Raw genomic sequence first — 45,782 nt, 5'->3', positions numbered from 1 at the left:
TGCCTCAAAGAAATCCCCACCACCCCCCGAAGGAGATGGCACGGGGCGACCCGGCCTAACCGGCCAGGTCGATAAAGGCACTGGCTTTTAACACGCTGTTGAGTTCTCAAGAAACGGACACCCACCGTGCTGGACCCGCTCTCGCGTTTCCCGCCCCGGGGCGACTGCTCTTACTTTATCAGATCCGCTCGGAGTGTCAATTTCCGGGCTTTTCCGATTGCCTTTCCGGTCCGCTTGCGCGTCCCTTTCGGGCGGTGTTGCCATTTCATCAGATCCGGCTCGATTTGCAAAATCGGGCCTTACCGACGCCATCACTGCACGGCTGACACGGCGAAGCCGTGTCGGCTGCTGAGTGGTGGTTTCCCCATCGGGCCGGCCGCCTTCCGGCGTCCCGCTCCCCTGTGGGGCGAAGTGAACAGTATGCCCACCGTCCGCCGACGTCAAACCGGCTCGCGGCAATCGCCTGGGACGGTTCGGACGTCTCAGGCGCGCACGTCCCCGGCCACACCCGTCTGACCTTGAGGTTTGTCGCGGAACGCCCCTGTCGAAAGGGGCATTCCACTCGTTCCCTCCGGCAGAAAATTTTCGTTGCCGACGCGCCGCCAGAGCGCTCGACCGGATTGGACGGCGCCCTCGGCTTCGCCGGCGGCGGTCACCCGAGGAGGCCGCCACACGTCCGCATGCGCGTCCGCGCGAGCTACAGCCGCGTGCGGACGTCCGTCAGGTGATGTCCTTCGACTCGTGCAGGTTCAGGTCCATGACGATGGCCGTCATCACCGCCATCGTGCGCAGCGGCTCCCGGACCGGGTCGAAGATCTCGACGTCGTACTTGTCCGCCGTGGTCAGCAGATGGGTGGCGAGGCCCGCCCACTTCTTGCGGACGTGCGCCACCTTGCCGCCGTCGGTGTCCATCACCTCGAAGTTGTTGCGCGGCAGGTCCACCGCGATCGTGCCGAGCCTGCCGCCCTCCGCGTCCCGGAGGACGTACCGGCGGCCGACGCGCTCGGTGACGAACGAGCCGACGAGTTCCCCCTCGGAGCCGTGGACCTCCGTCAGCTCGCGCCCCCGCCGCTTGTCCACCACGTAGAGCGGTTCGCCGCTCGGGGTGGTCAGCAGCACCACGTGGGCGTCGAGGTCGGACTTGCCGGGGAAGAGCGTCCGCAGCGTCTCCGCGCGCCCCTTCTCGCCCGTCTCGCCGGCGACGGCCAGGACGGTGCCGTCGCGGTCGAGGACCCGGTACCTCGATTTGGCGAACGGGCCCCTGCGCGGCTGTTCCACCTTGAGCACCGGGGAGCTGAACACTTCGCTCACGCGTTCTCCTGCCTCATCGGCCGCTCGCGCGGGCCGTCCGCCGGATCGGTCGGGCAGCGCATGCGGGACGCGCCGTCCAAGCGGCGATCCTGCCAACACCGGCCCCTCAGGGGAAGCCGTCCGGGACGGACCGTACGGGCGGGCGCCGCTGCCGATGCCGCTCACCTGCACACCCGTTCTCCGTTCGGCTCCGCGCGGAAAGCATCTCCTGTCGGCCGGGAGACCGCTCCCGCTGTTCGAACGGCCGGGGGCGGCCCCCGCGTTCCCGAAGCGGCCGTGTCCACGAGGCCGCCTTCGGAGATGCCGAAAGGGGCGGTTCCCGAAGGAACCGCCCCTTGGGTCACCACACGATCGTGAGGCCGCCGGTACGGTCAGCCGGTCCCGATCGTCCGGGTCATGGGCTCGATCAGAAGTCCATGCCGCCGGCGTCGGGCATGCCGCCCGCCGGGGCCGGGTTCTTCTCGGGCTTCTCGGCGATGACGGCCTCGGTGGTCAGGAACAGCGCGGCGATCGACGAGGCGTTCTGCAGCGCGGACCGGGTCACCTTGGCCGGGTCGAGGATCCCGGAGTCGAACATGTTGACGTACTCGCCGGTCGCGGCGTTCAGGCCCTCACCCGGGGTCAGGTTGCGGACCTTCTCCACCACGACGCCGCCCTCGAGGCCGGCGTTCACGGCGATCTGCTTCAGCGGCTCCTCCAGAGCGCGCTTGACGATGTTGGCACCGGTGGCCTCGTCGCCCACGAGCTCCAGCTTGTCGAACGCCTTGGTGCCGGCCTGCAGCAGCGCGACGCCACCGCCGGGGACGATGCCCTCCTCGACCGCGGCCTTCGCGTTGCGGACGGCGTCCTCGATGCGGTGCTTGCGCTCCTTGAGCTCGACCTCCGTCGCGGCGCCGGCCTTGATGACCGCGACACCGCCCGCGAGCTTGGCCAGGCGCTCCTGGAGCTTCTCGCGGTCGTAGTCGGAGTCGGTGTTGTCGATCTCGGTGCGGATCTGGTTGACCCGGCCCGCGATCTCGTTGGCGTCACCGGCGCCGTCCACGATGGTGGTCTCGTCCTTGGTGATGACGACCTTGCGGGCGCGGCCCAGCATGTCGGTCGTGGTGTTCTCCAGCTTGAGACCCACGTCCTCGCTGATGACCTGGCCGCCGGTCAGCGTGGCGATGTCGCCGAGCATGGCCTTGCGGCGGTCGCCGAAGCCCGGGGCCTTCACGGCCACGGACTTGAAGATGCCGCGGATCTTGTTGACGACCAGGGTCGCCAGGGCCTCGCCCTCGACGTCCTCCGCGATGATCAGGAGCGGCTTGCCGGACTGCATGACGCCCTCGAGGACGGGCAGCAGGTCCTTGTTGGCCGACGCCTTGCCCTGAACGATCAGGATGTACGGGTCCTCGAGGACCGCCTCCATCCGCTCGGGGTCGGTCACGAAGTAGTGCGAGATGTAGCCCTTGTCGAAGCGCATGCCCTCGGTCAGCTCGAGCTCCAGACCGAAGGTCTGGCTCTCCTCGACCGTGATGACGCCTTCCTTGCCGACCTTGTCCATCGCCTCGGCGATCATCTCGCCGATCTGCGGGTCGCCCGCGGAGATGGACGCCGTGGAGGCGATCTGCTCCTTGGTCTCCACGTCCTTGGCCAGCTTGGACAGCTCCTCGCTGACCCGCTCGACCGCGGCCTCGATGCCGCGCTTCAGCGACATCGGGTTGGCGCCGGCGGCGACGTTGCGCAGGCCCTCGCGGACCAGCGCCTGGGCCAGCACGGTCGCCGTCGTCGTGCCGTCACCGGCGACGTCGTCGGTCTTCTTCGCTACTTCCTTGACGAGCTCCGCGCCGATCTTCTCCCAGGCGTCCTCGAGCTCGATCTCCTTGGCGATCGACACACCGTCGTTGGTGATCGTGGGGGCGCCCCACTTCTTCTCCAGCACGACGTTGCGGCCCTTGGGACCGAGGGTCACCTTCACGGCGTCGGCGAGCTGGTTCATGCCGCGCTCGAGGCCGCGCCGGGCCTCCTCGTCGAACGCGATCATCTTTGCAGCCATAGGCTCCTAGTCCTCCCGGAACAAGGTGGCTTAAAGGATCGAGCCGACGCCCGCGACGGACGGCCCCGCGCCCGGCGGCTGCCATTCCGCCACCGGACTGGGGCCTCGTCGCCCCGACCCAGACTGTGAAGCTGTCACTCTCCACAGTAGAGTGCCAACCGTTTTTTAGCACTCTACCCCCTCGAGTGCAAGCGCCGCACAGCCTCGCCGCACTCGTCTTCATCGACTTGTCCGGACTCGTCCTGACCTGCACCTAAGGCCGCGACTCGCCACCGGACATGTGTCGACGTGCCCCGTTGCGCGCAGTCCTGCGCCGGTATGCCGCAGAGCCGTACGCCCGCGCCGCCGGTGGCGTAGCGGCGGAGCTCATCGGCGCAGGACGCCGCCAGCAGCAAGACGCCGCGCGGGGTGAACCGGCGACTCGCGGATCCGATCGGGCCCACGCGCCGGCGAGTGCCTGGCCGTCACGTGTTTCGATTCCGATCCCTTTGGCGAGCGGAAATCTCACGCAGGGATAGACCGCGGCCGCATCGGCCGGCGTCATGAAGAATCGCTTGCGGACGGCGCTCAGAACGAGCCCGGAATGGCTCAGCCTCAGCGAGGCCAATGGCCAGGTGGCGTTCGACCGCCCGAACGTCATGGACGGAAGGCCGGGCCTGCTCCGCCACGTCGTCGACTGCTGAGCCTCGCCTGCGTCATGGATCACTGAGGCGGGGCAGTGGTCTGAGCAGGAAAGCCGGACCTTGACCGTATCCCTCCGCGCCGTGCCCGCAATTGCCTGGAGCGCGCGGGTCAGAGGGGGCGGACGGCGTCGGCCTGGGGGCCTCGGTCGCTCTGGGTGATCTCGAACTCGACGCGCCGGCCCTGTTCGAGGGTGCGGTAGCCGTCCATCTGGATCGCCGAATGGTGGACGAAGACGTCACGGCCTCCGTCGACGGCGATGAAGCCGTACCCCTTCTCGGCGTTGAACCACTTGACCGTGCCCTGCGCCATTCCCGGCCCGCCGTTCGACCGTGCCCCGGCCCCCGCCCCTGCTACCGCGGGGACCGCGGATCATCCGCGTCTCCGCGGCGCCGCGCCGCGGGCGGGGTCGACCCGGCATGATCGGGATCGACCCCACCCGGCGGCCGCGACGGTGCCCGGGGACGGAGGACGGATGGCCGGTGGCGGTCAGCCGCCCGCGACCGCGGGGATGATCGAGATCTGGGTTCCCGCGGGGGTCGCGGTGTCGAGGCCCTCGGCGAACCGGACGTCCTCGTCGCCGACGTAGACGTTGACGAACCGGCGGATCTTGCCGGCGTCGTCCAGGATGCGGGCCGCGATGCCGGTGTAGCTGGCCTCCAGGTCGGCGACCACGGCGCGGAGGGTCGCGCCCTCCGCCTTCACCTCCGCCTCGCCGCCGGTGTAGGTCCGCAGGATCGTCGGGATGCGGACGGACACGCTGCTCATGTGCTGGCTCCTTCTCGTTCTCAGGCGAGGCCGGCGGCGCGGAACGCCTCCAGCGTCGGGGCGATGTTGGCGCTCGGCTTGGCGACGGGCGCGACGGCGTCCAGCGTCTTGAGCCCGTCCCCGGAGTTGATGATCACGGTTTCGGCGGCCGGGTCGAGGGTGCCGGCGTCGACGAGCTTGCGCAGGCAGCCGACGGTGACGCCGCCGGCGGTCTCGCCGAAAATGCCCTCGGTGCGGGCGAGCAGCCGGATGCCCTCGACGACCTGCTCGTCGGTGACGTCCTCGACGGCGCCGCCGGTGCGGCGCGCCACGTCCAGCACGTAGGGGCCGTCGGCGGGGTTGCCGATGGCCAGCGACTTGGCGATGGTGTCGGGCTTGACCGGGCGGACGACGTCGTGGCCCGCCTTGAACGCGGCGGACACGGGGTCGCAGCCGGCGGCCTGGGCGCCGAACACGCGGTACGGCTTGTCCTCGACCAGGCCGAGCTTGATCAGCTCCTGGAACGCCTTGTCGATCTTGGTGAGCTGGGAGCCGGACGCGACCGGCACCACGATCTGGTCGGGCAGCCGCCAGCCGAGCTGCTCGGCGATCTCGTAGCCGAGCGTCTTGGAGCCCTCGGCGTAGTACGGGCGGACGTTGACGTTGACGAACGCCCAGTCGTCCTGCTCGCCGGCGATCTCGGACGCGAGCCGGTTCACGTCGTCGTAGTTGCCGTCGACGGTGACGAACGTCCCGCCGTACACGGCCGTCGTGATGATCTTCTGCGACTCGAGGTTCGACGGGACGAACACGGCGCTGCGGATCCCGGCGCGGGCCGCCGCGGCGGCGACCGCGTTGGCGAGGTTGCCGGTGGACGGGCAGGCCAGCACCTTGAAGCCGAGCTCGCGGGCGGCGGCGAGCGCCACCGCGACGACGCGGTCCTTGAAGGAGTGGGTCGGGTTGCCGCTGTCGTCCTTCACCCACAGGCGCTGCAGGCCGAGGCTCTCGGCGAGGTTGTCGGCGCGGACGAGCCGGGTCAGGCCGGGCTCGGTGTTCGGGGTGTCGGCGACGGTCGACGGGACGGGCAGCAGCCCGCGGTAGCGCCAGATGTTGCGCGGACCGGATTCGATGGCGGCCCGGGTGATCCCGCCGAAGTCGTACGCGATCTCCAGCGGGCCGAAACACTCCTCGCACGCGTAGAAGGGGCCGAGATCGCGCTTCGAGCCGCATTCGCGGCAGACGAGGGCGGTAGCGGGTCCGAGGTCCGTGGCAGGCGTAAGTGCCATGAGGGCGAGGCCTTTCTCCCCATCTTCCCTGCGCCACCTTGGTCGCAGGCCGGAGTTGGCACCATCTCCCGGCCGGCCTCGCAGGATCGCGAGTGCGCCTCAGCCGGGTGGTTGCCGGGGCTTCGCAGGGCCGGTCCCTCCACCCCTCTGGATGAGCGGTATTCAGTTGTCAGGGGGCTGAGCTGGAAGACCGGCCCGTCGGGCCACTGTGCTTCCTGCACCCCTCTGGATGAGCGGTATTCCGTTGTCGAGCTCGAGCGCGAGCAAGCGAACGAGCGCTTTCAACTCGTATGCGAACTTTACATGACGTGACCGGAGGGCGGACAGGTGGGTCCGCCCTGTGAGACGTTACCCCGGGGGTGGTCTTGATCACGCGGGCTCGTCGGCGGCGGGCCGGGTGGGCGTGCGCTGGGTGGGGTCGAGGAAGACGTGCCGGACGATCGGGACGCGCTCCTTCAGCCGGCGGTCGATCTCGCCGGCGACGTCCTCGGCCTGGTCGGCGCTGATGGCGTCGGAGAAGTTGACCCGGGCGGCGACGAGCAGCTCGTCCGGGCCGAAGTGCATCGTGAGCAGGTCGTCGACGCCGGTGACGCCGGGCGCCGCGGCGATCTCGGCGCGGATCTCCCGCTGCGCGGCGGGGTCGGCGGCCCGGCCGATGATCAGGCCCATGCTGTCGCGGCCGAGCACGAACGCGACGGCGACGAGCAGCAGGCCGATCAGGACGGAGGCGAGGCCGTCCCAGAACTCCGAGCCGGTGAGCTGCCGCAGGACGAGACCGGCGGCGGCGAACGCGAGGCCGATCATGGCGGCGGTGTCCTCGAACAGCGCGGCCTTGAAGGTGACGTCGGGCGACCGGCGGACGTGGTCGACGATGTCGCGGCCGTTCTCGCGGGTCTCGCGGCGCGCCTGCGTGAACGCGCGGACCCAGGACGTCCCCTCCAGCACCGCGCCGAGGGCGAGGACGCCGTAGGCGAGCCACACGTCGCCCGCTGAGCCGCCGTGCCCGCTCATCGTGAGGACGCCCTCGAAGATGGAGAAGCCGCCGCCGGCGACGAAGATGCCGAACGCGGCGAGCAGCGACCAGAAGTAGCGCTCGTTGCCGTAGCCGAACGGGTGGCGGCGGTCGGGCGGGCGGGCGCTGCGCCGCAGCGAGGTGAACAGGAACCCCTGGTTGAGGGTGTCGGCGACGGAGTGCGCGCCCTCGGCGAGCATCGCGCTCGATCCGGCGAGCGACCCGGCGATCAGTTTGGCGATGGCGAGGAGGAGGTTCGCCGCCCCCGCGACGAGGACGGTCTTGGTGGTCTCGGCCCGACTCATTCCGTCCGGGTACCCGGCGTAAATCCCCCTAACCAAGGCGCTTCCGGTACAGATGCCTGCCCGCGGAACGGCCCCGAAGTGTTCCCCCCGGGCCACTTTGAAGCACCCCCGTCACAACTGAGACCCTTCCCGTATGAGCCAAGTGGTGGTGGCGTCGAACCGCGGGCCCGTGTCGTTCTCGCTGTCCGACGACGGCGCGCTGGAGATGCGGCGGGGAGGCGGCGGGCTCGTGTCGGGCCTCGCCGGAGTGGCGTCCGGGCAGGACGTGCTGTGGGTGTGCGCGAGCCTCGGGGAGGCGGACCGGACGGCGGCGCGGCGCGCCCCGGACGGGCGGATCGACCTCGCGGGCCACGACACGGGCGGCGCGGCCGTCCGGATGCTGGACATTCCGGCGGCGACGTTCCACCGGGCGTACAACGCGGTCGCGAACTCGACGCTGTGGTTCGTCCACCATCTGCTGTACGACACCCCGCGCAGCCCGCACTTCGATGCGCGCGCGCGGCGCGACTGGCAGTCCTACGAGGCGTACAACGCGGCGTTCGCCGACGCGCTGGCGCGGGACGCGGCGCCGGGCGCGAAGGCGGCCGTCCAGGACTACCACCTGTCGCTGGCGCCGCGGATGCTGCGGGACCGGCGTCCCGACCTCAGGATCGTGCACTTCTCGCACACGCCGTGGGCGCCGCCGGAGTACTTCCGGCTGCTCCCGGACGACATCGGCGCGCAGGTCCTGCAGGGCATCCTCGGCGCGGACCACGCGGGGTTCCTCACCGAACGCTGGGCCTCGGCGTTCCTCGACTGCTGCGAAGTGGTGCTCGGCGCGCGCGTCGACCGCGCCGCCCGCACGGTCACGTGCGCGGGGCACACCACGCACGTGGGCGTCCACGGCCTCGGCGTGGACGGGACGGCGCTGCGCGAGCGGGCCGCCCAGCAGGACGTGGCGGAGCGGGCGCGCGCGCTGCGCGAGCAGGTGGGCGACCGGCAGCTCATCGTCCGGGTCGACCGGACGGAGCTGTCGAAGAACATCGTGCGGGGGCTGGCCGCGTACCGGGAGATGCTCACCAACCATCCGGAGTGGCGCGGGCGCGTGGTGCACCTCGCGTTCGCCTACCCGTCGCGCTACGACCTGCCCGAGTACCGGGAGTACACGGCGGCCGTGCAGCGGATGGCCAAGCAGATCACCGAGGAGTTCGGCACGGCGACGTGGGAGCCGCTGATCCTGCAGGTCAACGACGACTACCCGCGGTCGCTCGCCGCGTACGGGCTCGCGGACGTACTGCTGGTGAACCCGATCCGGGACGGGATGAACCTCGTCGCCAAGGAGGGGCCCGTCCTGTCCGAGCGGGGCTGCGCGCTGGTGCTGTCGCGCGAGGCGGGCGCCGCGGCGGAGCTGTCGGAGGACGCGCTCGTGGTGAACCCGTACGACGTGTCCCAGACCGCGGAGGCGCTGCACCAGGCTCTGCTGATGCCCCGCGACCAGCGGGCCGAGCGCTGCGTCCGGCTCGTGTCCGCGGCGACCGCGCTCCCGCCCCAGCGCTGGTTCGCCGACCAGCTCGCGGCCCTCGACTGACCGGCGTCCGCGGCGGGACACGAGTCCGTCCCCGCCGAGCGCGCGCGGCCCGCGCTCCGGCGCGACGGCGCTCGCCAGCCGGCCGCCCGCGCCGGTCAGGCCGGAGGGCCTGAGGGCCGCCCCGCGAGGGCGCTAGTTCGGGAGCTTCTCCTGCGGTGTCTCCGCCGGATGCTCGACGGGGGCCAGGCGGCAGTCGACGGGGCACGGTTCGTGGCGGCGCTGCCAGCGTTCGCGGAGTTCGGCCTTGCTCTGCGCCATGCGGCGGTGGGCGGCCGTGCGGGCGAAGCGGGCGAGCCGGGCGGCGGGCGGCTTGGGCAGGCCGCTCGGCTCGTAGCCGTACTCGGCGAGCCGCTCGCCGAACGCGGCCTCGGCGAGGCTGATCTCCCAGGCCTCCAGCCGCTGCGCCCACGACCCGACGCGGGCGCAGGTGACCGCGTCGCGGGTGAGGCCGTGCCACGTCTTCTGCGGCGGGACGATGCGTTGCGCGAGGGCCTGCGGGGCCGTCATCGCCGGGTGGTAGTCCTCGCCGAGGAACTCGCACAGCCGGGGCAGTTCGTCGGCGGGGTCGGCGACGAGCCGCTCGTACTGCAGCTCGTAGAAGGTGTCCGGGCCGAGGCGGGCGGCGAGCCGGCGGCCGGTGTCGATCGCCTCCCGCCAGACGGAGACGGCGTGGTTGAGGTCCTGGTCGTACCAGGGCATCTCCTTGAGGGACGCGACGCAGTCCCGGCCGTCGCGGACCAGGTGGACGAACTGGGCGTCCGGGAACATCCGCAGCAGCGCGCCGGCGTGCCGGATGTAGCTCGGGCGCTTGTCGCCCCAGCGGACCTTGCCGTGCTGCCGCGCGTAGGCGCGGAAGACGACGGCGAGGGCGGACCCGAGGGTCGGCGGCCCCGCGACGATCTCCTCGGTGACCGCGCGGGCGTCCAGGCCGAGATCGCGGAACCGGGTGGCCGGCCGGGAGGTCAGCCAGTCGGCGAGCGCACGCCTGTTCCGGCTGTCCGCGAGGTCACCGAACTGTGCCCGCGCCGTATAGGCGGGGAGCACGAACCGCGTCTCGATCGGGAGCGCGATACGGGGATGCGAGTGCAGCATGAGCCGCAGCAGCGTCGTCCCGGAACGCGGGCAGCCGATCACGAAGATCGGGCGTTCGGACGGGGTCTCGAGGCCGGATGACATGCACCGCATGGTGGCGGAGCGGGGGCCGCCGGACCCGGCGACTGAACGCACGGTTGCCGCCCGATTACCGATGCTTGACGGCGCCGACCTGCGGAAGCGGTGCGACCGGACGGTCAGGTGTAGGACTCGCCGAGCGTCTGCCGCACCTGCTTGCGGGCCTCGTGGATGCGCGACTTGACCGTGCCGAGCGGCAGCTTCAGCTGCTCGGCGATCTCGGCGTACTCCAGCTGGGAGACGTCGCGGAGCACGAGCGCCTGGATGAGGTCCGGCTTGCGGGCCTCCAGGTCCTCCATGGCGTCGAGGATGTCGACGCGGGAGCCGGCGATGACGCTGGTGCGGCGCGGGTCGGGGCGCTGCTGCGGCAGCTCGCCGGCCTGCTCGACCGACCGGCGCTTCAGCGAGCGGTAGGTGGAGCGCGCCGAGTTCGCGACCACGACGTGCAGCCAGGTGCTGAACCGGGAACGTCCCTCGAACCGGTGGATGTTCCGCGCGACCTGCAGCAACGCGTCCTGGCACGCCTCCTCGGCGTCCTGCCGGCAGGGCAGGAACCGGGCGGCGTGCCGCAGCACGTCCGGTTCTATCTTGCGCAGCAGCTCGTTGAGGGCAGCCTGGTCACCCTGGGCGGCCTTGACTGCCAGCTCTTCGGTCCGCTCATCGAATGCCATGCCGTGCCTCAATGCTCGTTCGCACACTCACCCCGTTTGTTGGGCATGATACGGGAGTGTCCTTCCCACCTACTGTCGGCCGTTACCGAATCGATCGCGTCCTGGGATCCGGGGCGTTCGCCTCTGTGTGGCTGGGGCATGACGACGCGCTGGCCTCACAGGTCGCCATAAAAGTCCTGTCCGGGAGCCTCCTGGACGACCTCGACGTGCGCAATCGCTTCCTCGAGGAGGCGCGCATCCTGCGCCGCGCCGACTCCGAGCGGCTCGTGCGGGTGCACGACATCGGGGAGCTTCCGGACGGACGACCCTACTTCGTGATGTCGTACGCCGACCGCGGAACGCTCGCGGACCGGATGCGCGAGCGGCCACTTCCGGTCAGCGACGCGGTCGCGATGGCCGAGGAGATCGCCTACGGCGTCGAGGTGATCAACACGCTGGGCGTGATCCACCGCGACCTGAAGCCGTCGAACGTGCTCTTCCAGTCGACGCCGGACGGCGGCGAGAAGCTGCTGATCGCCGACCTCGGGCTGGCGAAGGCGCTGGCGCACGCGTCGGGCGCGTTCACCCTGCCGGTCGGCACCCCCGGGTACATGTCGCCGGAGCAGGCGCGGTTCGGCGGCGGGCTGGACGTGCGGGCCGACGTGTACGGGCTCGGCGCGCTGACCTACCACATGCTGACCGGGCGGGCCCCGGGCCCGGCGCCGGTGAAGTCGCCGCCGAGCGAGCTCCGCGAGGGGCTGTCGCCGGCGTTCGACCAGGTCGTGCTGCGGGCGCTGGAGGTGGAGCGGGAGAAGCGGTGGCCGACGGCGGAGGCGTTCGCCGAGGCGCTGTCGACGCTGCGGCCGACGACCGCGCCGGGCACCGCGGCGCCCGGACCGTCCGCTCCGGACCCGTCGGCGGCGGGCCCGGCGCCCTCGTACGCGCCGCCCGCGCCCCGCATCGAGCCGGACGCGACCATCCAGGACTTCTACCACGACGGGGCGAGGCAGGCGCGCACGCCGGAGCCGGTCCAGCAGCCCGGGCCCGGCCAGACCATGGCCGCGGGCCAGGAGCCGTCGCCGCGGCCGAACGCGCCGCAGGAGCTGCGCACGCGGCTCGACCAGCCGCAGGACGACGACCGCACGTCGGAGATGCAGCTGCCGGCGGGCGCGGGACCGGCGCCGCGCGCCGGCGAGCAGACGATCATGGACGAGCCGGCCGGGCGCGGCGGCCCCCATGGCGGTCCGGAGCCGGTGACCGCACCCGACGACGACCGGACGAAATCGTTCGGGCCGGCGGCGTACCCGTCGGCGCAGCCGCCGGTTCCGGCGGCACCGCAGGGCGGCGACGACAAGACGGCCGTGTTCCCGACGCAGGGACCGCCCCAGAGCTCTCCGCAGGGGCCGCCTCCGGGGTCGCCGCAGGGACCGCCCCCAGGGGCGTCTCCGGGCGCACCGATGGGGCCGCCGCCCGGTCCGGGCGGGCAGTTCGGCCCGCCGCCCACCGGCTTCCAGCCGCCTCCCGGCCCCGGCGGGCAGGGGCAGAAGCAGGGCAAGGCCGGCGGCCTGCTCGGCAAGCTCAAGGGCGCCGGCGGAGGCGCGGGCCGTCCGGGCGGCCCCGGCGGGACCGGAGGCGGCGCCGCGCCCCGCAAGTTCGTCACGCCGCTGATCATCACCGCGGCGGTGCTGGCGCTCGCGCTGGTCGTCGGGCTGACCCTCGGCATGCTCTCCGGCGGAGGCGGCGGCGGCAAGAAGAACGCGGACAAGAAGGCGAAGGTCCCGAAGGACTTCGTCGCGATCGCCGACGCGTCCGGCAAGATCAAGACGGCGGTGCCGAAGACCTGGCCGCGGCAGCAGGAGCAGACGTGGGTGCCGTCGACCGTGCACCTGACCGACGCCGGGCCGCGCCCGGTGCTGCGCGCGACGCCGAACCTGCAGCAGTTCCTCGGCAACGGCGCCGGGCCGGGCGTGTTCATCGGCCTGACCACCGACGTGCAGCCGGGCCACCTGCCGCCGCCGACCGCGTCCGTGCACCCGCAGTGCACCAAGGGCGCGCCGGAGAACTACACCAGCCCGGACGGGGCGCTGACCGGCACCATCACGCGGTTCACCGCCTGCAAGAGCGGAACGCCGTCGGTGACCGAGGTCGGCCTCAAGGACAAGGCGGGCAAGTTCGGGCTGTGGATCCGGGTCAAGGAGACCGACGACCGCAACGCGACGAAGGACATCCTCGACAACCTGAAGGTCACCGGTCCCTGACCCCGGCGGACGCACCGGCGGCCGGCGGACCGGCTGTGGGCGGGCCGGCGGTGGGCGGACGGGCGGCGGCGCGCTTCGCCAGGAGCGCGGCGGTCGCCTCGTCCACCGGCAGGAACGCCTCCAGCCGCAGCTCGGCGACGGTGACGTCCGTGGCGGTCGCGAACGTGGTCATCGTCGTCATGAGCCGCAGCTCGCCGTCCGGGGTCCGCAGCTGCAGCGGGACGGCGAAGCCGAGCGCGCCGGGCGGGCCGGTGCGCGGGCCGACGTAGCCGGTCAGTTCGGCGTGGAGGGCGGCGAGGCGTTCGTCCGGGTCGCGGTCGAGGACGTTGCGCAGGCCGTCCAGCACGTGCCGGGCCCAGTCCGCGAAGTTGGCGACGCGCGGCGCGAGGCCGTCCGGGTGCAGGGCGATCCGGTACGCGTTGACGGGCGGTTCGAGCAGCTCGGGCGCCATGCCCTCGGTGAGGACGTCGAACGCGGCGTTCGCGGTGACCAGGTCGCCGTGCCGGTCGACCACGATCGCCGGGTACGGATCGTGCGCGTCGAGGACGTGCTCGATCGCGGTGCGGACGGCGGAGAGCGCGGGGTCGTCCAGGGACGTCCGCGGGTAGACGGGCGCGTAGCCGGCGGACGTGAGCAGGTCGTTGCGCTCGCGCAGCGGGAGTTCGAGCGATTCCGCCAGCCGGACGACCATGGCCCGTCCCGGTTCGGAGCGGCCGCTCTCCAGGAAGCTGACGTGCCGCTGCGTCGTCCCGGCGCGCAGGGCGAGTTCGAGCTGGCTGAGACGGCGGTGGCGGCGGCGCTCGCGTAGCGCCTGAGGGAAGCTCACAGGAGCAGTTGTAGCCGCCGTATCGTCGTCTCTGCCATTCCCCGCAGGGAATTGCCGCTGCTCGCAGGGCTTCGCAGGATGCGGTCCATGAACAACGACGACATCCGTATCGGCGTCCTCATCCCCATAGGCAGGGCCCAGTGGGGCGGGACCGACCCGCGCGACCTCATCGGTTTCGCCGCACGCGCCGAACGCCTCGGGTTCGACTCCCTATGGGTCAACGACGGCATCACCGAGTCGCGCATCGAGGCGCTGACGATGCTGGCGGCCGCCGCGTCGGTGACCGAGCGCGTCACCCTCGGGACGGCGGCGCTGATGCCCGTGCTCCGCCGTCCCCTGCAGGCGGCCCAGACGCTCGCGTCGATCGACCTGCTTTCACAGGGGCGCCTTACGGTGACGGTCGGTGCGGGCTTCCCGGGCCGGTTCGGCAAGCCGATGTACGCCGCGTCCGAGGTCCCCTGGGAGAAGCGCTTCGCACGGTTGGACGAGACCGTCGCGCTATGGCGACAGCTATGGCACGAGCCGGAGAACAAGGCGTTCCACGGCGAGCTGCTCCACTTCGACGATCTCCCCACCATGACGGCGCCGTTCCGCAAGGACGGTCCGCCGATCTGGTTGGCGGGTGTGACACCGACGGCCTTGTCCCGCACCGGGCGCATGTACGACGGGTGGCTCCCCTACCCGCCTGACCCTGCCGACTACAAGGCGGCGTTGGCGGACGTCCAGCGCGCCGCTGAGGCGCATGGGCGCGCGCCCGATGCCGTGACGCCGGCTCTCTTCGCGTCCGTCCTGATCGAGGACGACCCCGCTGCGAGGCGCCGGACGCTGGAGCGGTTCGCCCTCTCCAACTACGGGCTGCCGCTGGACGAGGTCCGGAAGATCCAGGCCGTGGCCGCGGGCAGCGCCGACGAGGTCGTGGCGCAGCTCGCGGAGTACACCGCGGGCGGCGCCCGGCATCTCGTGCTGCGGCTCGGAACGACGGGTCTCGGGGAGATCGACGAGCAGCTCGACAGGGTCGCCGAGCTCCTGCCCCGCCTGCGCTGAGGGCCACCTCCGGAGCCGAATGTTGCATCGCGAGCGTTTCCGATATATCGTTAATGCATCGCAACCGATCACAACCGTGTGATCGGGCGGAACGAAGGAGAACCGCGATGCATGGACACACGATGAGAAGGCGCGGCCCCGGCGGACCCGAAGGACGCGCGCGGCGCGGCGATCCGTTCGGCCCGTGGGGTCCCGGCGGCGGGGGCTTCGGACCGGGCGGACCCGGCTTCGGCCCCGGTCACCACGGACGCGGCCGCGGCCGGCGCACCCGCCGCGGGAACGTGCGGGCCGCGCTGCTCGCCCTGCTCGCCGAGCGGGCGATGCACGGCTACGAGATGATCCAGGAACTCGACGAGCGCACCGGCGGCGTCTGGCGGCCGAGCCCCGGCTCGGTCTACCCGACCCTGCAGATGCTGGAGGACGAGAGCCTGGTCACCAGCCAGGAGGAGGGCGGCAAGCGGCTGTTCTCCCTCACCGACACCGGTCGCGAGCAGGCGGCGGCGCAGACCACCGCCCCGTGGGACGAGGTCACCGAGGCCGCGGGCGCGAACGCGCTGCGCGAGCGCGAGGCGTTCGGCCAGCTCCTCGGCGCCATGAAACAGGTCATGGCAGTCGGCAGCGATGCCCAGAAGGCGCGCGCGCTGGACGTCATCAACGACGCCCGCCGCCGCATCTACGGGATCCTCGCCGATGACCCCGAGGCCGAGTAGCCACCCGCGCGGGTCCGCGCCCGAGGGTGCTCTGACCCCGCGGCCGCGCGCCCCCAGGCAGGCCATCGGCCGGCGACGCCGTGACCGTCCGGATAGCTCGGACGGTCACGGCGTACGCGTGTCCGCCCGCCCCGCCGTCCCCGGCTCCTTCGGCGTGCTCGTCCGCGTGCCGTGCCCGCCGGCTACTTGCCGCCGCTGGGGAACGGCACCTGCTTGGCGAGCTGGTCGGCCATGTACAGCTGCTTCCACACGTACAGGCCCATGTCCGACCGCGTCAGCCGCCGCGCCACCGGCACGTCCACCGTCGCGCGGACCAGGTAGGACGCGCCCGGCGCCATGTACTTGTCGCCGCCGTCCCCGGGAACGAGGTCGCCGCCCGCGAGCCGCCGCACGACCTGGCTCTGCGTCGGCGGCGTGCACATCTCCTCGGGGACGCCGGCCTGCGGCATGCACCGCCCCTGCGCCGCCTTCGTGACGAGTGAGCGCCTGAGGAAGATGTCGCCCGGGAAGTCGAGCAGCACCTTGTGGCCGGTCGGGTTGGTCAGCACGTACTCGATGTAGGCGAACGACGTCCCGGACGGCGGCGATGACTGGAAGGTGGTCACCACGCCGTCGTCACTGACGCCCCCGCCGACCGCCGCGAGCCGGTACTTCGACCCGTCGGCCGTGCCGACCTCGATGGGCGTCCCGGTGCGCGGCATCCGCGCCTGGCCGCCGGTCGGCCGCTGCTCGGCCGTCGCGGGCGCCGGTCCCTCACCGCCGCCGCCCTTGTCGTCGCCGGACCGCGGGATCAGCACGAGCCCCGCCGCGACCAGTCCCGCGAGCACGAGCACGCCGCCCGCGATGAGGCCGCCGCGGCGCCCGCCGCGTCGGCGGTTCCGCTCCTGCCTGTCGAGGGCGCGCGACCCGAGCCGCACCTGGACGCCGCTGGTCTCCCGGGTGCCCATCGGTCCGGCGCCGGACGCGTCCTCGGCCGGCTCGCCGCGTCTCGGGACGTCGCGCGCCGCGAAGTCGTCCTGCGCCGCCGGAACACCGGACCAGGCCATGTCGCCCTGCGTGATGGGCTGCCGCACGGGCCGTTGCGGCCCGGTCTGCGAGCCGGGCACGGCGGCCTGCGGGCCGGTCTGCGCGCGGGGCACGGCAGCCTGCGGACCCGTCTGAGGGCGGGGGACGGCGGCTTGCGGGCCTGTGTGCGCGCGCGGCACCGCGGCTTGGGGCCCGGTCTGCGCCCTGGGCACGGCGGCTTGGGGCCCGGTTTGGCGATGAGGCACTGCGGCCTGCGGACCCGTCTGCGAGCCGGGAACCGCGGCCTGCGGACCGGTCTGCGCGCGAGGGACAGCGGCCTGCGGGCCCGTCTGCGCGCGGGGCACGGTGGGCTGCGGACCGGTCTGCGGCGACGACGCGGGGACCGGGCCCCAGGCGTGCGGCGGCGTGCCGCCACCGGGCGCCTGGGCGGCGGGCGCATGACCGCCCGGCGCCCGCCCGGCGCCCGCGTGGGGCTGCCCGGGTGGCGGGGCGTGCACGATCGGCCGCGCCGGAGCACCGGGCGGGATGGGCGCGCCGCCGCCCCCCGCCGGAGCGGCCACCGGAGGGACCGGCGTGCCCTGGGCGGGGGTCGCCGCCGGTGAGGGGAAACCGCGCGGCGGCGTGTGCCGGATCTCGCCCGGACGGCGCGGGATTCCCGGATCCGTGTCCACCGTCCCAACCTCCCGTGTCGCTCACGTGGCCGCCCGATGACCACACATACCGCAATCCACCATATTTTGGCGCAATTGGACGTCTGGTCTACGGGTGCCACAAGAGTCACGCGAGATGCGACAAATCTGGTTACGGCACTTGTCACTCCGACGTGGAATCAGCCGTCGAGCAGCGTCCCGAGCAGCTCGATGACGCCCTCGGGGCCGTCAACGACCAGGTCGGCGCGGTCGGCGAGCTCCGTCACCTCGTTGGAACCGCTGCACACCGCGACGCCCGGCACGCCCTCGGCGCGCAGCGCGTCCACCGCGTCGAACGCCGCCAGATCGCCGAGATCGTCACCGGCGAACAGCACCGCTGAGGGAGGGGCGCCCCGCTTCTCGGCGAACGCTTCGGCGAGCGAGCGCAGCGCCCGTCCCTTGTCCACACCCGGTGGACGCAGCTCCAGCACGTACCGGCCGGGCTCGACGGCGAGCCCGGTGCGCTCGGCGAGCGCCGCGATGATGCTGCGCAGCCGGTCGAGCGCGACCTGCGGCTCGGCGCAGCGCCGCGTGTGCACGACGAGCGCGTGCGCCTTGTCCTCGACGAACGTCCCGGGCGGCGCGCCCGCCGCCTCCAGCACGCCGGGCAGCTTCGCGCGCGCCTCGGCGATCCCGGGCGGCGGGTCCGGCTCGGTGAACACGCCGGACTCCCAGCGTTCCAGCCCGTACTGGCCGAGCACCACCAGGCCGTCGACGCCCTCGAAGCCGCCGTACTCCACGGCCACGCGCGCGGGACGGCCGGTGATGATCGCAAGGGTGCCCACCCGCGGGGCCAGCCGGGCCAGCGCCGGTGCGGCCCCGGGGTGGGCCCGGGCCGCGGCCGGGTCGTCCACGATCGGCGCGAGGGTGCCGTCGAAGTCGAAGCCGAGCACGGCCCGGGAAGGGTCGGTGCGGATCGCGTCGAGGCCGTCGGCGCCGACGGCCGTCACAGAGTGGGGAGAGTTCACGCCGACCTATGGTGGTCGACTCAGGGCCGGATGCCGAGCCGCCGCGCGGCGCGCTGCCGCTGCCGCTGCGACCGCAGCCGGCGCAGCCGCTTGACCAGCATCGGGTCGCACTCCAGCGCCTCGGGCCGGTCGATGAGGATGTTCAGGAGCTGGTAGTACCGCGTCGCCGACATGTCGAAGTGCTCGCGGATGGCCTGCTCCTTGGCTCCGGCGTGCTTCCACCACTGCCGCTCGAAGGACAGGATCCGGCGGTCGCGCTCGGAGAGCAGGTCGGCCGGGAAGGCGGCGGCGTCCTCGATGCCGTCCTCGCCGGTGAGGGATGGGTCGGTGGGTGGGTCGGTCACGCGTTTCAGGGCTGAGCCGTCGTCCGTGCCGCCGTCCTGGGGAGGGACGTCGCCGGGGACGTCGCCGGGGGCGTTCGCCGCTCGCATCAGGTCCCCTCTGTGGTCACTGATCCCGGGTCGTCCGGGTTCGGCCGGTGCCATGCTACGCGTCCGGGCCGACATCGTCCGGCGGTTCCGGCGGAACGCGGGCCGGTCGTTCAGTGCACCACATCCCCGTTCACCTGCGGCTCTCCATTGTCCCGTGTCCCATCGCCAACGGCGGGCACATCGGCCGCCGCAGTCCCGAATCGACCCGAACGAGCCGGATAAAGGACACATAAAGAACATATGCACCGTACAGCCGTTAGAGTTGAAGGCGCACCGTCCGCTGTCCCGCGGTGACTGGAATCTGAACGGGAGACCCTTGCATGGCGACGGACACGCCCCGCCACGAGACCGCAGGCTGGACCACGGTCCGAGGCGCCCGGTGAGCGGCGACCGGGGCGACCGGCCCGACCCGGTCCTCGCCGCCATCGGCGCCGCGCTGTTCCACCTGCGCCGGGTCTGGATCAAGCCCGACATGATGAAGCGGATCCGCGCGCGGACCGCCGGCGGCCCCGGCGGGCGACCGCTGCAGATCTCCAACCTGATGGTGGTGAACGCCGTCGCCGCGCTCACCGACGAGCCGCCGGCCGAGCGGCCCGGCCCGCCGTCCGGCGGCACCGGCGGCACCGGCGGCACCGGCGGCGAAGCCCGGGAAGCCTGCGAGGCCGGCGAGTCCGAGGTGAGCTGCGAGATCACCGTCGGCGCCGTCGCGGACCGGCTGGAGATCGACCCGTCCACCGCGAGCCGGCTGGTCGGGCACGCCATCGACGCCGGCCTGGTGTCCCGGCGCCCCTCCCCCGTCGACGCGCGCCGCGCCAACCTCGGGCTGACCGACGCCGGCCGCCGGGTCAAGCAGGTCGCCGACCGGTACCGCCGCGCCTACTTCCAGGGGCTGATGAACGACTGGACGGACGCCGAGCGCGCCGAGTTCGCCCGGCTGCTCACCCGGTTCGCCGACGCCGCCGCCCGGGACCCGATGGACCCGGACGGCATCGACAAGATCTTCGAAGAGGCGGGCCTGGACTGACGGTCAGCCGCCGTTGCGGAGCGCCGACCGGCGCATCAGGTACTCGTCCTCGTCGATCTCACCGCGGGCGAACCGTTCGGCGAGCAGCTCCTGCGCCTTCGCCATCGGGTCGGACGCGGCCGCGGTGGCCGCGGCGGACACCGTCATCCGGCGCCGGACCAGGTAGAAACCGGCGCCGAGCACGGCCAGCCAGAACAGCCCGAACATGATCGGGAAGACGGGCCAGTAGCCGGGGGCGCCGCCGCCGTCGTGCCACGGGCCGGGGTGCGTCGCGAGCGTCGTCAACATGGTCATCGACCTTCCTGTGAGCGGATGGTTCGATGCTGCGCGACGGGTTCGGGGGCGCGAATCGGACGGCGGGAGGCTCCTGCGCTACGCCCGCCGGAGTACGGCCCCGGCCCCGCCGCCCGCGGCGCTCACCACCAGGGAGGACGGTAGTCGTCGTCCTCGTTGGAGGAGTAGGGGCGGCGGGCCTGGCGGCCGCGGGCGTCGTCGTCCGCCGGTCCGGCGGGCGGGACGGGCGGCGCCGGCGGGACGGGGGGCGGCGCGGGGAGGCCCCCGGCGTCGTCCACAGGAGGTACGCCGAACGGCGGCGTGGCGGACGGCGGCTGCGCGACCGGCGGCTGCGCGGCGGGAGGCTGCGCGGCGGGCGGGTCGGGCGTCGGGTCCTGCGGCGCGGTGGGGACCTCGGGTTCGGACGTGCCGGGCCCCTCGAGTGCGCTGCGCCTGAACCGCTCCCAGTCCTCGTCGTCCAGCGCGGGGGCGTCGTCGTCAGGCGCGCCGTTCGACGCCGCGCCGCCCGCGCCGTTCACCGCCGGACCGCCGGCGCCGTTCATCGCGTCCCGGCCGTTCGTGAAGTCGTGCCCGTTGCGCGGGTCGTGCCCGTTGTGGCCGTTGGCGAGGTGGCGTCCGCCGGCGTGGTCGTGGCCGTTCGCGGGACGGTCGTCGCGCAGGTGCCGCCCGTTCGGGGAGAACCCCTCGACCGGGCCGGGGAGCGTCCCGTTCATCCCGCCGACGGGGAACTCCCCGACCGGGAACTCGCCGGGGACGAACGGGCGCAGCTCGCTCGCCATCACAGGAGGGTGCCCGGGCGGCGTGCCGTTCTCCGGCGGCGCGCCGTTCTCCCAGGACGGCTCGTCCCACTGGTCCGGCGGCAGCGCGTGCTCGGGGAGGTACGGTTCGGCCTCGGCGACCGGTTCCGGGAGCGGCGGCGTGCCCTGGGCGGGCCATCCCGCCGGAGCCTCCGGGTAGTCGGCCGGAGGCGGCAGGCCGGGACCGGTGTAGGGGTGCGAGCTCTGGAACGGCGCGGTGCTGACCGGCGCGATGGGCGGCGCGGCGGAGGCCGCCGGAGGGACGGCGCCGGGCGACGGCATCGCGGCGGGCTCGGGCGGAGCGCCGGGCAGCCGGTAGCCGGGCGTGGGGTCGTCGTCGTCCGGCCCGCCGTCGCCGAACGGCTCGTCGCCGATCGGCAGGGCGCCGTCCTCGTCGCCGGGGCGGCGCCGCTGCCGCCAGCCGAGGACCAGCCCGACGATCACCAGCACGCCGCCGCCGCCGAGCACCAGCGGGAGCAGGACGCCCGAGTCCGCGGACGAGGAGTCGGCGGCCGGCGCCGGCGTGGCGGACGGGGCCGGCGCCGCCTCGACCGGCCCCTTCGACGTCTTGTTCAGCGTGTTGGCGGCGACGAGGGCGCGGACGGCGTCGACCGACCCCGCGCAGGTCGCCGAGCCGGTCGGGTGGCCGCGGCGGGCGGGCGAGCCCTTGACCAGTGCCTGCCGGACCTCGTCGGGGCTGAGCTTGGGGTAGCGGGAGCGGATCAGCGCGGCGACCCCCGCGACCATCGCGGACGAGGCGCTGGTGCCCGTCCCGACGACGTAGCCGTTGCTGGCGTCGGCGCTGACGATGTCGACGCCGGGCGCGCACACGCTCGCGTGCGAGTTGCGGTTGCTGTCCTTCCACAGGTGCAGCTTGCGGTCGAGCGCGCCGACCGCGATCACGCCGGGGTAGGCGGCGGGGAAGTTCTTGCGGTCGGCGCCGGAGCCGTCGTTGCCCGCGGACGCGATCAGCACGACGCCCTTGCTCAGCGCGTACTTGATCGCGTTCTCCTGGGCGGGGTTGCCGTTGTAGGACTGGCGGCCGCCGCCGAGGGACATGTTGATGATGCCGGCGCCGTGGTCGACCGCGTACCGGATGCCCTGCGCGACGGCGTCGCGCGCGCCGGTGCCGGCCGATGTATCGGTCTTGCGCAGCGGGTCGTTGTTCTCCAACGTCACCCGGACGGACAGGACCCTGCTCGCCGGCGCGATCCCGAGCATGCCCTGCGCGAGGCCGGGGCCGTGGCCGTGACCGGCGATGATGCTGGCCATGGACGTCCCGTGCAGGCCCCAGTAGCGGCTGCCGGGGCGGCGCTCGCCGCTGGTCAGGTCGGGGCCGGTGACGACCCGGCCGGTGAGGTCGGGGTGGTTCTTGTCGACGCCGGTGTCGAGGACGGCGACCGTCACGCCGGCGCCCTTGGAGTAGTGCCAGGCCTTCTGCGCGCGGAGGACGGTCAGGTGCCACTCGCGGGCGCGGATCTGGTCGGTCGCGGTCCGCATCGCCGCGCCGGCCGCCGCGCCGCGGACGGAGCGGGGCACGGTATCGGCCTCGTCGGGGACGAGCGCCGCCGGCACCGCGACCGCGGCGGCCAGGGTGAGGACGGTGAGCGTCGCGGTGGTCCGGGCGCCGAACCGCGCCGCCGGCCGCTCGCGCGGGGCACGGCGCCGACCGGCATGGGACACGCCGCCGCACCTCCCCTCGGCCGTCCGCCGTGGTCCACGGCGCGATCTGACATTCTGCCACGCGATGTGCCGGGCGCCCGGGCGCCCGGCACATTCCGGGGACGGCCCCGGAGGGCGCGTCACCGCGCGTCCCGGAGCCGCCACCAGCCGTCCCTTACCGGCGGGTAACCGGAGTCCGGAACGGAATGGTAGCCGGGTACCCGGCGGCGCGTCGCGATCACCTCGGCGGCGGGCGGGGCGACGGACCCGGCTCAGTGCGAGCCGGCGCCCGTCAGCGCCCGCACCGACATGTCGTCGTACAGGGCCCGGTCGGCCTTCTCCCGTCCGAGGAAGGTCCCCGCGATCGCGCACATGAACCCGATCGGGATCGACACGATGCCGGGGTTCTCCAGCGGGAACAGGTGGAAGTCGACGCCCTTGGGGAACAGCGCCAGGTTCTCGCCGGTGACCGGGTCGACCTTCCCCGACACGACCGGCGAGAAGAACACCAGCACCAGCGAGCTGATCAGCCCGCCGTAGATGCCGGCCGTCACCCCGGCCGAGTTGAACCGCCGCCAGAACAGCGTCAGCACGATCGCCGGGAGGTTCGACGCCGCCGCGATCGCGAACGCCAGCGCCACCAGGAACGCCACGTTCAGGTTCCGCGCGACGACGGCCAGCACGATGGCCAGCGAGCCGACCAGGAACGAGGCGAACCGCGCGACCGCCACCTCCTGCGACTCGCGCGGGCGGCCGAGCATCAGCACCTGCCCGAAGTAGTCGTGCGCGAGCGAGGTCGACGAGGCCAGCACCAGGCCCGCCACCACCGCGAGGATCGTCGCGAACGCCACCGCGCCGATGAACGCGAGCAGGATGTCGCCGCCGACCTGCCCGCCGAGGTGCCGGCCGAGCTCCTGCGCGAGCTGCGGCGCGGCGGTGTTGCCGGACGGGTCCTGCGCGACGATCGCCGCCCGCCCGACCAGCGCCGCCGCGCCGAACCCGAGCGCCAGCGTCATCAGGTAGAACAGGCCGACGAGGCCGATCGCCCACGACACCGACGTCCGCGCGGCCTTCGCGTCCGGCACGGTGAAGAAGCGGGTGACGATGTGCGGCAGGCCCGCCGTGCCGAGCAGCAGCGCGACCGCCAGGCTGATGAAGTCGAGCTTGTTGACGATCGTCCGGTACGCGTCGCCGGGCACGTCCTCGCCGTACCGCAGGCCCGGGCGCAGGAACGCCTCGCCCTTCCCGCTGGCGTGCGCGGCGGACCCGAGCATCGCGCCGAGGTCGAAGCCGAACCGGGCGAGCACGAGCCCGGTCAGCACCAGCGCCCCGGCGGTCAGCAGCACCGCCTTGATGATCTGCACCCAGGTGGTGGCCTTCATCCCGCCGAACATCACGTAGCAGATCATCAGCGCGCCGACCACGACGATCGTGGCCGTCCGGGCGGTGCCGGCGGACATGCCGAGGAACTCCCGGCCGCGGTGGATGCCGAGCAGCAGCGACACCAGCGCGCCCGCGCCGACCATCTGCGCGAGCAGGTAGAACACCGAGACGGTCACGGTCGACACGACCGCCGCGCGCCGCACCGGCGGCTGCCGCCGCACCCGGTGCGCGAGCACGTCCGCCATGGTGAACCGCCCGGCGTTGCGCATGAGCTCGACCAGCAGCAGCGTCAGCAGCCACGCGACCAGGAACCCGATGGAGTACAGGAACCCGTCGTATCCGGACAGCGCGATGAGGCCCGCGATGCCGAGGAACGACGCCGCCGACATGTAGTCGCCGGCGAGCGCGATCCCGTTCTGCGCACCGTTGAACGTACGCCCGCCCGCGTAGAAGTCGTCGGCTCCGTTGGTGTTGGCGCGCGCCCACACCGTGATGCCGAGCGTGATGAGCACGAAGACCACGAACAGCGTGCAGGTCAGCGCCCGCCCGTCGAGCGCCGGCATCACCGGGTCACCCCCTCGCCGGGCGCGGACGGGCGCCGGGACCGCAGGTCCTCGGCGAGCGGGTCCAGCCGCCGCCGCGCGTAGGCGACGTAGGCCCAGGCCAGCAGGAACGTCGAGGCGAACTGCAGCAGGCCGAGCAGCAGCGCCACGTTGACGTGCCCGGCGACCTGACGCGCCATGAACCCGCGCGCGAACGCCGACAGCGCGACGTAGACCGCGTACCACCCGAAGAAGGCGGCGGTGAGGCTCGCGGCCGCGACCAGGAACCTCCTCCTGAGCAGCAGGAATCCGGGATCGTGCGCGAGCGGCGCGTAGCGGCCGGGAGGGACTGTCCTCGCCCGTCTTCCCGCCCCGTCCCACGAGACTTTCGAGTCCCCGACCATAATGCCCCCAGACCGCACCGTAACTCTATGTACTGGTATCGCTGCTCTATGAGATCAAAGATTGGCGCACGAGGGTGTCCACTTAGGCAGAAACATGTACTGGCCCACTTCGGCCAAGGAGGAGGGCCGGGACGAAGGCGAGGGCGGTGAAGGCGAGCGACCACCAGAAGGCGTGCGCGTACGCGGTGGACGGCGCGGCGCCGCCGGACGTCTGGTGCTCCAGGACGACCGCGAGGACGGCGGCGCCGAAGGAGCCGCCGACCTGCACGATGACGCGGGTGGCGCTGCTGGCGTGGGGGATCTCGTCCGGGCCGAGGCCCTGGTAGGCGGCGGTCATGACGGCGAGGGTGACGCCGCCGAGGCCCGCGCCGCGGACGGCGAGGGACGCGCCGAGCAGCCATTCGCTGGTGTGCGGCCCCGCCTCGGCGTAGGCGAGCGTGCCGAGGACGGTCAGGACGAGGCCGGTGAGGACGACGGGGCGGGGGCCGAGCCGGTCGGTGAGGGCCCCGAGGCGGGTGCGGACGAGCAGGCTGCCGAGTCCCTGCGGCGCGAGCAGGAGACCGGCGACGACCACGCCGTGCCCGCGGACCTGCTGGTAGTAGAGCGGTAGCAGCAGCATCGCGCCGAACAGGGAGAGCCCGGACAGGAACAGCAGGCTCGCGGACGCGGCGAACGTCCGCCTGCGGAACAGCCGCAGGTCGATCGCGGGTTCGGACGGCGTGCGCAGCGCGTGGACGACGAACGCCGCGAGCAGCACGGCGCCCGCGGCCAGGGCGACGATCACGCGGGGGCGGCCGAAACCGGTGTCCGCCTGCGAGAGCCCGTAGATGAGGGCGGCGAGCGCCGGGGACAGCAGGAGGATGCCGGTGAGGTCGGGGCGGGAGGCGCCGCGCGGCGGGGTGCGCGGGAGGCCGCGCCAGGCGAGGACGAACGCGGCGAGGCAGACCGGCACGTTGACGTAGAAGATCCACCGCCAGCCGGCATGACCGGCGACGAGGCCGCCGACGACGGGCCCGAGGATGGGCCCGACCAGCGCGGGCATGCTGATCGCGGCCATCAGCCGGCCGATCTGGCGGCCGCCGGCCGCGCGCATCAGCAGCGTCTGCATGACCGGCGTCATCAGCCCGCCTCCCGCCCCTTGCAGGACGCGGAAGGCGATCAGGGAGCCGACGTTCCAGGCCACCCCGCACAGCACGGAGCCGAGCAGGAACAGGCCGAGGGCGAACAGCCACACGCGGCGGGCGCCGAAGCGGCCCTCGGCCCAGCCGGTGAGCGGGATCGCCATCGCGAGGGCCAGCAGGTAGGCGGTGATCACCCACTGGATCTCGGCCACCGGCGCGTGCAGGTCGCGGCCGAGCCGCCCGATCGCGACGTTGACGATCGTGCTGTCGAGGAGCGGGGCGATGGCGCCGGTGACGAGGATCCCGGCGAGGCGGAGAAGGGCGGGGTCGAGCCGTTCGGGAGCGGTCCGGGTACCGGCGGTCACAAGGCCTCCTAAGAGACGACGCGTCTCTAACGGCCCGGAGTGTAGGCTGCACAGGACAAGAGACGCAAGGTCTCTTATGGGAGGAGCGGCGTGACCGGCGAGGCGAAGGCGCGGCGGCGCGGGACCGCCCTGGAGGCGGCGATCCTGGACGCGGTCTGGGACGAGCTGGACGCCTCCGGCTACGCGGGCCTGACCATCGAGAACGTCGCGGCGCGCGCGCGGACCGGCAAGCAGGTCATCTACCGCCGGTGGCCCCGCCGGGCCGACCTCGTCCTCGCGGCGCTGCGGTACCGGTACCCCTCGATCGCGGACGACGTGCCCGACACCGGGAGCCTGCGCGGCGACGTCCTGGCGGTCCTGCGGCGCATGGCGCAGCGGTTCGGCGAGTTCGGACCCGACCTGGTCCACGGCCTGATGGCGGAGGCGCACGAACTCGATCCGGGCACGTTCGAGGTGATCCCGGACGCGATGTCGGTCATCCTGCGCCGCGCCGCCGACCGGGGCGAGGTGGCGCCCGGCGCGGTGAGCCCGCGGCTCGCGCGGATGCCGGCCGACCTCGTCCGGCACGAGATGCTGCTCACGGACCGCCCGGTGCCGGACGAGGTGCTGACCGAGATCGTGGACGAGCTGTTCCTCCCGCTGGTCCGGGCCCGGAGGCGGAACCAGCGGGAGGAAAAAGCGCCGCACGCCTGAACGGCGCCGCACGACTGAGCGGCGCCGCATGACCACGGTGGTGCGGCGGGGCGGCTACAAGCGCGTCCCGTTGACGACGATCGCGACGTCGACGTTGCCGCGGATCGCGCTGGAGTACGGGCACAACCGGTGTGCGGCGCGTCCCAGGTCGGCCGCCTCGGCATCGGTGAGCGACGGCAGGGTCACGTCGAGCTCGACGCCCAGCTTGAAGGGTCCGCCCTCGGTGGGAATGAGCATCGCCCTCGCGTCGATCTCGGAGTCGTCCGCCTCGAGTCCCTTGCGCTGCCCGAGCACGCTCATCGTGGAGCCGAAGCAGGCCGCGTACCCGATGGCGAAGAGCTGCTCGGGGTTGACGCCCTCGCCGTCACCGCCCATCTCCTTGGGCAGCCGCAGGGTCAGGTCGAGGCGCCCGTCGGCCGTCCGCCCGCGCCCGTTCCTGCCTCCGGTCACGCGCGCCTCGGCCGTGTAGGTCGGTGCCGTCATCAGTCTTCCTTCCGGATCGAACTTCCTGAAAATGAACCTTAGACTTCAAAATCAGGAAGTCAATGTCTAGGATCGGGCCGGAATCGACCACCGGAGGTGATCCATGCCGGAGACACGGTTCGGCTACCTGCTGCCGACGCGCGACCAGACGGTGTCGGGCGAGCACGCGCCGCGCCGGCTCGTCGCGTACGCCGCGCGGGCCGAAGCGCTCGGCTACGACTCGGTCTGGGCCGGCGACAGCCCCATCACGCGGCAGCGGGCGGACCCGCTGCTGCTCATGGCCGCCGTGGCGCAGGCCACGGAACGGGTGGAGCTCGGCACCGCGGTGCTGCTGCCCGCGCTGCGGCACCCGATCCTGCTCGCGCACCAGCTCGGCACCCTCGACCGGCTCAGCGGCGGACGGGTGATCGCGGGCATGGGCGCGGGCTTCCCGACCGACGCCACCCGGGCGCAGTTCACCGCGCTCGGCGTCGACTTCGCGACCCGGGGCCGCAGGCTGGAGGAGTCGATCGAGGCGATGCGGCTGCTCTGGACCGGCGAGTCCGTCTCGTTCGCGGGCGAGCACTTCGCGTTCGAGGACGTGAGCGTCGCGCCGCCGCCGGCCCGGCCCGGAGGCCCGCCGGTCTGGCTCGCCGGCGGCGGACCCGCGCTGCGCCGGGTCGCCCGCGTCGCCGACGGCTGGCTTCCGTACCCGCCCGAGCACGCCGTCTACGCGAAGGAGGCCGAGACGATCCGGGAGGCGGCGCGGCGCCCGGTCACCCCGGCCCTGTACGCGACGTTCTGCCTGGACGACGACCCCGAGCGCGCGCGGGAGAGGCTCCGCGCCAGCATCGAGCGCTACTACAACGCGCCGCTGGAGTTCATCGCTTCCATCCAGGCGATGTTCGCCGGCACGCCGGAGGACGCGGCCGCCTGGCTCACCCGCTACATCGAGGCGGGCGCCCGCCACATCGTGGTCCGTTTCGCGACCGACGACCACGAGGCCGCACTGGAGGAGTTCGCCGGTCGCGTCCGTCCCCTCGTTTCCGCGGAGGTCCGCTCATGACCACGTTCGTCCTCGTCGCCGGCGCCTGGCACGGCCCCTGGGCCTGGGACCGGATGATCCCGTTCCTGCACGACGCCGGTGCCCGCACCCTCGCCCCGTCCCTCAGCGAGGGCGACGTCGGCCTCCACGACCACGCCGGCGAGGTCGTCGCGGCGCTCGACGGCATCGACGGCGACGTCGTGCTGGTCGGGCACAGCTACGCGGGCCTGGTCGTGCGGGAGGCCGCCGACCGCCGGCCGGACCGCGTCCGCCACCTGGTCCTGGTGGACGGCTGGGCCGGCGCCGACGGGACGAGCCTCTACGGCCTGGCGCCCGACCCGTTCGTCCAGGCGCTGCGGGGCCGCACGTCCGGCGGGCGGATCGCCGTCCCGCCGCCCGCGGCCCTCGGCATCGACGACCCGGACGACGCGGCCTGGCTCGCCGAGCGGATGCGCCCGCAGCCGGCCCGCACGTTCGAGGAGCCGACCCGCCTCACCGGCGCCGCCGACCGGATCCCCGGGACCGCGATCCTCTGCAGGCCGAGCGCCTACCCGTTCGAGCAGTGCGCCAAGGCCCTCGGATACCGGACGGTCCCGATCGACGGCCCGCACGACGTCATGCTCACCCGGCCCGGCGCCCTGGCCCGGCTGATCACCGAGGCGTGCGCTTAGAGTGATGCGGTGGAGCAGCGGACCTACAACCAGTACTGCGCGACGGCGCGGACCCTCGACCTCGTCGGCGAGCGCTGGACGCTGCTGCTGATCCGCGAGCTGCTGACCGGCCCGAAACGGTTCGGCGACCTGCAGGCGAGCCTGCGCGGCCTCGGCACCGGGCTGCTCGCGGCGCGGCTGAAGCACCTCGAACGCGAGGGGCTCGCGCGGAAGGTCACGCTGCCGCCGCCCGCCCGCACCTCCGCGTACGCGCTGACCGAGGCGGGCGAGGAGCTGGGCCCGGCGGTGCTCGCGCTGGCGCGCTGGGGCATGCGGTGGGCGCTCGGCGAGCGGCGCGAGGGCGAGACGTTCCATCCGGGGTGGGCGGTGCTCGGCATGGAGGCGTGCTTCGTGCCGGAGGCGTCGGCCGGGCTGCGCCTGGTGTACGAGTTCCGCGTGGACGACGAGGTGTTCCACGCGGAAGTCGACGACGGGGCGGTCCATCTGGTGCACGGCCCGGCGCAGCGGCCCGACGCGTCGATCGCGATGAGCGAGGACGTACTGATCGCGATGGCGTCGGGCCGCTCGTCGATGCGCGCGGCGGTCGAGGACGGCGGCGCCGCGGTGTCCGGAGACCCCGACGCGGTCCGCCGGCTCCCCGACCTGTTCCACATCCCGGTGCCGAGGTCCCGGACGCCGGAGCAGGCCGCCCAGGAGGCGGAACAGGCCGAGGAGTGAGCGGTTACAGCGGCAGGCCGTAGCCCTCGCACACGGGCTTGAAGCCGGGGGCGTTCGCTCCGAGCTGGTTGAGGACGTCCTGCATGACCGGGCTGTCGTTGAACATCCCGACATGGCCGACGGTGTCGTCCGGGCACTGGTCCTGGACGAGGATGTTGGTGACGCTGTCACCGTTCAGCCACGCGTTCGTGTACGGCGTGACGACGATGTCGTTCTTGGTCTCGATGACGACGTACCGGGGCCCCGGGACGGTGTCGCCGTCGCCGAACAGGGCGTTCTGGAAGTCCGAGCCCTGCTCCTGCTGCACGAGCCCCGGCGCGCCCGCGTCGTTGAGGGCCTGGTTGGCGAAGCCGAGCAGGTTGAGCGTCCTGCCGAGGTCGAGGACGCCGTCGATGGTCGTCCCGTGGTTGCTGGGCGCCAGCGCGACGAACGTGCGGACCTTGGACGCGCCGCCGAGCCGCTTGAGGTAGTAGTTCGGCATCATCCCGCCCTGGGAGTGCCCGACGAGGTCGACCTGCTGCGCGCCGGTCGCGGCGAGCACCTTGTCGACGAACGCGTCCAGGGTCGCGGCGGATCCGGCGATGTCGCCGAGCCCGCCGATCCGGTCGAAGGACAGCTGCGTCATGCCGTAGTTGAAGCCGAAGACGCAGTAGCCCTCGTTCGCCAGCATCGGCGACAGCACGCTCCAGTTGGTGCCGAGGTTCACGAACGTGGCGTGGACGAGGACGACCGGCGTCGGATGCTCGGCGCTCGGCTTGCAGTTCCAGTCGTTCGCGCCGGCGACCGCGTCGGGGCTGTTGAAGAAGTTCACCAGGGACGTCCCGATGTCGCCGGGCGGGTACGTGTCCGCCGCCCGCGCGGGGGCGGCCACCGCGGCGGTGCCGAGCAGGGACGCGAGCGCCGCCGCGGCCAGGCCGCGCAGGGCCGCCCGCGCCGGACGGCGGGTGAACGAGCTCTTCACTTGGAGCCTCCCGGGGTGGGTGCGGCAAGCGATCACTTACCGCCGCTCCCGGGAATGTAGAGGTGGCGACGCCTTTTGCCAAGACCCCTTTTCGATTGGACGTCCAGTTGGTGTGCCGCGGCTCTCCGGGCGGCTACCTCCGCGAGACCCGCATCGGCACCGGACGCGCCGGCCGCAGCGTCACCTCCGCCCGCGCCGGGACCGCGACGCCCGGCGCCAGATCGAGGCGCACCGACCGGCTGATCAGGGCGAGCACCAGCACCGCCTCCATCATCGCGAAGCCCGCCCCCACGCAGATCCGCCGCCCGCCGCCGAACGGCAGGTACGCGTGGCGGGGACGGTCCTGCTCGCCGAGGAACCGCTCCGGCCGGAACCCCTCCGGATCCGGCCACAGATCCGGATTGCGGTGCAGGAGATAGGGGGAGATCGCCACGGTCGAGCCCGCCGTCACCTCCGCGCCCGCGACGTCGTCGTCCGCGACCGCGTCCCGCTCGATCGTCCACGCGGGCGGGCACAGCCGCATCGACTCCGACAGCACGGCCCGCGTCCACGGCAGCCGATCGACGTCGCCGGCGTCCGGCTCCCGGCCGCCGAGGACCTCGTCGACCTCCGCCTCCAGCCGGTCGCGCGCCGCCGGGTACCGCGACAGCAGGACCAGCGTCCAGGTCAGCGCAGCCGCGGTCGTCTCGTGCCCGGCCAGCAGCAGCGTCAGCACCTCGTCGCGCAGCTCCGCGTCCGACAGCGGCGGATCGCCGTCGCGCATCAGCAGGTCCAGCAGGTCCGGCTCCGCGCCGGGGCCCGCCGCGCGGCGCTCGCCGATCACCCGCCCGACCAGCCCGCCGAGCTGCGCGGCGGCCCGCTGCGCGCCCGGCACCAGCCGGAACGCCCGCCGCAGCCCCGCGTCGCCGAGGAACGTCGCGCCGAGACCGATGACGGCGCCGCGCTGCAGATCCGCGAGCGCCCGCCCGGTCGCGTCGGACTCCGCCGCGAGGTCGCTGCCGAACAGCACCCGCCCGACGATGTCCAGCGTCACCCGGCGCATGTGCGCGGCGGCGTCGAGCGTCACGCCGTCCGGCCACCGCCCGACCGACCGCGCCGCGACCCCGGCCATCCCGGGCGCGAACGCGGCGAGGTGCCGCTGCGCGAAGACCGGCTGCACGAGCCGCCGGTGCCGCCGCCACGTCTCGCCCTCGCTCGTCAGCAGCCCGTCGCCGAGGAACACCCGCAGCGGCCGGTACGTGAACGCCTTGACGTAGTTGTCCTGCTTCGCGACGAGGACGTGCTCCGCGTGCTCCGGCCGCGACAGCAGGTACAGCGCCCGCCTCCGGTCGCGCGGGAGCCGCACCGCGTCCCCGTACCGGCGGAACAGCGCGCCGTAGGCGTCCATCGGATCGCGCATCATCCGCGCCCACCAGCGCGCCGCCTCCAGGCCCGAAGGCCCCGCCACCCCGCCCTCCATGTCCGTCATCCGCGCCTCCTCGTTCCAGCTCACCGCAGCGTCCAGCGCCTGGCAAGGGACGCCACAGCCATCTGCCGAAGACCCGCCGGCAGACACACTTGGCGGCGACCACCACAAGGCGCAGCGCCGACGCGCCGTTCACCCCGTCGCCGAGATACCCAGCGGGGACGCTGTTCGCGCGGGTGCGCCGCCGCAGAAGGCGCGGATCGTCCGGGCGCGGCAGCAGGCGGGGCGGACGGTCGTCCGGCCGACCACGCCACCTCCGCGCCGTCGAGACCGACCACCTCGCGGCCGAGCATCACCCCGAACACCTCGATGCCCGCGTCCCCGACAGACCCGCCGCATGGTCGAAGCGGCCCCCAATCCAGGCCGGGGGGCCGCCCGGACGAGTTCTTCGCCCTAGTCGCGGCCGCCTACGACGCCCCCTGGCGCGCCGCCGCGAACTGGCCCCCTGACCCGCAGGAAGGACTTCCTCAGCCCACCCCGGAACACCGCCCGTGCGGCGCCCCCACCCGCCGGGCCCTGGGCTCCCGCCGCCTCATCTCGTGCGCCCTCGGTTCCGCCGCCACGCGGCGACGGCCGCGACCCCGATCACGGCCAGGCCGACCTGGAAGACCAGCTCGATCCAGTCGACCCCGTTCGTCGTGGCGACCCCGGTCTTCTGCGCGATCGCGGTCCCGACGAGCGCCGCCACGATCCCGATCAGCACGGTCAGCACGACGCCGATCGGCTGCCGCCCGGGCAGCAGCAACCGCCCCAGCCCGCCGATGATCGCCCCGATGACGATCGCGGTGATGATCCCGGTGATGCTCACGTGGGGCCCCCTCCCAGAGTGCTGCACCCCCTTGTGCCCGCTCACCACTGCAAATCACACCGCCGCCCGCCCCGAAACCCCCGCGCGAACCCCCCGCGCGGTCGACTACGATGCGGGACGAGCCCGCCGGCGTAGCTCAATTGGCAGAGCATCTGTCTTGTAAACAGAAGGTTAGGGGTTCAAGTCCCCTCGCCGGCTCCCAGCTCAGAGGCCCCTCGCGATCTTCGCAAGGGGCCTCTCGCGCCACCGTGGGAGCCATTGTGGGAGCCACGGGATTCAGCCGCCGAACAGTGCGCCTCTCATGGCCGCCGCCGCTCGCTCGTCGTCCATGGCCAGATGCCCGGACGTGTCCTTCGTGATCGCGATGCCCGCATGCCCCGGAGGTCTCCGACACCACGTGCAGCGGCGCCCCCTGCGCCGGCATCAGGGAGGCGCCCGAGTTCCGCTGCCTATGTGGATGCCAGTGACCGAGCCCCGCCCGCTTGGCAGTGTGAAAAAGGCGTCCGGTCGGTAGGCGCGCCGACCTCGGACGGGAAGATCAGGCCGTGGTCCTGCCACGCTTCGCCGAGGTGAGCCGAGCCCTGGCCTGGTCGGAGTGCAGCTTGCGGAGCTTGGCCAGAATCTCCGGTGTGAGCACGAGGGCCCGCCGTGGCTTGCCGTCTTCAGTTCAGTGAGCACGACGCGAGTCTTCCGACCGCTGCTCCTTGATCCTCTTCACCGCGTGCGTAAGCCGCAGTGTCTCTGCCTCCCAGTCAACGGACGGCGGCGCTCGGAGCGTGCTGCGTGGGCGCCGGTCAGTTGAGGTGGGAAACTCAGTGACCCACGGTGGTCTGCGGCTTTCGAGTCGATTGCAAGCAAGCTGGAAAGGCGCTCGGGTCGATGGCGATAGCGGTTAAGCATGTCGGCTCCACCTCGGTTCCCGGGCTGAGCGCCAAGCCCATCCTCGACATAGCCGTCGCGCTCGCTCCCGGTGTCAGCCGCGGCAACATGGGCGATTCTGTGCGCCGGACGGTCCTCCAGGACGAACAGCGACCCTCCCTGATCGCCTTTGTCGCCACGGAAGATGTAACCCCGCGGCAACAGTGCGGCGATGACGTTCAGCACGATGATGCCCAGTGGGAACGCTGGCTGGCCTTCCGTGACCTTGTGCGCAACGACTCCCGTGCCCGCGCCGACTACAACCGGCTCAAACGCGAACTCGCCGCCCGGTGCCCGGACGACCGCCAGGCGTGTACCAGCGCCAAGACTTCCTTCATCACCGCGCTGCGACCACCCTCCAACCGCCCTCATCCATGACTCGAGCACATGCCGCCGAGAGGCGGGCTTATCAGCCGAGAACGCTGGCGGCCAGATTTGCTCCCGCATGTCGCTGACGTTCAGGGCGACGGCGTCCGGCGGAGTGTCCGATCGCTCATCTCGGGAGAAGGATCTCTAGCGGCGGAAACCTGCGGTGGAAAGGTCCCGGGGTGGATTTCCGTGTCCGGTGATTCCGGGAGTTCACGCCGCCCCGGGGGTCGAGTCGGGCTCGGGCTTGTTCGGTGCCGGCCGCCTGGCGCCGAACCGCTCGTTCAGCCGCAGCAGCCGCGGCATCACCAGCAGCATCACGATCGGCACCACGACGGTGGCGACGATCATGGGCCGCACTATCGCGGGAAGCCCTTCGAGGACGGCTCCGAGAGCCACCTGGACGGCCGTGAGGGTGGGCAGCACCGCGATCCACACCAACAGCGTCTGCCTTCCCGTCGACGGCCGCCGTACCTCGTCGCGGTGTTCTCTGGACATGGGACCTGCTCCCGTCCGGGTCGGTGAGCGGCCCGGCGGCCGCTCTCACAGCCCATCTTGCCGATCGGCTCCCGAAAAGCCCAAGATATGAACGTTATGGGGTTACATAAGGAGCACTTATGGAGCTGCGGCAACTCGCCTACTTCGTTGCGATCGTCGAGGAGTCGAGCTTCACCCGGGCGGCCGCCCGCGTCCATGTGGCGCAGCCGGCCATCAGCCAGCAGATCGCTCAGCTCGAACGCGAGCTGGGCCACCGCCTCTTCGACCGCTCCGACCGCCCCATCCGGCTCACCCCTGTGGGCGAGGCCTTCCTTCCCCATGCCCGGGCGGCCCTCGAAGCCACCGCGGCCGGGCGGGACGCGATCGCGACCCTGCACGGCCACCTCGCCGGACGCCTCGCCGTCGGCACCGTCCCGTGCCCACCGGTGTGGCTCACCACGCGCCTCGGCGACTTCCAGCACCGCCACCCCCGGGTCCGTCTCACCTTGCGGACCGGTGACCCCGAGGTCCTCACCCAGGACGTCTCCTCGGGCGCCCTCGACGCGGCACTGATCAGCCTGTCCGCCGACCGGCTCCCGGCCGGGCCCGCCGGACGGCACCTCCCGCACATGCTGGCGTCCCAGACCGTCGGCACCGAACCCCTCGTGCTGGCCGCGGCCCCCGGCCATCCGCTCGCCCAGTCCCCTCCCGCCACGCTCGCCGATCTCGAAGACCAGCCCTTCCTCACCCTCACCCACGGGACCGGGCTGCGCGCGGCCTTGGAGACGGCCTGCGCCGAGGTCGGCTTCGCCCCTCGGGTCCAGGCGGAGACCAACGACCTCAACACGCTCACCGACCTGCTTCGTCACAGCCGCGCCGTCGCCCTGCTACCGGAGGCCGCCGTCGCCCGTGCCGGCACCTTCCTCACGACGATCCGCCTCACCCGGCCTGCGCTCCACCGGCCGCACGTCCTCATCTGGAACCGCCGCCACGTGACCGCTCTCGCCGAGGCGTTCCTCCGCCACGTCCAAGCCCACGACGAAGCCGCGCCGTCAACGACCGCGCCATGAGCCGGCCTGTTCGAGATCTCCTGGTGCCGCCGGCGTTCGTCTCGCGCCCCGCCCGGCGGGGCGGGGCGCGAGTCCGTCAGGCGACTTCGGCTCGGGCGGCCTCGTTGAACAGCGGATTGGTCATTGCGAGAATCTTCGGGACGAATTTTCCCTTGCCGCAGACCAGCCCGACGGCCTTCTCGTGAGGGGCGAGGGTGGTCGCATCGATCTCCCCGTTGTACTCGCCCATCGCCTCGTCCACCGCGTGCTTGACGCCTTTGGAGTCGGTGATGCTGAAGTACAGCGGGTTCACCTCGACGGACTTCTTGGTCTGGTTGGTGACCGTCACCTTCACGCATGAAAGGGCGCCTCCGTCCGACAGGACGGACTTGGAGGCGTGTGCGCGCTTGGCGACGAGCTTGATCGGTACGGCCTTGGGCTTGCCGGACGTCTTGCCCGCGGCTTTCGCGCTGGTCTGGGTCTCGGGCGTGGTGCCCGCGGCGGGGTCGCAGGCGGCGAGGCCGAGGACGCCGGCACCGGCGATGGCGGCGAAAGCGATGATGCGCATGTGTGCTCCCTGGCTTGTAGGACTTTCCGTGGCGGGGTGCGTTTCCCCTGGCGGCAGTAATGCGACGTGGCGCGTTAACCTGGCGTTTACCTTGGTGAGAGTGGTGTCACGGGCCCGCCAGCACGGAAGCCGTGGTTTCCCGGCGTCCACGCGGGAGGGCGAATGGGAGCGCAATATCAGGCGGAATTGCCCGATAAGGGACGCGATGGTGGGCGGGTTTGCCGGAGTGCGACCGGAGCGGTGAGGGCTTCGCGGAGAGGTCGTGTGCGGCGGGAATCCGGCGGCCAGTCCATCTGCCGGAGAGGCTGACGCGGGAGTGGGGAGATTTTCCGGGTCGGTGTCGATCCGGGGGGACGGTCTTCGTATAGGGGGCGAGGGGTCGGCGGTGGGCCGGCCGTAGGTGAGGAGATCGGCTCGTGGGGAACCTGACTGTGGTGGAGCACGTGACGCTCGACGGCGTGATGCAGGCGCCGGCGCGGGCGGACGAGGACGAACGGGACGGGTTCCCGCACGGTGGTTGGGGGATTCCCGGGAATGACGAGGTCATGGCCTCCGAGATGGGCAAGCGGATGGGCGGTGGCGGGGCGATCCTGCTCGGCCGGCGGACGTACGACGACTTCCGCGAGGTGTGGCCCGCCCGGAAGGACAACCCGTACACCGAGGTCCTGAACCGGACGCGGAAGTACGTCGTGTCGCGGACGTTGCGGGAGCCGCTGCCGTGGGAGAACTCGGTGCTCGTGGACGACGTGGAGGCGGTCGCGGGGATCAAGGAGCGAGAGGAGGGGCTCACGGTGCACGGCAGCGGGGAGCTCGTCCGATCGCTCGCGCGGCTGGGGCTCGTGAACGTGTACCTGCTGCTGATCCATCCGGTGGTGCTGGGGACGGGACGGCGGTTGTTCACGGGATTCTCGGAGAATCTGCGGCTGGTGAACACCGTCACGACGACGACGGGTGTCGTCATCGCGACCTATCGGAAACTGGAGGACGCATGAAGCGGTACGTGTTCAACATCATCCAGCCCGTCGGCGAGAAGCCGCCGCCGGAGGAGCTGGAGAAGGTGATGGCGCAGCTCGGCGAGATCCGGCGGGAGCTGGAGCTCTCGGAGGCGTGGGTGTTCGGCTGCCCGCTGCAGGAGCCGGGCGACAGCGCCGTGGTGCGTGTCGAGGGCGATGACGTGATCGCGACGGACGGGCCGTACACCGAGAGCAAGGAGCACGTCGGCGGGTTGACCATCGTCAAGATGGAGAGCCAGGACGAGGCGCTGTGGTGGGCCGGGCGGTATTCGCGGGTGACGGGGCTGCCGGTGGAGGTGCGACCCTTCCAGGGTGAGTGCTGACGACGTCGAGCGGGCGTTCCGGGAGGAGCACGGACGCGCGGTGGCGGTGCTGGTCCGGGCGTTCGGGGATCTGGACGTCGCGGAGGAGGCCGTGCAGGACGCGTTCGCCGAGGCGGTGCGGCGCTGGCCGGTGGACGGTCCGCCGCCGAGCCCGGCGGGGTGGATCATCACGACGGCGCGGAACCGGGCGATCGACCGGCTGCGGCGGGAGGGCGCGCGGCCGGGGAAGCACGCGCAGGCGGCGCTGCTGAGCGGTCCGGTGGAGGCGGAGCCGGCGATAGGGGACGACCGGTTGCGGCTGCTGTTCACGTGCTGCCATCCGGCGCTGGGGATGGCGACGCGGGTCGCGTTGACGTTGCGGATGGTGGGCGGGCTGTCGACGGCGGAGGTCGCGCGGGCATTCCTGGTGCCGGAGAAGACGATGGCGCAGCGGCTGGTACGGGCGAAGGCGAAGATTCGGGATGCGCGGATCCCGTACCGGGTGCCGGCGGCCGAGGACCTTCCGCGGCGGCTGGCGGGGGTCCTGGCGGTGGTCTACCTGGTGTTCAACGAGGGGTACCGGCGGGAGGGGACGGCGGCGGAGGCGATCCGGCTGGGCCGGGTGCTGCTGGAGCTGATGCCGGACGAGCCGGAGGTGCGCGGGCTGCTGGCGCTGATGCTGCTGGTGGAGTCGCGGCGTGCGGCGCGGGTGCGGGACGGCGAGCTGGTGCTGCTCGCCGACCAGGATCCGGAGTCGTGGGACGGGGCGATGGCGGAAGAGGGCCGGGAGCTGGTGCGGTGGTGCCTGCGGCGGAACCGTCCGGGGCCGTACCAGATCCAGGCGGCGATCAACGCGGTGCACAGCCGTCCGCCGACGGACTGGCGGCAGGTGCTCGCGCTGTACGACCAGCTGATGGCGGTGGCACCGAGCCCGGTGGTGGCGCTGAACCGGGCGGTCGCGGTGGCGGAGGTCGAGGGGGTGGACGCGGCGCTCGCGCTGGTCGAGGGGCTGGATCTGAACCGCTATTACCTGTTCCATGCGATCCGTGCGGATCTGCTGCGGAGGTCGGGGCGGAATGCGGAGGCCGCCGCGGCCTACGGTGAGGCGCTCGCGCGCACACAGGACGAGCTTGAGATCGCGTTCCTGGAGCGGCGGCGCCTCAGCGTGCGGCAGGGCGCCCGGAGCGGGTCATGACCGGCGGTTGAGGGCCTGGCCGGCGACGAGGGCGCCGAGGGCGACGGTGAACCCGACGACCTGCCAGCCGGTGAGGGTCTGGCCGAGGATCACCAGGCCGGCGAGGGTCGCGACCATCGGGTTGGTGAGGCCGAGCAGGGAGACCGAGGTGGGCGGCAGCCGGTCGATGCCGCGGAACCACAGCGCGTAGGCGATCGCGGTCCCGACGATGCCGAGGTAGAGGAAGCCGAGGACGTTCTGCCCGGTCAGCGACGTGGGGACGCCTTCGACCGCGAGCGTGAGAGGGGCGAGGACGAGCCCGCCGACGGTGAGCTGCCAGCCCGTCATGACGATCGGGGACTCGGGCCGCCCCCACTTCTTGGCGAGCACGATCGCCGTGGCCATCAGCGAGGTGGCGGTGAGCATGGCGCCGATGCCGAGCGGGTCGAGGCGGGCGTCGCCGGTCAGGGTCAGCAGCGCGACGCCGCCGGTGCCGGCGATCGCCGAGTACAGCACGGCGCGGGCGGGGCTGGCGTGCAGGACGAGCACCGACAGCACCGCGACGACCAGCGGCTGGACGGAGCCGATGGTGGCGGCGACACCGCCGGGCAGCCGGTACGCGGCGAAGAAGATCAGCGGGAAGAACGCGCCGAAGTTGAGGACGCCGAGGACGGCGGACTTCCACCACCAGGACCCCTTCGGGAGGCGGCGGTTGGCGGCGAGGAGCACCAGCCCGGCGGGCAGCGCGCGCATCGTGGCGGCCAGCAGGGGGCGGCCGTCGGGCAGCAGCGTGGTGGTGACGACGTAGGTGGTGCCCCAGCTCGCGGGCGCCAGCGCCGCGAGGCCGAGGTCGGCGGCGTAGCGGCTGCGCAGGGACCGGGGTGCCGCGATGGCGGTCATCTGGATCACCCTTCATCGGTTATCTCAACGTTGAGATAACAGCACGAGGCTTACCTGACCGTCAATCCTCTGAACGTTGAGATTATTTACGGAAAGAGAGTGATCCCCGCCACTGTGCCCGGCACGTGACCACACGCTGTCGGCCGGGAACGGAACGTGTCCCTTGCGGGCCCCGGGCACCCGGCAGACGCTGGCTTCGGCAACCGATCGAGAGGAGCTCCCCTTGCTTCAGGTCATCGGCGTCGGATTCGGCCGGACCGGCACGCTCTCCCTGCGGACCGCCCTGGAACGGCTCGGATTCGGCCCGTGCCACCACATGAAGGCCCTGTTCGAGGACCCCGCACAGATCGGCCTGTGGCAGGAGGTCGCCGAGACGGGAACCCCCGACTGGGACCGCGTCTACGACGGCTACCGCGCGACGGTCGACTGGCCCGGCGCCGCGTACTGGCGGGAGCTCACCCGCCACTACCCCGAGGCGAAGGTCATCCTCACCGTCCGCGACCCCGAACGCTGGTTCCAGAGCGCGCGCGACACCATCTTCCAGTCGCACAGGGCGAAGTTCGACGGTGCGCCGCCGGAACTCGTCGCGATGCGCGACGTCGCCCGCCGCATCGTCTGGGAGGGCGTCCTCGGCGGCCGGACCGAGGAGGACCACGCGATCAGGACGTTCAACGAGCACAACGAGGCGGTGCGCCGCGAGATCCCGACGGGACGGCTCCTGGAGTTCGAGGCCGCGCACGGGTGGGAGCCGCTCTGCGCGTTCCTCGGCGTCCCCGTCCCGGACGAGCCGTACCCGCGCACCAACGATCGCGCCGAGTTCACCGCCACGCTCGAGGAACGCCTCGGGAACGCCGCCTCCTGACCGCCTCCCGCCCCCGGGCGCCGTTGAGACGTCCGGGGCGGCGCGGCTTCCGGGGCGCCCGGGCAAGCGGGCGTCAGGGGCGGGGAGCCGTCAGGATCGCAGGCGGCTGACCTCGTACAGCGCGATGCCCGCGGCCACCCCGGCGTTCAGCGACTCCGCCTCGCCCGGCATCGGGATCGTCACGAGCATGTCGCAGGTGTCGGCGACGAGCCGTCCGAGGCCCTTGCCCTCCGAGCCCACGACCAGCACGAACGGGCCCGTCGCGATCTCCATGTCGCCGACGGCCACGCCGCCGCGCGCGTCCAGGCCGGCGACGAAGCAGCCGGCCTTCTGGTACGCCTTCAGCTGCCGCGCCAGGTTCGTCGCCTGCGCCACCGGGACCGTCGCGAGCGTCCCCGCGGACGACTTCCACGCGCCCGCGTTCACCCCGGCGGCGCGCCGCTCCGGCACCACCACTCCGGTGGCGCCGAACGCCGCCGCGGACCGGACGATCGCGCCGAGGTTGCGCGGGTCGGTGATCCCGTCGACCGCGACGATCAGCGGGGACGTCCCGGTGAGCAGGTCGTCCGGATGCGCGTACCGGTACGGCCTGACCTGCAGAGCGATGCCCTGGTGGACGGCTCCGTCGGTGAGCCGGTCCAGCTCGTTCTTGCCGGTCTCCAGCAGCGGGATGCCGCGGTCGGCGGCGATCTGGATCGACTCGCGGACCCGCTCGTCCGTGCCCGACGACACGTACAGCGTGCTGCCGGGCACCCCGGCGCGCAGCGCCTCCACGACCGGGTTGCGGCCGGTGACCAGCTCGGGGACCTCGCCGTTCGCGCGGCGCGCTCCGGCCGGACGGCCCGTGGTGGGACGGCCCTCGGCGGCCCGCGCCGCGCGCGCGGCCGGGCCCAGGGTCTGGGTGCCGGTCCGCTTGGCGCTCTTGACGGCGCGCGCCTTCTGGCGCTTGCCGTGCCAGTGCCGGTCCTCGGCCTTGGGGGTGGGCCCCTTGCCCTTGCGCTTGGCCATTGTTCGGTACGCCCCTCGCGACGATTGCGTGCTCGCCCTCGCGGCTGTCGGGCGGCTGGAAAACTCCGGGGCGCGCACATGCGGGCGCCCGCGAACATGCCATTTTATCCGCCGCGGCCAGTGCGCGACGCCCGCCGAGCGGAACCGCCCGCCGGGGAGGGCGGCGGTTCCGGGCCGGAGCCCTGGTTCGGCGAGGTCAGGGCCCCAGCTCCGGGCAGGTCAGGGCCGCGGCTCCGGCGAGATCAGTCGCGCTTCAGTTCCCAGCGGGCGCCGTGCGGGGTGTCCTCGACGACGATCCCGGCGTCGGCGAGGCCGTCGCGGATGGCGTCGGCGGACGCGTAGTCCTTGCGGGCCCGCGCCGCCTGCCGCTGCTCCAGGGCCACCGCGACCAGGGCGTCCACGACGGGCCGCAGGTCGTCGCCGCCGGCCTGGCTCCACTGCTCCGACAGGGGGTCGAGGCCCAGCGCCCCGGCCATCGCCCGGACGGACGCCAGATGCCCGCGGACCGCGTCCTCGTCGCCGGCCGCCAGCGCGCTGTTGCCCTCCCGGACGGTCTCGTGCAGCGCCGCGAGAGCCTGCGGGACGCCCAGGTCGTCGTTCATCGCGGCCGCGAACGCCTCAGGCATCGAACCCGCCGGCTCCCCCGCGCCGACGACCTCGCTCGCCCGCGTGACGAACCCCTCGATGCGCTGGTAGGCCGACACCGCCTCGGCCAGCGCGGCGTCGGTGAAGTCCATCAGCGAGCGGTAGTGCGCCGAGGCCAGGTAGTACCGGATCTCCGCCGGACGGGCCTTCCCGAGCAGGTCGGGGAGCAGCACCACGTTCCCGACGGACTTGCTCATCTTCTCGCCGTCCACGGTCAGCAGCCCGTTGTGCAGCCAGTACCGCGCGAACCCGTCGCCCGCCGCGCGCGACTGGGCGATCTCGTTCTCGTGGTGTGGGAAGATCAGGTCCACGCCGCCGCCGTGGATGTCGAAGACGGGGCCGAGGTACTTGGTCGCCATCGCCGAGCACTCCAGGTGCCAGCCGGGGCGCCCGTCGCCCCACGGCGTCTCCCAGGACGGCTCGCCGGGCTTGGCGCCCTTCCACAGGGCGAAGTCGCGCGGGTCGCGCTTGGCGTCCTCGTTCGGGGTGTCGCCGGTCGGCCGCATGTTCTCCAGCCGCTGGTTCGACAGCTCCCCGTAGTGGTCGGCCCAGGACTTCACGTCGAAGTACACGTCGCCGGCCGCCGTGTAGGCGTGCCCGTTCTCGATCAGCCGCCGGATCAGCACGATCATCTCCGGGACGTGCCCGGTGGCGCGCGGCTCGATCGTCGGCGGCAGGCAGCCGAGCAGGTCGTAGCCCTGCGTGAAGACCCGCTGGTTGCCCTCGGCGACCGCGAACCACGGCACGCCCCGCTCCGCCGCCACCGCGATGATCTTGTCGTCGACGTCGGTGACGTTCCGGGCGAACGTCACCTCGTAGCCGGACGCGCGCAGCCACCGCAGCAGCACGTCGTAGATGACACCGGACCGGAGATGCCCGATGTGCGGAGAGGCCTGCGGCGTCGCACCACACACGTACATCCCCACGCGGCCCTCTTCGAGGGGCTCGAACGTGCGGACGCTACGGGTACCGGTGTCGTAAAGGCGCAGACTCACAGCCACAGGTTATTGGATAGGCCCCTGCCCGCGCGGACTCTCGCGCACCCGCACCCTGATCCGCCGGCCCCCTCCATACGAGCCAGGAGGGGGCCGCGGGCGGTGCCCGGCATCAGGAGGAGAAGGTCTCGGCGAGGCGGGCGGCGAAGGCGGGGGCCTCGGCACCGAAGCCGCCGTGGTCGCCCGGGTAGGTCTCGGCGGGCCTGCCGAGGAGCTCGGCCAGGGCGAGACCGGCCCGGTGGGGCGGCTCGCCGGCGGACGCGGCGCCGACGGCGACCGTGATCCGGACGGGCGACTCGCGCAGCCTCCCGACGTCGAGGGCGTGGCGGCCGAAGCCGGGCACCTCGTAGCCGGCGAAGAAGTCGGTGTTCTTCTCGAAGCGCGCGAACATCTCCAGCATCTCGGGACTCGGCGCCTCCGAGGTCTCGGCGGCCGCCCCCGCGCTCCCGGCCTCGCCCGCACTTTCGGCCTCGGCCTCGTCGCCGCCGGACATGCCCATGGCGGCACCGAAGACGCCCATCGCCGGGCCGACGCCGCCGTCCCGGTAGGCGCGCTCGACCTCCGCGATGACCGACTCCCAGTGGTCTGCGTCCGGCAGCAGCCCGAGCAGCGGCGGCTCGTGCGCGACGACCGCGCGGACCTGCTCGGGATGCCGCGCCGCCAGCTCGAGCGCGATCTGCGCGCCGGAGCTGTTGCCGAACACGAGGGCGGGGCCGCCGGCCACCGCGCCGAGCAGCCGGGACGCGTCGTCGGCGTGGACGGCGATCTCCTGGCGCTCGGGCGGGCCGGTGAGCGGGCTGCGCGAGTTGCCGCGCCGGTCGTAGGTGACGACCGTGTACCGGTCGGCGAGCAGGCCGGCGAGGCCGGAGTAGCCCGCCGCGTCGTAGATCCCGCCGCAGATCAGCAGCAGGACGGGCCCGGACCCGCGCACCTCGTAGTGCAGGGAGGCTCCTGGGACGTCAAGGGTTCGCGTCGTCGTTTCCATGGTGGTCTTCTCCGTCGAGTCGTGCGATGCGGGCTTCGAGGTAGCGCTGTTCGGGGAGGCTCGTGGTGCCGCGGGCGGCCTCCCGGTAGGCGCGGCGGGCGGCGGCCGTGTCACCCGCCTGCTCCAGCAGGTGGGCCCGGACGGCCGCGAGCCGGTGGTGCTCGGACAGGCGCTCGTCGCCGTCCAGGGTCGCCAGCAGGTCCAGGCCCGCGCGGGGGCCGTGCACCATCGCGAGCGCGACGGCCTCGTTCAGCGTGACCATCGGGTTCGGCGCAAGGTGCGACAGCAGCCGGTACAGGGCGAGGATCTGCGGCCAGTCGGTGTCCTCCGGGCGCGCGGCCTCCGCGTGGACGGCGGCGATCGCGGCCTGCACCTGGTACGGACCGGGCGGCGACCAGGTGAGGGCGTCGGTGATCAGGCGGGCGCCCTCGGCGATCGCCCCGGCGTCCCAGCGCGTCCTGTCCTGCTCGGACAGCGGGACGAGCAGCCCGTCCGCGCCGGTACGGGCGGGCCGGCGGGCGTCGGTCAGGAGCATCAGGGCGAGCAGCCCGGTGACCTCCCCGTCCCCGGGCAGCAGCCCGTGCACCGCCCTGGCCAGCCGGACCGCCTCCGCCGTGAGGTCGGCGCGCTGCAGGTCCGGGCCGCTGGAGGCGGTGTACCCCTCGTTGAAGATCAGGTACAGGACGTGCAGGACGGCGCGGATCCGCTCGTCGCGCTCGGCCGGCGGCGGCGGGGCGAACCGCGCGCCGGTCGCCTTGATCCGCTGCTTCGCCCGGCTGATCCGCTGCGCCATCGTCGCCTCCGGCACCAGGAACGCCCGCGCGATCTGCGCGGTGGTCAGCCCGCCCACCGCGCGGAGGGTGAGCGCGACCTGCGAGGACGGTGTCAGCGCCGGATGGCAGCAGAGGAACAGCAAGGTCAGCGTGTCGTCGCGGTCGCCGGGACGGTCCTCGCCGGGAGCCTCGTCGCCGGTGGGCACCTCGCGCAGCGCGACGGCGGCCTCCCGGTCGCGGCGCGCGCGCTCGCTGCGCCACTGGTCGGTGAGGCGGCGCGTCGCGACGGTCAGCAGCCAGCCGCGCGGGTTCTCCGGGACGCCCTCCTCCGGCCACTGGACGGCGGCGGCGAGCAGCGCCTCCTGGACGGCGTCCTCGCACGCGTCGAACGCGCCGTGCCGCCGGACGAGGGTCCCGAGGACCTGCGGCGCCAGCTCGCGCAGCAGGTCCTCGACCGCGACGGGCACGGTCACATCTCGCTCCCCGCGTGGTGCATGACGGGGCGGACCTCCATGCGCCCGCCGAACCGCACGTCCGGCCACCGCGAGGCGATCTCGACGGCCCGCTCCAGGCTGTCGCAGTCGACGGTGAGGTAGCCGGCGAGGTGCTCCTTCGCC

45 protein-coding genes, 1 tRNA gene and 1 riboswitch (1 of these 47 cut by a window edge) are annotated in these 45,782 nt (G+C 72.9%); of the genes, 17 read left to right on the top strand and 29 right to left on the bottom strand.

Annotated elements, in window-relative coordinates:
- Positions 1–720: 720 nt before the first annotated feature.
- Positions 721–1,311, bottom strand: a complete 591-nt coding sequence (locus J4557_RS41265; protein WP_208272270.1) for a phospholipid scramblase-related protein — start codon at positions 1,309–1,311, stop codon at positions 721–723.
- Positions 1,312–1,717: 406 nt separating this feature from the next.
- Positions 1,718–3,346 carry a chaperonin GroEL gene (gene groL, locus J4557_RS41260; protein ID WP_208272269.1) on the bottom strand — a complete coding sequence of 543 codons (1,629 nt, stop codon included), beginning with the start codon at positions 3,344–3,346 and terminating at the stop codon, positions 1,718–1,720.
- A gap of 542 nt (positions 3,347–3,888) precedes the next feature.
- On the opposite strand from groL, the gene J4557_RS41255 reads away from it, so the two are divergent.
- A complete protein-coding gene (locus J4557_RS41255) occupies positions 3,889–4,029 on the top strand; it encodes a hypothetical protein (protein WP_208272268.1) in 141 nt (46 codons plus the stop codon).
- 109 nt (positions 4,030–4,138) lie between these two features.
- On the opposite strand, the gene J4557_RS41250 is transcribed toward J4557_RS41255, so the two are convergent.
- The 4 genes from J4557_RS41250 to J4557_RS41235 all read right to left on the bottom strand — a co-directional run bounded on the left by J4557_RS41250 (position 4,139) and on the right by J4557_RS41235 (position 7,377).
- Positions 4,139–4,339 carry a cold-shock protein gene (locus J4557_RS41250; protein WP_208272267.1) on the bottom strand — a complete coding sequence of 67 codons (201 nt, stop codon included), beginning with the start codon at positions 4,337–4,339 and terminating at the stop codon, positions 4,139–4,141.
- Between the two features lie 177 nt (positions 4,340–4,516).
- A complete protein-coding gene (locus J4557_RS41245) occupies positions 4,517–4,795 on the bottom strand; it encodes a MoaD/ThiS family protein (RefSeq protein WP_173096670.1) in 279 nt (92 codons plus the stop codon).
- Between the two features lie 20 nt (positions 4,796–4,815).
- Positions 4,816–6,060 carry a threonine synthase gene (thrC, locus tag J4557_RS41240; protein WP_208272266.1) on the bottom strand — a complete coding sequence of 415 codons (1,245 nt, stop codon included), beginning with the start codon at positions 6,058–6,060 and terminating at the stop codon, positions 4,816–4,818.
- Positions 6,061–6,076: 16 nt separating this feature from the next.
- Positions 6,077–6,218: riboswitch (SAM riboswitch) on the bottom strand.
- Positions 6,219–6,429: 211 nt separating this feature from the next.
- Positions 6,430–7,377: a cation diffusion facilitator family transporter gene (locus J4557_RS41235; RefSeq protein ID WP_208272265.1), complete on the bottom strand. Its 948-nt coding sequence runs from the start codon at positions 7,375–7,377 to the stop codon at positions 6,430–6,432.
- 133 nt (positions 7,378–7,510) lie between these two features.
- Here J4557_RS41235 and J4557_RS41230 point away from each other — a divergent pair, with 133 nt between their 5' ends.
- Complete coding sequence (locus tag J4557_RS41230; RefSeq protein WP_208272264.1) at positions 7,511–8,944, top strand: alpha,alpha-trehalose-phosphate synthase (UDP-forming); 1,434 nt, start codon at positions 7,511–7,513, stop codon at positions 8,942–8,944.
- Between the two features lie 132 nt (positions 8,945–9,076).
- On the opposite strand, the gene J4557_RS41225 is transcribed toward J4557_RS41230, so the two are convergent.
- Both J4557_RS41225 and J4557_RS41220 read right to left on the bottom strand, forming a co-directional pair.
- Complete coding sequence (locus J4557_RS41225) at positions 9,077–10,120, bottom strand: sulfotransferase family protein (protein WP_243777165.1); 1,044 nt, start codon at positions 10,118–10,120, stop codon at positions 9,077–9,079.
- Positions 10,121–10,233: 113 nt separating this feature from the next.
- Positions 10,234–10,785 carry an RNA polymerase sigma factor gene (locus tag J4557_RS41220; protein ID WP_151545333.1) on the bottom strand — a complete coding sequence of 184 codons (552 nt, stop codon included), beginning with the start codon at positions 10,783–10,785 and terminating at the stop codon, positions 10,234–10,236.
- Positions 10,786–10,796: 11 nt separating this feature from the next.
- Here J4557_RS41220 and J4557_RS41215 point away from each other — a divergent pair, with 11 nt between their 5' ends.
- On the top strand, positions 10,797–13,022 hold the full coding sequence (locus tag J4557_RS41215) for a serine/threonine-protein kinase (RefSeq protein WP_243777164.1): 2,226 nt from the start codon (positions 10,797–10,799) through the stop codon (positions 13,020–13,022).
- On the opposite strand, the gene J4557_RS41210 is transcribed toward J4557_RS41215, so the two are convergent.
- Entirely contained in the window at positions 13,009–13,848 is an 840-nt protein-coding gene (locus J4557_RS41210; RefSeq protein ID WP_208272262.1) for a helix-turn-helix domain-containing protein, read from the bottom strand. The two genes, J4557_RS41215 and J4557_RS41210, sit on opposite strands and share 14 nt — an antisense overlap.
- A gap of 87 nt (positions 13,849–13,935) precedes the next feature.
- Here J4557_RS41210 and J4557_RS41205 point away from each other — a divergent pair, with 87 nt between their 5' ends.
- Both J4557_RS41205 and J4557_RS41200 read left to right on the top strand, forming a co-directional pair.
- Positions 13,936–14,892: an LLM class flavin-dependent oxidoreductase gene (locus J4557_RS41205; RefSeq protein ID WP_208272261.1), complete on the top strand. Its 957-nt coding sequence runs from the start codon at positions 13,936–13,938 to the stop codon at positions 14,890–14,892.
- 107 nt (positions 14,893–14,999) lie between these two features.
- Positions 15,000–15,602 carry a PadR family transcriptional regulator gene (locus J4557_RS41200; protein WP_208272260.1) on the top strand — a complete coding sequence of 201 codons (603 nt, stop codon included), beginning with the start codon at positions 15,000–15,002 and terminating at the stop codon, positions 15,600–15,602.
- A gap of 182 nt (positions 15,603–15,784) precedes the next feature.
- Here the strand turns inward: J4557_RS41200 and J4557_RS41195 are convergent, their stop codons facing one another.
- The 3 genes from J4557_RS41195 to J4557_RS50295 form a co-directional block, all read right to left on the bottom strand.
- Positions 15,785–16,741 (bottom strand): hypothetical protein, encoded by a 957-nt coding sequence (locus tag J4557_RS41195; protein ID WP_208272259.1) that lies wholly within the window; start codon positions 16,739–16,741, stop codon positions 15,785–15,787.
- A gap of 716 nt (positions 16,742–17,457) precedes the next feature.
- On the bottom strand, positions 17,458–18,285 hold the full coding sequence (otsB, locus tag J4557_RS41190; protein WP_307800504.1) for a trehalose-phosphatase: 828 nt from the start codon (positions 18,283–18,285) through the stop codon (positions 17,458–17,460).
- Between the two features lie 20 nt (positions 18,286–18,305).
- Complete coding sequence (locus J4557_RS50295) at positions 18,306–18,716, bottom strand: DUF3263 domain-containing protein (protein ID WP_208272258.1); 411 nt, start codon at positions 18,714–18,716, stop codon at positions 18,306–18,308.
- 379 nt (positions 18,717–19,095) lie between these two features.
- Between J4557_RS50295 and J4557_RS41180 the strand changes: the two genes are divergently transcribed.
- Positions 19,096–19,740: a MarR family winged helix-turn-helix transcriptional regulator gene (locus J4557_RS41180; RefSeq protein WP_307800503.1), complete on the top strand. Its 645-nt coding sequence runs from the start codon at positions 19,096–19,098 to the stop codon at positions 19,738–19,740.
- Positions 19,741–19,743: 3 nt separating this feature from the next.
- Here the strand turns inward: J4557_RS41180 and J4557_RS41175 are convergent, their stop codons facing one another.
- The 5 genes from J4557_RS41175 to J4557_RS41155 all read right to left on the bottom strand — a co-directional run bounded on the left by J4557_RS41175 (position 19,744) and on the right by J4557_RS41155 (position 26,308).
- Complete coding sequence (locus J4557_RS41175) at positions 19,744–20,034, bottom strand: SHOCT domain-containing protein (RefSeq protein ID WP_208272257.1); 291 nt, start codon at positions 20,032–20,034, stop codon at positions 19,744–19,746.
- Between the two features lie 122 nt (positions 20,035–20,156).
- Entirely contained in the window at positions 20,157–22,514 is a 2,358-nt protein-coding gene (locus J4557_RS41170) for a S8 family peptidase (RefSeq protein ID WP_208272256.1), read from the bottom strand.
- Between the two features lie 251 nt (positions 22,515–22,765).
- On the bottom strand, positions 22,766–24,439 hold the full coding sequence (locus J4557_RS41165) for a monocarboxylic acid transporter (RefSeq protein WP_208272255.1): 1,674 nt from the start codon (positions 24,437–24,439) through the stop codon (positions 22,766–22,768).
- A complete protein-coding gene (locus tag J4557_RS41160; RefSeq protein WP_208272254.1) occupies positions 24,439–24,822 on the bottom strand; it encodes a DUF485 domain-containing protein in 384 nt (127 codons plus the stop codon). The genes J4557_RS41165 and J4557_RS41160 overlap by 1 nt, the downstream gene beginning before the upstream one ends.
- 82 nt (positions 24,823–24,904) lie before the next feature.
- The gene (locus J4557_RS41155) at positions 24,905–26,308 is read right to left on the bottom strand and encodes an MDR family MFS transporter (RefSeq protein ID WP_208272253.1); all 1,404 of its coding nucleotides are present in this window, start codon (positions 26,306–26,308) and stop codon (positions 24,905–24,907) included.
- 90 nt (positions 26,309–26,398) lie between these two features.
- On the opposite strand from J4557_RS41155, the gene J4557_RS41150 reads away from it, so the two are divergent.
- Positions 26,399–27,001, top strand: a complete 603-nt coding sequence (locus J4557_RS41150; RefSeq protein WP_208272252.1) for a TetR/AcrR family transcriptional regulator — start codon at positions 26,399–26,401, stop codon at positions 26,999–27,001.
- Between the two features lie 54 nt (positions 27,002–27,055).
- On the opposite strand, the gene J4557_RS41145 is transcribed toward J4557_RS41150, so the two are convergent.
- Positions 27,056–27,484: an organic hydroperoxide resistance protein gene (locus J4557_RS41145; RefSeq protein ID WP_208272251.1), complete on the bottom strand. Its 429-nt coding sequence runs from the start codon at positions 27,482–27,484 to the stop codon at positions 27,056–27,058.
- A 103-nt stretch (positions 27,485–27,587) separates the two neighbouring features.
- On the opposite strand from J4557_RS41145, the gene J4557_RS41140 reads away from it, so the two are divergent.
- Genes J4557_RS41140 through J4557_RS51965 form a run of 3 tightly spaced genes read left to right on the top strand, consistent with a single transcriptional unit; the run spans position 27,588 to position 29,896 of the window.
- Positions 27,588–28,529, top strand: coding sequence for an LLM class flavin-dependent oxidoreductase (locus J4557_RS41140; protein WP_208272250.1), 942 nt, complete (start codon positions 27,588–27,590; stop codon positions 28,527–28,529).
- On the top strand, positions 28,526–29,179 hold the full coding sequence (locus tag J4557_RS41135; RefSeq protein WP_208272249.1) for an alpha/beta fold hydrolase: 654 nt from the start codon (positions 28,526–28,528) through the stop codon (positions 29,177–29,179). Before J4557_RS41140 ends, J4557_RS41135 begins: the two co-directional genes overlap by 4 nt.
- Positions 29,180–29,188: 9 nt before the next feature.
- The gene (locus J4557_RS51965; RefSeq protein ID WP_208272248.1) at positions 29,189–29,896 is read left to right on the top strand and encodes a winged helix-turn-helix transcriptional regulator; all 708 of its coding nucleotides are present in this window, start codon (positions 29,189–29,191) and stop codon (positions 29,894–29,896) included.
- Between the two features lie 4 nt (positions 29,897–29,900).
- On the opposite strand, the gene J4557_RS41125 is transcribed toward J4557_RS51965, so the two are convergent.
- The 3 genes from J4557_RS41125 to J4557_RS41115 form a co-directional block, all read right to left on the bottom strand.
- Positions 29,901–30,857, bottom strand: a complete 957-nt coding sequence (locus J4557_RS41125; protein WP_307800502.1) for an esterase/lipase family protein — start codon at positions 30,855–30,857, stop codon at positions 29,901–29,903.
- 133 nt (positions 30,858–30,990) lie between these two features.
- A complete protein-coding gene (locus J4557_RS41120) occupies positions 30,991–32,325 on the bottom strand; it encodes a cytochrome P450 (RefSeq protein ID WP_208272247.1) in 1,335 nt (444 codons plus the stop codon).
- Positions 32,326–32,854: 529 nt separating this feature from the next.
- On the bottom strand, positions 32,855–33,130 hold the full coding sequence (locus J4557_RS41115) for a GlsB/YeaQ/YmgE family stress response membrane protein (protein WP_208272246.1): 276 nt from the start codon (positions 33,128–33,130) through the stop codon (positions 32,855–32,857).
- Positions 33,131–33,255: 125 nt separating this feature from the next.
- Between J4557_RS41115 and J4557_RS41110 the strand changes: the two genes are divergently transcribed.
- Together J4557_RS41110 and J4557_RS41105 are read left to right on the top strand one after the other, a co-directional pair.
- A tRNA-Thr gene (locus J4557_RS41110) sits at positions 33,256–33,328 on the top strand.
- A 681-nt stretch (positions 33,329–34,009) separates the two neighbouring features.
- Entirely contained in the window at positions 34,010–34,426 is a 417-nt protein-coding gene (locus J4557_RS41105) for a GrpB family protein (RefSeq protein ID WP_208272245.1), read from the top strand.
- 201 nt (positions 34,427–34,627) lie between these two features.
- On the opposite strand, the gene J4557_RS41100 is transcribed toward J4557_RS41105, so the two are convergent.
- Positions 34,628–34,912, bottom strand: coding sequence for a putative antibiotic biosynthesis monooxygenase (locus J4557_RS41100; protein ID WP_208272244.1), 285 nt, complete (start codon positions 34,910–34,912; stop codon positions 34,628–34,630).
- A 119-nt stretch (positions 34,913–35,031) separates the two neighbouring features.
- Here J4557_RS41100 and J4557_RS41095 point away from each other — a divergent pair, with 119 nt between their 5' ends.
- Positions 35,032–35,961, top strand: a complete 930-nt coding sequence (locus tag J4557_RS41095) for a LysR family transcriptional regulator (protein ID WP_208272243.1) — start codon at positions 35,032–35,034, stop codon at positions 35,959–35,961.
- 76 nt (positions 35,962–36,037) lie between these two features.
- Here the strand turns inward: J4557_RS41095 and J4557_RS41090 are convergent, their stop codons facing one another.
- Entirely contained in the window at positions 36,038–36,508 is a 471-nt protein-coding gene (locus J4557_RS41090) for a DUF4352 domain-containing protein (RefSeq protein WP_208272242.1), read from the bottom strand.
- Between the two features lie 416 nt (positions 36,509–36,924).
- On the opposite strand from J4557_RS41090, the gene J4557_RS41085 reads away from it, so the two are divergent.
- Genes J4557_RS41085 through J4557_RS41075 form a run of 3 tightly spaced genes read left to right on the top strand, consistent with a single transcriptional unit; the run spans position 36,925 to position 39,018 of the window.
- Entirely contained in the window at positions 36,925–37,500 is a 576-nt protein-coding gene (locus tag J4557_RS41085) for a dihydrofolate reductase family protein (protein WP_208272241.1), read from the top strand.
- Entirely contained in the window at positions 37,497–37,844 is a 348-nt protein-coding gene (locus J4557_RS41080; RefSeq protein ID WP_208272240.1) for a YciI family protein, read from the top strand. The genes J4557_RS41085 and J4557_RS41080 overlap by 4 nt, the downstream gene beginning before the upstream one ends.
- The gene (locus J4557_RS41075; RefSeq protein ID WP_208272239.1) at positions 37,834–39,018 is read left to right on the top strand and encodes an RNA polymerase sigma factor; all 1,185 of its coding nucleotides are present in this window, start codon (positions 37,834–37,836) and stop codon (positions 39,016–39,018) included. Before J4557_RS41080 ends, J4557_RS41075 begins: the two co-directional genes overlap by 11 nt.
- Here the strand turns inward: J4557_RS41075 and J4557_RS41070 are convergent.
- Positions 39,013–39,897, bottom strand: a complete 885-nt coding sequence (locus tag J4557_RS41070) for an EamA family transporter (RefSeq protein ID WP_208272238.1) — start codon at positions 39,895–39,897, stop codon at positions 39,013–39,015. The two genes, J4557_RS41075 and J4557_RS41070, sit on opposite strands and share 6 nt — an antisense overlap.
- A gap of 223 nt (positions 39,898–40,120) precedes the next feature.
- Between J4557_RS41070 and J4557_RS41065 the strand changes: the two genes are divergently transcribed.
- Complete coding sequence (locus J4557_RS41065; protein ID WP_208272237.1) at positions 40,121–40,759, top strand: sulfotransferase family protein; 639 nt, start codon at positions 40,121–40,123, stop codon at positions 40,757–40,759.
- Positions 40,760–40,849: 90 nt separating this feature from the next.
- Here J4557_RS41065 and rlmB read toward each other — a convergent pair whose 3' ends face one another.
- The 5 genes from rlmB to J4557_RS41040 form a co-directional block, all read right to left on the bottom strand.
- The gene (gene rlmB, locus J4557_RS41060; protein WP_208272236.1) at positions 40,850–41,767 is read right to left on the bottom strand and encodes a 23S rRNA (guanosine(2251)-2'-O)-methyltransferase RlmB; all 918 of its coding nucleotides are present in this window, start codon (positions 41,765–41,767) and stop codon (positions 40,850–40,852) included.
- 242 nt (positions 41,768–42,009) lie between these two features.
- On the bottom strand, positions 42,010–43,407 hold the full coding sequence (gene cysS / locus J4557_RS41055; protein WP_208272235.1) for a cysteine--tRNA ligase: 1,398 nt from the start codon (positions 43,405–43,407) through the stop codon (positions 42,010–42,012).
- Between the two features lie 112 nt (positions 43,408–43,519).
- On the bottom strand, positions 43,520–44,392 hold the full coding sequence (locus J4557_RS41050) for an alpha/beta fold hydrolase (protein ID WP_208272234.1): 873 nt from the start codon (positions 44,390–44,392) through the stop codon (positions 43,520–43,522).
- Positions 44,367–45,632, bottom strand: a complete 1,266-nt coding sequence (locus J4557_RS41045) for an RNA polymerase sigma factor (RefSeq protein ID WP_208272275.1) — start codon at positions 45,630–45,632, stop codon at positions 44,367–44,369. The genes J4557_RS41050 and J4557_RS41045 overlap by 26 nt, the downstream gene beginning before the upstream one ends.
- 2 nt (positions 45,633–45,634) lie before the next feature.
- On the bottom strand, positions 45,635–45,782 hold the end of the coding sequence (locus tag J4557_RS41040) for a YciI family protein (protein ID WP_208272274.1). It continues 209 nt past the right edge of the window; the window shows 148 of its 357 coding nt (coding positions 210–357); the start codon falls outside the window, past its right edge; its stop codon occupies positions 45,635–45,637.

Source organism: Actinomadura nitritigenes (assembly GCF_017573545.1).
GTDB lineage: Bacteria > Actinomycetota > Actinomycetes > Streptosporangiales > Streptosporangiaceae > Spirillospora > Spirillospora nitritigenes.
This window is presented reverse-complemented; position numbering and strand designations above follow the sequence as displayed.

What these genes read in the sequence shown, in the direction of transcription:
- rlmB (WP_208272236.1), bottom strand. Translation starts at nt 41,767, where the DNA reads ATGGCCAAGCGCAAGGGCAAGGGGCCCACCCCCAAGGCCGAGGACCGG.
- J4557_RS41105 (WP_208272245.1), top strand. Translation starts at nt 34,010, where the DNA reads ATGGCGATAGCGGTTAAGCATGTCGGCTCCACCTCGGTTCCCGGGCTG.
- J4557_RS41090 (WP_208272242.1), bottom strand. Translation starts at nt 36,508, where the DNA reads ATGCGCATCATCGCTTTCGCCGCCATCGCCGGTGCCGGCGTCCTCGGC.
- J4557_RS41165 (WP_208272255.1), bottom strand. Translation starts at nt 24,439, where the DNA reads ATGCCGGCGCTCGACGGGCGGGCGCTGACCTGCACGCTGTTCGTGGTC.
- J4557_RS41140 (WP_208272250.1), top strand. Translation starts at nt 27,588, where the DNA reads ATGCCGGAGACACGGTTCGGCTACCTGCTGCCGACGCGCGACCAGACG.
- J4557_RS41160 (WP_208272254.1), bottom strand. Translation starts at nt 24,822, where the DNA reads ATGGTCGGGGACTCGAAAGTCTCGTGGGACGGGGCGGGAAGACGGGCG.
- J4557_RS41255 (WP_208272268.1), top strand. Translation starts at nt 3,889, where the DNA reads ATGAAGAATCGCTTGCGGACGGCGCTCAGAACGAGCCCGGAATGGCTC.
- groL (WP_208272269.1), bottom strand. Translation starts at nt 3,346, where the DNA reads ATGGCTGCAAAGATGATCGCGTTCGACGAGGAGGCCCGGCGCGGCCTC.
- J4557_RS41225 (WP_243777165.1), bottom strand. Translation starts at nt 10,120, where the DNA reads ATGTCATCCGGCCTCGAGACCCCGTCCGAACGCCCGATCTTCGTGATC.
- J4557_RS41215 (WP_243777164.1), top strand. Translation starts at nt 10,797, where the DNA reads ATGCTCGTTCGCACACTCACCCCGTTTGTTGGGCATGATACGGGAGTG.
- J4557_RS41100 (WP_208272244.1), bottom strand. Translation starts at nt 34,912, where the DNA reads ATGTCCAGAGAACACCGCGACGAGGTACGGCGGCCGTCGACGGGAAGG.
- J4557_RS41175 (WP_208272257.1), bottom strand. Translation starts at nt 20,034, where the DNA reads ATGACCATGTTGACGACGCTCGCGACGCACCCCGGCCCGTGGCACGAC.
- J4557_RS41095 (WP_208272243.1), top strand. Translation starts at nt 35,032, where the DNA reads ATGGAGCTGCGGCAACTCGCCTACTTCGTTGCGATCGTCGAGGAGTCG.
- J4557_RS41220 (WP_151545333.1), bottom strand. Translation starts at nt 10,785, where the DNA reads ATGGCATTCGATGAGCGGACCGAAGAGCTGGCAGTCAAGGCCGCCCAG.
- J4557_RS41200 (WP_208272260.1), top strand. Translation starts at nt 15,000, where the DNA reads ATGCATGGACACACGATGAGAAGGCGCGGCCCCGGCGGACCCGAAGGA.
- J4557_RS41235 (WP_208272265.1), bottom strand. Translation starts at nt 7,377, where the DNA reads ATGAGTCGGGCCGAGACCACCAAGACCGTCCTCGTCGCGGGGGCGGCG.
- J4557_RS41050 (WP_208272234.1), bottom strand. Translation starts at nt 44,392, where the DNA reads ATGGAAACGACGACGCGAACCCTTGACGTCCCAGGAGCCTCCCTGCAC.
- J4557_RS41245 (WP_173096670.1), bottom strand. Translation starts at nt 4,795, where the DNA reads ATGAGCAGCGTGTCCGTCCGCATCCCGACGATCCTGCGGACCTACACC.
- thrC (WP_208272266.1), bottom strand. Translation starts at nt 6,060, where the DNA reads ATGGCACTTACGCCTGCCACGGACCTCGGACCCGCTACCGCCCTCGTC.
- J4557_RS41070 (WP_208272238.1), bottom strand. Translation starts at nt 39,897, where the DNA reads ATGACCGCCATCGCGGCACCCCGGTCCCTGCGCAGCCGCTACGCCGCC.
- J4557_RS41080 (WP_208272240.1), top strand. Translation starts at nt 37,497, where the DNA reads ATGAAGCGGTACGTGTTCAACATCATCCAGCCCGTCGGCGAGAAGCCG.
- J4557_RS41205 (WP_208272261.1), top strand. Translation starts at nt 13,936, where the DNA reads ATGAACAACGACGACATCCGTATCGGCGTCCTCATCCCCATAGGCAGG.
- J4557_RS50295 (WP_208272258.1), bottom strand. Translation starts at nt 18,716, where the DNA reads ATGCGAGCGGCGAACGCCCCCGGCGACGTCCCCGGCGACGTCCCTCCC.
- J4557_RS41135 (WP_208272249.1), top strand. Translation starts at nt 28,526, where the DNA reads ATGACCACGTTCGTCCTCGTCGCCGGCGCCTGGCACGGCCCCTGGGCC.
- J4557_RS41250 (WP_208272267.1), bottom strand. Translation starts at nt 4,339, where the DNA reads ATGGCGCAGGGCACGGTCAAGTGGTTCAACGCCGAGAAGGGGTACGGC.
- J4557_RS41230 (WP_208272264.1), top strand. Translation starts at nt 7,511, where the DNA reads ATGAGCCAAGTGGTGGTGGCGTCGAACCGCGGGCCCGTGTCGTTCTCG.
- J4557_RS41145 (WP_208272251.1), bottom strand. Translation starts at nt 27,484, where the DNA reads ATGACGGCACCGACCTACACGGCCGAGGCGCGCGTGACCGGAGGCAGG.
- J4557_RS41120 (WP_208272247.1), bottom strand. Translation starts at nt 32,325, where the DNA reads ATGACGGACATGGAGGGCGGGGTGGCGGGGCCTTCGGGCCTGGAGGCG.